This window comes from Jeotgalibacillus aurantiacus, assembly GCF_020595125.1.
GTDB classification, from domain to species: Bacteria; Bacillota; Bacilli; order Bacillales; family Jeotgalibacillaceae; genus Jeotgalibacillus; species Jeotgalibacillus aurantiacus.
Window position 1 is genome coordinate 1 of the sequence record NZ_JACNMS010000008.1, and the last position, 55,849, is coordinate 55,849.

The window sequence follows — 55,849 nt, forward strand, 5'->3', positions numbered from 1 at the left end:
ACATCCGAGAAGCAAGCTTCTCTTCCGTTCGCTCGACTTGCATGTATTAGGCACGCCGCCAGCGTTCGTCCTGAGCCAGGATCAAACTCTCCGTAAAGTGTTTGAAAAGCTCATTGTCTTTTTTATTCGAAAAAGACTTAAAATCTTAAACGTTGACGTTTGGTTGTTTAGTTTTCAAGGTTCAATTGTTACGTTTCTTCTATTTAAAGAAGTTGTTGCTCTCTCAAGCGACCTACACATCATAACATCTTTTAAAAAGTAATGTCAATCACTTTTTTAAAAGTTATTTTGTTGTGTTTTGTCGGCTGCTTCAAAAGCGACGCTTATTAATTTATCACCGATTTGAGGAACGGTCAATAGCTTTTCTGAAAAAACTTTTACCTTTTCAAAATGCTTGATAAAAACATAGGGCCCGTACTACTTTTCCTCACCTTTGCTGCATAGATTGTTTAAAGCAGTTTGTGCGGAGGTGATGCGTGTTGAGAAAGAAATGGGAGACGGCGGGTCTGGTCCTGCTGGCTGTATTGATTCTGGCGCTTCTTCCTTCTTCCCCGCGGGTGATGGAGGTGACTGGGGTGTGGCCTTCACTGGGAATCATTTACAAGGGGGATGAGGGTGTGGTGCTGACTTTTAACGTGACGATTGGGGATGATTCTGTGCTGTGGCTGGCTGAGGAGCTGCGGCGGACGGGCATTGAGAAGGCGACTTTTTTTCTGGATCCGTCCTGGGTGGACCGGAAGAAAAAGATTGCGGATCAGTTAAAGGCGTATGGATATGATATTGGGATTTATGATTTACATCCGGCCCGGTATGAGGGATTGAGTGAAAAAGAGATGGATGAGCATATTGCGGAGCTTGTGGCGTTTTTTCATGAGCATGAACTTTCGCCTGATTATTATAGAACGGCTGATGGGTTGCTTAATGAAGAGGTTGTCAGGCGTTTGCGGGAGCAGGATTTGCTGGTGGTGAGTCATGAAGTGACGGGTGAGGCGTTACTCGAGGAGGAGGATCAGAGCTATAACGGGGCTGTTGTGTCGCTTGATGTGGTGAATGATGAAAAAGAGCTCAAGCAGCGATGGACTGAGTGGAGATCTGCCCTGGAGCGGACGGATGATCTTCGCTACGTATCGGTGCTTGAGCTGCTGGCTTCTTCTGATAGTAAGATTAAGCTGTTGGAATAGGCTGCGGCCATCTGAGCGCGAGACTGTCTGTGGCTTCACCGCTGTATTTCTGACGCAGAAATCGGATCCGGTCTGACACCTGCTTTTCATAATGGTCCTCAGCATTCAGGTGATGATCTGTGTTCATGCTGGTTGCCTGGTCTTTGATCAGCTGCTGATAAAAGGTTTTTACTTCATGCGGAAGCCGGTTCCAGAGACCGGCTTTTTTCATGTGGCGAATCCAGTCTTCGAGTACATTTATTTGCCCAGCGAGCTCTTTACCTGTCCTGAGGTGGATGACGGACAGGTGCGCTGCTTTTTCATACAGCAGGTTGAGCTCTTCTTCTGTGACTTTTCTCGGGTTATTGGCGAAGATGATAAAGCCCTGGAAATGCTGAACGAATTGCTTTTGCCAGTCATAGAGACTTGCAATCAGCTGTCTGCCTGCTTCAAGACCCGGGTACTGCGCTTTATCCATAAGCTGAATCGGCAGTGTAAACATTTCAGGTGACTGCTCATACCTCGCGTTGCCTGATTTATGCGTATCTCTCAGCAACAGATGGTATTCCGCAAGCATTTCATGTGCTTTTTGCGCTTCTGCCGGCTGTTCCTGATCGGGTGAAAAGACGGCTGCAGCTTTCGTTTCTTCTTTTCGATTGAGATAGACAGCCTGGTAATACTTCCGGCCGTTAATCAATGTCCAATTCGGATATACCGTGACTTTCTCGAGCACTTTTTTGTATGATTTCGCTTTGTCTTCAATGATTTGAACGTCTGTCATCGTGATCACCTCATTTAAAAGCTTATTCTCCATCAGGACGGGCATCTTCAATCATCTGATCCATTCCTTCAATTCCTTCTTCCTTGATGCGTCTGAGTTCATCAAGGAAATCACTTCTTACCTGACGGGATAATTCATAGTTGGCCGTTGCATAATCCTTCAGTGGCTGCAGCTGTTCACTCGTGATTTTCCCTTCGTCTACAAGCGTGTCCATCACACGGTATTCTGTGTTGACCTGGTCAAGACTTCTGCGTGTCCATGAGTTGGAGAAGTGATTAATATCAATTGTCGCGTTGGCACTCGTCCAGTTACGGTCAGTCCGTGCGCCGACACTCCATTGCTTCCATTCAGCAAGAATGTCTTCTGTGCGCTCGAATTCCTCGCGCAGTCCTTCTGCATTATTGACGTTGGCGTAAGCACCACCAGCCTGCTTCGCTACTTCCTTCAGCTGCTGCTGAGCTTCTGAGTCGGCGTTGAAGCCGATGACGTTGATGATTGGTGAAATATTGCTTCCGGCAAAGCTTTTCGCGGCTGCAACCGGATCTCCGTCACACGTCTCGATTCCGTCACTGACGAGGTAAATCAGGTTCGTATTTTGCTCGCCGTCCAATCCTTCAAAGCTTTGGGCAGCTGATTCGAGGGCACCAGCAACCGGGGTCCAGCCAGCCGGTTCAAACTGATCGAGTGCGGCTTGGAATGCGGCTTCATCATAAGGTCCCCGCTCATACACTTCTTCAATGGCAGCGCAGGACATTTCTTTGTCAGCGTCATCGCCTGTTCCTTCATGTCCATACACGCGCAGGGATACGTTTGCTTCCTCTGGTGCGGAAGAAAGGAACGTCTGGATTTCGCGTTTTGCCTGCTCCATACGGGTTTCGCCACCTGCATCGGCAGCCATGGACCCGCTCGCATCTAAAATGATTTCAATATTGTAGTTTTCTTTAAACTCATAGCGCCGGTCGGCTTCAGGCATTCCTTCCATATCAAACCGGGCAGCATCCAATACGCCCGATGGATCCGGCAGATCTCTTTTCGTAATGGAGTGGATGTACTGGTAGTAAAGCTCGATCTCTTCTTCAGAGGCATCCTCCGGTAAGGCAGGCGCATCGCCGAACACATCCATAAAGGACACGTCCTCCTGCTTCTCCTGTTCAATCGCTAATAATCCATCGCCCTGCTGGACAAAGTCCTGAGGCTCCTTCGGAATCGGGGCCAGATTCAATTCCTCAAGCGCTGCTAACGGACCTGCTGCCTCCTCCGTCTCCTCCGCCTGTACTTCATCCGTTGAAGCCTGCTCCGCTTCGTTCTCCGGGACATCCTGTGCTTCTTCACTCTGGCAGGCTGCAAGCGCCAGACTCAACGTTAATGCTGAAAGCCACATCTTCTTCATGCTGACTGCTCCTTTCATCGCTAAACGTGGATTCGTTATATAACTAATGAATAATACGTCCATCCTCACCATAAGTTTCACTTCTCTTGGTAAACTACCCCTTTTTTAATGGAAAATTTGAACACTGTCAAATGATGGATGACTTATATGTTTCAAGACCGGGCGTAACGTCATGATGGTCAGACAACTGCAGGGTCATAAGGAGGGTGGCGTTTGTGTTTATAAGTAGTAGGATGGTCTTGATTCGATGTATTTTCGTAAAGGAATGGATGTCGAAGGTTACAATTTTTACAGTTTGTGGGTCGTTGGGACCTTTTTGGGGATTGGTGGAGAAATTGAGAAAAGGTCGTGGCTAATCTTTGTTAAAGGACGTGTATAAAGGATTTGGAGTGCTTTTGATAGAAGATGAAAGCTGATATTTTTAACCGAATGTGGATTTTTAAATAAACTGAAAACCGGAAGAATCATCTCCCGGTTTTGCTTACATCTTTGGCCAACGTAGTGTTTTGATATGACTGTCTAATATTTTTCTTTCTTCCCTGTTCAGCCGCTCTATAGTAAAAGCAACACGTTCTTCATACGTATCTCCTTCAACAGCCGGAAGCTCTGCTCTTTTTGCTTTAGACTTGTGATGACTGCTGATCATTTGTTCAATGAATCCTTTAGAGTGTAAAGGAACACTCCCCCAAATTCCTTTCTCCTTTAACCTTTTTCTCCATTCAATGAAAAACGGGACATCATCTGTCATAATCTTTGTTAATTGATCATGAAGGACGCTCAATTGTGCTGACTTTTCTGTGATATAGGCCAGGTCCTCTTCTGTGACGACTGTAACGGCGTCGAAGTTCGTTTGGGCTTCCTGGAATCTGTCGTTGAACTGTTGATGTAAATTTCTCAACTCGGCAAATTTTTCGACTCCTTTTTGAATTTCGGGATCCTCGACATTGCTTAGGGCAATCAATAATGGATTAAGAATATTCGGTGACATGGCAGCACGGCCTTTTCCACCTAAGTAAATGCCAGATGCTGTCGCTCCATATAAAGTTAAAGGGTCATGCGCTTTTCTTGCTTCATCCTCGTTATTGTTTGAAGGTGCGATAATAGCCGTTGCCGTAGTCTTGCCATTTCTATTTTTAAAAATAACCTGACGATAACGATTACCATTCACTTCATAGATATATGGATTGACCGCAATTTTTTCAAACAACTTTTTGTATTTCTTTGCATGTTGATAGATTAACTCTTTTTCTTTTTCCATATAGATCACCGCCTCAAAAGGTGCTTAGCAAAGTACCATTTCAAATGTTTATTTAACTTTAGGCCATCGTAGCTGTTCTCTATACACAAGTTCCATTTTTTTATTGTGTGCTAGCGTATCCTGCAGTCTGTTTTTAAATTGTTCTTCTACAGTTTCACCAGCTATTAGAGTATGTGATTTCAGTGTTTGTTTCACTCTAAATGTCTCATCTATTAATCCATTGTAATAAAGGTGCTGATCCTTCGATAGCTTTTCCCACAAGCCTTCTTCCTTCATCGCTGTTCTCCAGTTAGCGAAAATTTTCTGTTCGTCTAATAATATTTTCAATATATTAAAAGAATAGACATCCATCCGGCTTGCTTTTTCACAAAGATAGTGAAAATCATCTAGTTTTATTATTTTCGGATCCTTATAAAACGTTGAAGCCTCCTGAAACTCTCTTACAAAAAGACGTTCAAATTCATAGAACTTCTCAATTTCTTCTCTTCCCTTAACAATGTCAGGATGTGTTTCTTTCTTTAATAATGATATTGGTTCAGTTTTCAGAGAATCATCTACCAGATACGTTCCACCAATACCATAAATTGTTGCAATTTCTGCATTATAAACTGATAAATGCTTATGTGCTTCGAAAGCATCCTCTTCATTAGCTGAACCATTAACCGGTATGATGGCACTTCCTGTTTTTTTGCCCTTTTTATTTGTATAAATCGCTTCGAAATATAAAACGCCATTCTTTTCGTATGCATTTGGAGAAACTTCAATTAATTCAAATAGTTTTTTATATTTTGGTGCTTTTTTTACTGCTTGCTGATGTTCTTGAATCATATACGTCACCTTCACTTTCTGCTTGAATAGAAGAAAAGATACAATCTAAATAAATTCAGATTGTACCTCCTATTTTATCATTAGTTTCCGAACAAGCCTTTAACTGAGTTCCATCCGCTCGAAAGCTTATCTTTTGCACCTTCGTAAGTATTTTTTGCAAGGTCACCTGTTGCTTTAAGTGGGTCGCTCTTAAAATCACTTCCGAATTTCTTAATACTACCCCAATTATCTGCAGCAAGCTTAACGAGTCTCGAGCCACCCCATAAGATAGCACCTCCAGCTATAAGAAATGGAGCTGCAGCCTGGCCACCGGGGAAAAATCCTGCTGTTACACCTGCGCTCATAATGGTTTGTCCCAATGAAGCAGTTGCATCTGCTGTTGCAGACACTTTCTCAGTCGTTGCTGCATCTGAATTGAACACTTCAACCGCATTCGCTGTTTTAAAGCCGGTATCAACAGCACCAAAGAATGTTCCTACCGAAGCAGTAGCAATGTTAAATTTCGTTAAAACACCCATGCCCGCTGAAGCAGTCGCTGCATTGGCACCTGTTGAAACAGCACCTCCTGCTGCTTGCATCGCTTGTGTTACACCCGCACCTGCTTGAGCCGTTTGATTCGCTTGATTAATAGTTTGTATTTTTTGTATTGCTTGGTAACCATCTTTTATGATCGTACCTGAAGTAATTGTATCATCAACAAATTTAAACGTTTCGTTTTCTCCAAGGCCTAACTTTAAGCCACCCCAAATAACAGCACTATGAAAACTTCTTACATCGTTAAATCCAAAATTTTCGCCTTTCTGGAGAGCTGATGTAGCAAGTCCTACCTGTCCAAAAACAACATCTTTGGTCAGGTATTCTGTTACTTCAACCCATTTTGGTTTTTTTATTTCGGCTGGATCTGAGCTTCCTGCTGTTACTGAATTACCATTGAGATCATATCCACCAGGCTGCAATAGATTGATCATTCCGGGATACAAAGATGTTCCAGGTGCGTAAGGGTTCGGCATGACCACATTTCCAGGGGCAACAACTGTACCGTTGGGCAATGTCCCCCCAACATTGACTCCCCCGGCTCCCGGGTTCATCGGACTAAGGTATGGAGGAACAGGAACTGTACCCGCTCCTCCTTCAAAACCTGGAGCTACCGGACCTGCGTTTGGTCCCCATGGAGCATATGACCAAGGTACACCTTGCCATTCGGTTCCATTAAATCCGCTCCCCTGACCACCCATTTCACCATTCCAGTCTGTTCCTTGCCATTCCTGACCATTCCATGTGTTACCTTGCCACTCCTGACCACTCCAGGAGTTTCCTTCCCATGAGTTCCCTTCCCACGGGCTGCCAGACCAGTCATTTCCCGTCCAAGAATTTCCTGACCATGGACTCACTCCGTAGGCAGAGGAATATAGAAAGGACTGAGAAACAATAAATAATATGACAATAATAGCTGGTAGTTTTTTTAGCAGCTTATTCATAGCCTATCTCCCCTTTGTTTAAATCGTTACTGAGCTTTCTTCAATTGCATAAAGTCCAAGATCTTTTCTCCATTTCGCAACTAGAAAAGCCAGTGTTAAATAAAACAGAGGAAAGAAGATCGTATTAATAAACAAATGACTCAACACTACCGCCAAATAAGAGGTTGTAATATTTAAAATGAACACCTGAACCATAAATGACAAAACAAACTCTATTAAGCTGAATGCGATAATAAGTAATAGCAATTTCCAATGATGCCTTTTAAAAAGCTGAATGCTTTCTCTAACTGACTTCCATACGGATTTGTTTTCGGTAATCGCGATTAATGGTGCGCTGATAAACATTGCCATAATGATCAGACCCGGGAGTACAAATACTGCTAGACCCAGCGTAATTAAAGCACCTATTGATACAGCAAAAACAAAAAAGTGAAACACTCTAATTACGGACTGTAAGATGGCCAGTCGAAAGGGCTTTTCTTCTCCCGATTCCTCATAATGCCAATAGTAGATAAATGGGATTTGAGCAACAAAGAATAGGATGATCATAAAATAGGCATTATAAATATCTGCAGCGCTAAAGGCTGTTCCAAAGTTCGGTACAACCGCATACATGTAATTAGCGAAGAAAAAATAGAGTGTCAGCAAAGGAATTTGGACAAGTAGAATAATCAGCAAGATCCGTTCATACTTCTTACTGAAAAAAGAAAATGCTGAACGTATTGGATGATCCATTTAGATCGTCTCCTTTCAGGATGCCTGTTCCTTGAGCTGGTTAAGGTGATGGGAACGATATCCGAATATAAGAGCTGTAATACCAAGCGTTGCAAATGGGAATTCTCCGTCAGAAACCAACCACGCTAATAATTCTGCAGTCATTAAAACGGTGAACAAAATGATTAATAGAGTATATACACGTTTCCATCGTTTATATTTCTTCATGTCTGATCTCTCCTTATTGAAGATTAAAGTTACGGCTGTCCCAACCCTCAAGTTCTTTAACAAACTCAAGCTCGGGTCCGGCCGAGGTTCGTCCAATTTGTTCACTAATTCCAGCGAACCAGTTTTGATATTGTGTAGTTTCAATATCATGAGAAGCACGGACAACAATCTGTCCATCATCAAAGAAAATGACTTCTGCCTCTTCAAGAGTCCCGCCATTTGCTAAAATCGCACTCCTGGCAGCTTCTCTCATCTCCAGAGACCAGTCAAACTCGAGCTCTTCTTCAATTTTTTCGCGTAAAAGATCATCACCAAGTCCTTTAGAAATCTCTTCTGTCACAACCCGGTCCATTGCTTTATTACGAATTTCATTTAGCGAGTAGCCACTCATTTCACCACCGGAAAGCCGATCTATTTCTTTTTCGATTTTCTCGTCAATGCTCTCTGGATAAGAGTCTACAAGGCCGATGATCTCTGATTCATACTCATCAATTGCTTCTGCAAGCTGTTCATAGAGTTCTGCCGTAGCTGCTAAACTCGCCTGTTGTGCAGCCGTATTTGCCTGCTCTTTTGCAACAAGGGCACCTGAGAAGTTAAGCACAAGAATAAATAATGCCATTAAAATGATCAGCAGACCTAGTACAAAAATCGTGATGTTTCCACGTTCTTCCTTTAACCAATTCATTACTTTATCACCTTCCCTGAGGTGTCAGCCGTGTAGGTAAAGGTTGGCTTCCCGTTCGGAAAGAGCTTAGCCGGAAGAAAGACAAGTGCGATATCGACTGAAACAGCAGCAGAAAACTGGTCCGTTCCTGAAATCGGTGCCCCTGCAAATCCAACGTGCTGACCTCCTGCACTGACAATCTGTTCAGCGGCGGCTGACGCTTCTGATGCTTCTGCAGTAACGGAATATACCTTCGCCGCTTCATTGGCCGCCGATTCTGCCAAAATGACAGCATGAGCACCCGCAATAAACTGCCACGCGATCATAATGACTATAAAGACAAGCGGGATCATCCCTAAAAATTCAATCGTCATAGATCCCCGCTCATCCAGCCGCTCCTTGATCCAATTCTTCATTCGCTTTCCTCCCTTCTTTCCAGCCGCTTTCCCACTTGCTCCTGTTAAAACCAAGTGGGAAAACGGGGGCTGCCCGTTTTACTCTGCCTCATCCGGGTAGAGCTCTTCAATTCTTTGTTCAAGTTCTTCGATGCCCTGTTCTCTCAAGTCTTCGAGTTCAGTCTTAAGCGTTTCCTGACCTTGTTCTGCTAACGCTTTTACCTCATCTGCTCTTTGCTCCAGCTCTTTTTGTTGCTCAAGTGTCATCTTTCCTTCCTCACGAAGAATTCGATTTGCGTCATAGAGGGAAAGCCACTGTTCACGAGCTGATGATCCCCAAGTATTTGAGAAACGAGTAATCGCAAACGAAGCGTCGTTGGACTGATTCCTCACGTCAGTACTTGCATCAAGCTTCCACCTTTGCCAATTTTGAAGAATCTTTTCCGTCTGACTGAACTCTTCTCTCAATTGATCCGCATTATTGACGTTTGTGAACAAACCTCCTGCAGAATCAGCGACCTGACGAAGTTGCTCCTGCGTTTCAGAATCTGCGTTAAAACCAATCACGTTGATGATCGGGGACACATTACTATCAGCAAATGCCTCGGCAGCTGCTACCGGATCTCCGTCACACGTTTCAATTCCATCACTGACAAGATAGACGAGATTTGTATTTTCCTCACCGCTCAAATCTGAAAAGCTTTCAGCAGATGACTCCAGAGCACCAGCCACTGGTGTCCAGCCTGCAGGCTCAAACTGATTTAAAGCATCCTGAAAAGCTCCTTCGTCATACGTGCCTCGCTCATACACTTCCTCTACTGCAGCACATGACATGGCTTTATCTGCCTCGTCACCTGTTCCTTTATGTCCATAAACACGAAGTGAAACATTCGCTTCTTCAGGAACGGAAGCTAAGAATCGGTTGATTTCTTCTTTTGCCTGTTCCATCCTTGTCTGGTCTCCAACATAAGCACCCATGGAGCCACTGGCATCCAGAATAATCTCAACATTGTAGTTTTCTTTAAACTGGAATTTAGGGTCTGCCTCAGGAGTTCCTGAAAGTGCGAATCTCATTTGGTCACTGATATCCTTTGGATCCGGAAACTCATAGGCTGTCAGTTGATAGATAAGCGAAAAATACGCATCCAGTTCCTCTTCTGATGCGTCTTCAGGCAAGGCAGGAATATCTCCAAACGCTTCTAGAAATTGATTCTTCAGGTCCTCATCAGATGTATTTAGCGTGACATTGCCCAAAGGCCCGGATTGTTGATTAATTAACTCTTCTAATGACTGAGGTGGCTCGGATAAGTTTAAAGACTTGATACTTCCAATAACATCCTGCTCCACTGATTCCTCATTCTCAGCCACTTCTTGCTCAGGATCATTTTCTGATACCTGTTGCTCTTGCTCGCTATTTTGAGCGCTTTCTAAAGGCTCTTCCTGATCCTGACAGGCTGCAAGCACTAAACACAATGCAGCCGCAGGAATCCAATAATGCTTTTTCATAGAAGCCCTCCCAAAAAGAAATCTGCTTTATCCGATTGAATCAATGAACTCTTCGAACTTAGATTTGATCGCATCCCCAATTCCCGAGTCTCCTGCAAATGCCTGAGAAATAACACCAACAACAATTACGACAACTGCCGCAATCCCCAACCACTCAAGTGTTTGAGAACCTCTTTCGTTATTTACCTTTGACGCTGCAGCATTCATTGCTTTAAAATACCATTCATTTAGTTTTTTCATTTTCATTTCCTCCTGTTAGTTAAAATAGATTCATAATGCTGTTATCACCATAGATCATGTTCAATATCATCAGACCGGCAACCATTAGAATTGATACTGGTGCGACGATAAAGGTCGTGACGAGTGTTACTTTAGGGGAAGCCTTGGCAGCAAGCTCTTTTACTTGCTCCTGTCTGAGCTCACGCATATCCTCTGCCTGAACTTTAAAGGTTTGTGCTACTGGGACACCCAGCTTCATTCCCTGGAGAAGTGATTTAATTAATTGCTGAAACTGCTGGTTATTATTTCTCTCCAATAAATTACGATAGGCTTGTTCCCTTTGAACTCCCAAGTCGATTTCCTGTATAAATCTGGTGAATTCTTCTCTGAGCGGACCATCAAAAAAGCGAATCACCTCCCTCAAAGCCTGGTCCAAGCTAACTCCCGCCTGCAAACTTGTACTGATGGTATCCAGAAAATCCGGTAGATCCTGTCTTAGCGCTTCCTGCCTTTGCTTAACCTGTTGTTTAATCAGAATAATCGGTAAAAAGTATCCAAGGAGTGGAATCAGTACAATGCCGAATTCTGAAAAAGGAAACCCTAATATAAAGAGAAGCATCCCAAGGAAAAATCCTGCTGTCAGAAACATCATTTTAATCCCCTGGAAACGGGCAACCGTCAATTCATATCGATTACCTGACTTTTTCAACCAATCCGCAACATCTAAATTCTCACTAAAGAAGTTTATCCTCTGTCCCAAATCAGCAAATTCGTCTGCGAACTTAGTAACTTTGTCAATCAAGCCTGCCTGCTGTTTTCTCTTTTTTTCCTTTTTTTCAAAAGCATCGACCAGTGTCACATCAGAAACGTGCACAAGTAGCTCACGCTTTTCCTTAATGTAAGCTGACCAATTTCGCAGCCCCAAAACGACTAAAAACCAAAATAAAATGACGCATAATATAATCAGTGCATCCATATTAATCACCTACACTTTTATATTCGTAATCTTCCGGATCAGGAAGAACGATAAAATGATACCCAGAACGAAAAGAATCATAATGACGATTCCAGGTGTTGTTGTCAGAGGATCCGTGAAACCATCCATGATATTATTCATCATCAGTAAGATAAACACTGGCATCGCAGGAACAATAATTGAAATGTACCTTTGTTCGGATGTCATGGTGCGAATGGTTTGATGTAACACCTTGCGATCCTCAAGTGTATGGGCCATCGTTTCAAGTGTAGAGGCTAAATTACCACCCGTTTTCTTTTGGATGAGTAGAGTAGCCGCAAACAGTTGAAAGTCACGGGAAGCATTTCGCTCCTGAACTTTTCTTAATACCTGTTCAAGTGGAACACCGAGCTTCAACTCGTAAGACATTCTCTTAAACTCTTCTCTTGCTGGACTATTTATTTCGTGAGCCACCAGATCAATTCCCTGCGTCACTGTCATTCCACTTTTTGATGCATTGGAAAGCAGCCTGCAAATTTCACTAAGCTGTTCATTGAAACGTTCCTCGTAACGATTCTTTCTCATATAGAACAAGAGGAAATGTCCCGCACCAAGAATACCTGCTGTGATGAGTAAACTGACAAGTGCACTCATACTGAAAATCATATTAAAAACCACAAACAACAATAGAAAACCAAGTACATGAATTCCAATATATTCAGAAGGCAGCAGCGTTACATTCGCCATCTGCAGCTTACGATGAAGCTTCTCAGATGATGGTGACTGGTCATATCTGTCACCGAGGACGCTGATGGCGCTTTTGCGTTTTTCTTCCGGGTACCATGTCCGCATTTTCTTTTTCCAGTCCTGCTTGTGTCTTCTGTAATCAAGGAAGAAGTACACCATCAGGATGAGTGACAGGGCGGCTGAGGCGAACAGGACGGCAATGATTATGTCCATACCGGCTCGCCTCCTTTTTGAAAGAGACGCTGATCGAATTCGATGCCAAACAGCTTCAGTCGCTCCACGCATTTCGGAACGATGCCGGTCGGCTCAAAGTGACCGAGCACTTCTCCGTCTTTTCCGGTGCCTGTCCGTTTGAACACGAAAATGTCCTGCAGCTTCACCTGATTGTGTTCATCTACATACACTTCAGAAATATTGACGATCTTACGTTTACCGTCACCAAGCCGCTCTGCCTGCACGATCATGTCGAGTGCGCCGACGATGTATTCGCGAATGATGTGAGTAGGCAGGTCCATACCGGCCATGACAACCATCCCTTCAACACGGTTAATCGCATCTGACGGTGAGTTGGCGTGAACGGTGGTGAGTGAGCCTTCGTGACCTGTATTCATCGCCTGAAGCATATCGAAGGCCTCAGGACCACGAACCTCTCCGACAATGATCCGGTCCGGTCTCATCCGCAAGGCGTTTTTCACAAGCTGGCGGATCGAGACTTCCCCGGTTCCTTCCACGTTCGGCGGACGGGCTTCAAGTCCGACCACGCTTGACCGGTTCAGCCTTAATTCTGCGGAATCCTCAATCGTGATAACCCGCTCTTTTGGCGGAACGGCTTTTGCTGCTGCGTTTAAGAGAGTCGTTTTCCCGCTCCCTGTTCCTCCTGAGATGAGCACGTTCATCTTTGCTTCGACAATGGCCTGGATAAATTCAGCCATCGGTTCACTGAGCGAGCCAAATCCGAGCAGGTCCTCCATTTCGATCGGGTCCTGTCTGAACTTACGGATGGAAATGAGTGTCCCATTCAGACTGACCGGCGGGATGACCGCATTCACACGGCTTCCGTCCGGCAGGCGTGCATCGACCATCGGCGAGCTTTCATCAATTCTTCTGCCGAGCGGGGCAATGACGCGGTCGACGATGTGACGCACGTGCGCATCATCCTTAAAAGTGATTGTGGACTCCTGAAGCTGTCCATTGCGCTCAATGAATACTTCCTTTGGTCCGTTTACGAGAATCTCCGTGATTGACGGGTCCTTCAGCAGCTGCTCAAGCGGTCCGAAGCCGACACTTTCATCGATCAGACGGGACATGAGCACTTCACGGTCCCCTCTTGGAATGACGACCTTTTCTTCCAGCATGAATTGATTGACGAGCCGCTCAATGGACAGGCGTCGTTCATGCTCATCCGCTGCGGTTAACTGCTCGAGGTTCGTCTCTGCAAGTAGCCTCGTTTTATAATGCTCAAGTAATTCCTCAAGATAAGGCGTCATGACGGCCTGCGCGGCTTCCTTGCGCGGCTGTTCTGCCTGTTCACGTTTGCTCCGTTGGAATAGTGACATCGTGTTTCCCTCCTTACTTCAGCATCGATCTCACCCATTTGCGCAGATCCTTCGCTGCCGGGATCATTTTCTTCTCCTTCGGCTCTTTCCGGATCGGCTGTCCTTTATTAATCGCAGCCTGCACCCCTTTAATATCGCGTCTGATTTCTGCAGCGTGCGGGTACGTGACAAAGCGTTCCAAATCTTTTTTCGACAGCTCATTTTCTTTGCCGATTTCATTTAACACGAGCTCTAAGCGGTCCTCTGTTGGAATCCCGAGCTTCTGAAACAGGTTTTCCACGTGCTTCAGTACCCGGATCGACGGGGTATCAAGGGCGATCGTGTAAAACACTTTATCCGCCTCTACCAGTGCCCCGTAGGTCCGCTCGTCAATATTGGACGGCAGATCAATGATGATAAAATCGTAGCTGCGTCTGCATGCCCGCAACACTTTCGTGACAAAATCCTCTGTCAGCCGCTCGGCCATTTCAGCGTCACGCGGACTGATCAGCAGGTCGAGCTTTGAAAACGGCTCTTTTTCCGATACGTTTTTCAAATGATGCTCACTGACTTCATCAATAACCGGCTCAAGATCCATGATCGTGCGGTTCGCTTCAATCCCGAGAAACGTCTCTCCGCCTCCGTACTGGAGGTTCAGGTCGATATAGATGACCTGGGCCGTTGACTCAAGCTTCAACGTCTGGGCGAAGGCTGTGCTCAAGAACGTTTTCCCGCTGCCGCCTTTCCCGCTGTAGAAAGCAAATACCTTACCGTTACCGCGTTTGAACAGCTGCTCTTTCGGCTGTTCCGCTGAAGCGCGGGATACAATCGTCTCCACGCGGTCACCGAGTCCACCAAGATCCTCCGGTAATACGAGATAATCCGTAACGCCTCTTCTCACCAGATCACGGAACAGCTGGAAATCATGCGTCTCGTGAATGAAGATAATCGGTGCGTGGAGCTGTTCAGACTGAAGCAGTGCAACCCGCTCAATATCGGCATCCCCATGTAACAGCAGGACGGCCTTTGGCTGTTTATTTTTCAGCTCTGATCGTAAATGTGACGGGTCAAGCACTTCGGTTTTTAAATGTTCCGGTAAACGTGTCCGGATGGTCGACACGAGTGTGCCTTCTGTTCCTATTATGAGTACATCCAATTCTTCCATGGCTTTTCCTCCTCACCCGCGACTTATTCTCCGGAATCCTGCTTTTGCTCTTCTTTCTTTTCTTCAGCAGGCGGTTTTTCTTCCGCTTTCTCCTCTGCCGGCTGTTCTGCTTCTGCCGGCTCCTCTTCAGGCGGTGCTTCCTCAGCTTCCTGCGATGTACCTGCAACCTCCTGATTAGCGAGTCCTACGTTGGCTTTAATGATGCGGACACTGTCTGCGTAGTTTTGCATATGGATGAGTTCAGGTGTCTGATCGAGTGAGATTTCTACCTGTACCCCTGAAAAATTTCCTTCCTCGCTGGCTACACGTGCGACTTTGACATCCTTCATAAAGATCTCTGTCTGATTTCCTTCATCTGTCCGATTCGACACGATTATGTCGACACGGTCGAGCGGCTCAAGCGGTTCATCAAAAAATACGCGCTCTGATGACATTAACGTCACAAGCCGGTTATTTTCTTCTGTAACAGCTGACGCTTCCTTCAGCATGTTTTTAGAAATCACATCTCCTTCTGATAAAGGAACAACCGATACCTTATTCATGAGCTCATCAGGATTTTGAATGTGCTCTGATGTGACAAACTTCTGCGGAATGCTTTCCGCTGCCACGCTATCCGGTGTAATGACGTCCCGTGCCGCAATATCTGCACCCGCCACATAAACGGTGACCATCGTGCCGAGATCCGAGTTCAGCTCTCTCACCTTCTGTAAGGTAAAATAGCCGGCAGCTGCAGCGAATAGTGCTGCGATAATAAAGAAGATTAAGGCCCTTCTTTTTGACTCAATCATCGCTATCTTCCTCACTTTCCCAAATAAGTGAAATTTAGTACAATGTATTCACATTAGCGCCAACTAATATGACATTAGTGTCGGAAATTCATTTTTCCCGAAATGCGCTGAATTAGCTATCACTGTTTTTAATGGAAATTTTGAACACTGTCAAATCGTGGTGAAATTTGGGCGTTTTGAGGAAAGAAGATAGTCCAGGTGGTCTGAAAGATGTAAGGGACATAAGTTTCATGAATTTTTTTTGGATCATAGGAGGTTCGTTGGAATTTACTTCGATTTCCGTTAAATTAATTCGAATTTTGTAACAAACATTACAAATTACCGGACCTTAGAACGATTTTTGTTTGGAAGAGCGTGGAAAAAATCTTGATTTCGAGAGGTTTGAAGGTGAAATTTGGCGTTACATAAGTAGTTATTAATATGATGGTGGCTATATTTAACAAATTTTCATTGTGAAGAGGATTCATGTATGTGATCATAAGACCTTTTTGACAGGACGAAAGAAAGGAAAACACGAAAAAAAGCACACCATGTTGGCATGCTTTACTTTGCTGTTGCTTCTTTTTCGCGGGCTGCTTTTCGTGCGAGCCGCTCTTCACGATCCTTTTGTGACCGCTTATTATATTTTGGCAGTGCGAGCATCTGATAGGCATTCGTCGCAATCAGCGTGAACATAATTGTAATCAGCCAGTAGTTTTCATTACTTCTCAGCACCGGCAGCCATTCAAGCGTCGTCACCACGACCATGAAAAAGAGCGTGGATGGAAACAGCGCTTTATTCCCGGCCTGCTTTGATTTCAACAGCGCTACGATGATCCCCACAACCAGCAGGAATACCGCTAAACTGAAGTATGGCAGTAATGAATCCCCTTCATCAGCAAACGCATCAAAACGGAAATACACAAGATCAAATAAAACAAATGCTGTAATCACTAACTGCACCCGATTCCATAGCTTCAGTGAACGGAAAATCCCGAGTCCGAACTGATGAATCGTTAAGTATGCAAAATACCCCATCTGGCTTAATACGCTAAACGTCATCCCGACACCGATCATCCAGACGACAACTGAAATTAATTCAACCGTATCTTCACCCGCAAGCTGAGTAGTGAGCTCATCCCAGCGGACAGTAATCCCAACAACACCGGTTGTGACACCGCCTACAAGCAATGTCATCACAAAAAAACGGATCCAATTTCGTATGGTCACGTCTCTATCCTCCAAATCTGAAAATACACATTCTCATTCGATTGTACCAGTCGATCCCTTAAAAATCCATGACCGTCGTGTGAACGTGCATAAAATCAGGATTTCAGGTCACGATAAGAAAACAAATGACCGTGAGAATGGAGGTGAATTCATGCGTAAACAATTAGGTGCTGTAGCCTTAGCTGCCCTGCTCCTATCAGGCTGCTCCGGCAACGAAAAAACAAGCTATGAAGAAACAAAGCAAATGGTCACTGACCTGTTAAAAACGAGTGAAGGCAAGAAAGCCGTTCAGGAGCTTTTAGCAGACGAAGAGCTGAAAAAAGAGCTCGTCCTCGACCAGGATGTTGTCAAACAGTCCATCGAAACGACTTTATTGTCCAAGGAAGGTCAGGACTTCTGGAAGAACACCTTCAACGACCCCCAGTTTGCCGAGACCCTTGCCAAAAGCATGCAGACAGAGCAGAAAGATCTGCTGAAGGGACTCATGAAGGATCCCGAATATCAGAAGATGATGCTCGAGCTCATGAAAGATCCCGCTATGCACGAACAAACGATGTCCGTGCTGACGAGCCAGCAATATAAAGAAGAAACCAAAAAAATCATGATGGAAATGATGGAAAGCCCACTCGTTAAAAAGGAAATGCAGGATCTGTTGATGAATGCCGCAAAAGAGATGGGCGGTGAAGAACAGGCCAGTGGGACACAGGAAGGTCCACAAGCATCGCAGGGTGAAGGTGGCGGTGGTGGCAGTCAGGGTGGCGGAACAGACGGAGATGGCGGGACAGACAGTGGGAATGGCGGCGGAAGTCCGTGATGGAGATGGGTTTGATGTGGGGAATGTGAGGTTGGGGGTGGAGTTTGTGAGGTTACGACCGGAGTTCGTGAGGTTAGACGCGGAGTTCGTGAGGTTAGGCGGCGGGTTCGTGAGCTTAGCTTAGAATTCGTGAGTTTAATGTCATTTGGCCTATAGATGATCAGCTATTTTCGAGCCGCCTGATTCACCCGGGGCCGCGGCAAAACCAGGATCTCCATCCTAAAATGCCACTTCCCACATAAAGCCCACAAAAAAAGAAGAGCCTCAGCTCTCCTTTTTTTATGTGGTGCGGTCGATGACTTGTTGTGCAATATCGGCGTAGATGTTGCCGAGACGGTGATCGGCTCCATAAACGGATGGGGCGAAGTCGTTTTCATCCCAGTCAGGCTGCTGGAGCGGAAGTTTTCCTAAGAGATCTGTGCGAAGCTCTTCGGCAAGCTTTTCGCCGCCGCCCTGACCGAATACGAATTCGCGCTCGCCGGTTTTTTTGCTTTCATAGAAGGACATGTTTTCGACAACGCCCAGGATCGAGTGCTCTGTCTGCAGGGCCATTGCACCGGCACGGGCTGCGACGAAGGCTGCTGTCGGGTGCGGTGTTGTCACGATGATTTCCTTGCTTGATGGAAGCATTGCGTGTACATCGAGTGCGACGTCGCCCGTTCCCGGTGGCAGGTCAAGCAGCAGGTAGTCAAGCTCTCCCCACTCTACCTCTGTGAAGAAGCTGTTCAGCATTTTGCCGAGCATCGGGCCTCTCCAGATGACAGGTGCGTTGTCTTCTACGAAGAAGGCCATAGAGATGACCTTTACGCCAAAGCGGTCAACTGGAATAATGCGCTCGCCGCGGACGACTGGGCGCTTGTTGATACCCATCATATCCGGCACGCTGAAACCGTAGATATCTGCATCGATCAGGCCGACTTTTTTACCGGCGCGGGCCAGTGCGACTGCGAGGTTGACGGATACGGTGGATTTACCGACGCCACCCTTTCCGCTTGCGATGGCGATGAATTGAACCTTATTTCCTGGTGAGAGCAAATTATCTTCGACTGCATCTCCCTGTTTACCACGGAACTTCTCGAGTTTTTCAGGCTCAAGCTCTGTGAAGCGGATGCCGACTGTTTCTGCACCGGCTTTTTTCAGCGCATCTACAACGGCCATTTGCAGCTGCATTTGTTCCGCTGTGCCTGTTTTTGCGAGTGCGATTTTGACGCTGACGTGATTTTTCTCTTCCTTGATGCTTACTTCCACGATTCCTTCCGTTTCTGCAAGCGTCGTATGTAAAATCGGATCATTCATTGAACCGAGCAATTCGCGTACCTGTTGTTCTGTTACCAAGACGTGACACCCCTTCTGTGAATTCGTTTTCATCTATGTCAGTATAACATAGGTGAAGGGTGACGTCTTACTCAGGCGGCTCTTCTTCCTTCGAAAAGTGTCTTAAAATCCCAATGTACACAGCAGCAGCTACACGTTGCTGATAGTCATCCTTTAACAGCCAGTAGCGTTCCTCCGGATTGGAGAGAAACCCTGCCTCGACGAGTACACCCGGTGTTTCTGCATGACTCAGCACGTAAATGCCGTCTATCGATTTGGCTTTACGAGTATTATTCGGCAGGTGGCGTTTTAATTCATGCTGGATAAACAGCGCCAGCCGTTTATTATCATCATTGAATTCCGTGTAAAAGGTTTGCGCGCCTTTCCACTGTGTTTCGGGGATGGCGTTGAGATGAATGCTGATAAAGAGGTCGTTATCACGGTCGTTGATCAGTTCAAGCCGCTTTTTTAGATCCTCACGTTTGCGGTCTCTGAAGCCTTTTGTTGCGGCATCTGCCAAATCCTCATCCTTCTCCCGCGACAGGCGTACAATTGCCCCCTGCTCCTCTAAATAAGCCTGAAGCTGTCGTGCAATGGAGAGCGTTAAATTTTTCTCAAGGATGGTTTCATAGGTCGCTCCGCCATCCGGTCCGCCATGTCCGGGATCAAGCACGATCACTTTTCCCGACAGCGGAAGCCTCCATTCCTCTATTGCATACAAGCCCGCTCCAAGGCCTGTCCCTAATACAACGGTAAGCAGCATCACCATAATAATCTTTTTGCGCATGACAGTCCCCCTTATTATGAGGAGAGTATATGCGCTCCCGCAGACATTCAGGACTTAATTAGCTACGATGATTAAAATGATTCACTGTATAGTGATCTCGAATAGGCCTAATTCATTCTCTTGAAATATCTCATTCACTATTTTATGTATCTCTATTTCAGCAGCTGTTTTCTCTTTTGGTATTTCTAATAAATCTATTGTTATTGATTTTTTCTCAAAGCTTGAGATCGAAAAACCAAATGTGCCGGTAGGAGTATAGCCTTCTTGTTTTAGTTTTTTTACTATCTGTTCCTGAAGTTTAATCATTTTTATATCGCTCATTATTTTATCGCTTTTTTCTATTTGTGAACTAACAGCTTTTTGCTCACCAACCATATGATCAAAATAATTAACAATATTGATCATACCGATTAATAAGATCAAAATGATTAAACCAATTAAAACGGCACCCTTTTTCAGATCATTTCCTCCTCACGTTATGTGTAAGAGAATATGAAAATACAAAAGATATATACCTGAACAACGATCGCTAACCTTTACAATGAAATTCGACAGCATTTAGTATATTAAAAAACCCCCAGCATAAGCTGAGGGTTTTTGTGTGCGGTAATAAAAATTAACGCTTTGAGAACTGAGGCGCACGACGGGCACCTTTAAGACCTGGCTTCTTACGCTCTTTCATACGAGCATCACGAGTCAGAAGACCTGCGCGCTTAAGTGAGCCGCGGAATTCTGGATCTACTGTAAGAAGTGCGCGGGAGATTCCGTGACGGATTGCTCCAGCTTGTCCAGTGTATCCACCACCATTAACGTTTACGTGAACATCGTAGTTGCCTAGAGTTTCAGTAATGTTAAGTGGTTGCTTGATTACTTCGCGTAGTGTAGCGAATGGAATGTAGTTTTCAACGTCGCGACCGTTAACAACGATCTGTCCGTTACCTGGTACTAGACGTACACGTGCAACAGAGCTCTTACGACGGCCTGTTCCGATATATTGAACTTGTGCCAAGATAATTCCCTCCTCTTAAAATGAATTAACCGCGTAGTTCATACGCTTCTGGTTTTTGTGCCTGATGTGGATGCTCAGTGCCGGCATATACGTGAAGCTTCTTGATCATTTGACGTCCAAGAGAATTCTTTGGAAGCATACCTTTGATCGCAAGCTCCAGCATTTGACGTGGGTACTTCGTACGCATTTCTAATGCAGTACGCTGTTTAAGACCACCTGGGTGCATGCTGTGACGGTAGTAGATCTTGTCAGAAAGCTTCTTACCAGTAAGGTGGATTTTGTCAGCGTTGATGATGATCACATAGTCACCAGTATCAACGTTAGGTGTGAATGTTGGTTTGTTTTTACCGCGTAGAATTGCAGCAACTTCACTTGCAAGACGTCCAAGAGTCTGACCCTCAGCGTCTACAACGAGCCACTTGCGTTCTACTTCGTGGCCTTTAGCCATAAATGTTGTACGCATGAGTTTACCTCCTAAAAAAGATTATATCGTTATGAATCGCTTCATTATTTAGACGTATTTATAACACTTCACTCATCACAAGGTCCGGGTTCTTGCTTGAGGGTGAAATACATACCATAGGCTATCTTATAATGTTTGACTGGCAATGTCAAGGGGATGTTACACCAGGTTCAGTTGTTTTAGTAACTTTTTTTAAAATAAGTCGTTTTTCACACTTGCGACTTACTTTTTGTACTCGACTTCCCATAGATAAAGACCGTGTGCAGGAGCGGTTTTGCCGGCTACTGAGCGGTCTTTTGCTTCAAGCATCCGCTTCACATCAGACGGCTCGTATTTCCCCGATCCGACCTCTAACAGCGTGCCGACGATAATTCTCACCATGTTATAGAGAAAGCCGTTCCCTTTTACACGGAAGATGAGCTCTGCATCGTGTTCTGTCATCTCGATCAGGTGAATCGTTCTGACTTTATCAACGACTTCTGTTTTGGCTGAAGAGAAGCTTGTGAAGTCGTGCTCTCCAAGGAGGCAGGCTGCCGCCTCACGCATGCTCGTGACATCGAGTGGAAACGGATAATGAACGGCATGATGACGCCTGAATGGCATCGCTACAGACCCTCTGTCGATGATAAACCGGTATTCCTTGGCTTCCACACTAAAACGCGCGTGAAAGTCCTCTGACACCGCCTCAGCACTTAAGACGGCGATGTCATTTTGCAGCTTCTGATTTAAAATGATGGGCCATTTTTCAGGCGGAATGGACGTGTCAGTATCAAAATGAAACACCTGCCCCATCGCATGGACACCGGCATCGGTCCGGCCGCTTGCTGAGATACGGAGAAAACGGCCTTTATGCACTTCCTGCAGGGCCGCTTCGATATCCCCCTGGACCGTGCGCTGGCCCGGCTGGACCTGATAACCGAAAAAGGCCGCTCCGTCATAGGCCACTGTACATTTAATTCTTGTCACCTTCATCACTCCTTACACCATAAAGCGCAGAGCAATGAGAGCAGCTGCAAGCAGGATGAGTGAAGCGAGTGCGATCGTGTCACGGCTGTGCCAGAACAGCAAACGATATTTTGTCCGCCCTTTACCGCCACGGTAGCCGCGTACCTCCATCGCCGTTGCGAGGTCCTCAGCCCGTTTAAAGGCATTGACAAACAGCGGGATCATCAGTGGCACAATGGCTTTCAGACGGTCTTTCAACGGTCCGCTCGACATATCCGAGCCTCTGGCCATCTGCGCCTTCATGATTTTGTCCGTCTCATCCATCAGCGTTGGAATAAAACGCAGGGCAATCGACATCATCAGTGCGAGCTCATGGGCCGGGAACTTAATTTTTTTCAATGGATTTAACAGCCGCTCCATCCCGTCTGTAATCGAAATCGGCGTTGTCGTCAGCGTCAGCAATGACGTCATAAAGACAAGCAGTGTAAACCGGATTGAGATAAAGAACGCCTGACGGATGCCCTCTTCATAAATCCGGATAAAGCCAAGCTCAAAAACAAGATTTCCTTCCCTTGCGAAAAACAGCTGCAGCAGGAACGTAAATCCGATCAGGATCATCACAGGTTTCAGCCCGCTGATTAAAAAGCGCAGCGTCAGTCCTGACAGACGGATACTTGCATACGTAAAGACCGCTGCAACGAGGTAGCCCCACGTGTTATCCGCAATGAAGATAATCGCGATAAAAGCAAAAATAAAGATCAACTTGGCACGCGGGTCCATTTTATGAGCGAATGAGTCTGCGGGAATGTAGCGTCCAAAAATCATTTTCTCCATCATGAGCGGTCACCTCCCTGCTTAAGCAGATCAGCCAGCTCATCCATCGTCAGGCACAGCTTCGGAAATGTCCGGCCGCTTTTCTCTTCCAGTTTGCGCTGGAATTTCACGACTTCCGGTACACCGAGTCCCCACGCTGACAGCTTTTCCTGATCAGCAAACAGCTCTCGTGGCGGCGCTTCATGCACTTTTTTCCCTCTATGCATGACAACGACTTTATCTGCGTAATGGGCAGCGTCCTCCATGCTGTGTGTGACAAGAATCAACGTCAGTCCCCGCTCTTTATGAAGACGGTAGAACATCTCCATCATTTCCTTCCGGCCGCGCGGATCCAGTCCCGCTGTCGGCTCATCCAGAACCAGCACCTCAGGCTCCATGGCCAGTACGCCAGCGATCGCAACACGGCGCATTTGTCCACCTGACAGGTCAAACGGTGACTTGGACAGGATTTCTTCAGATAGACCGACTTCTTTAATCCAGTAGCGCGCACGCTTTTGTGCTTCTTCTTCTGACACGCCAAAGTTCATTGGACCGTAGCAAATATCCTTCATCACAGTCTCTTCAAACAGCTGCTGCTCAGGAAACTGAAAGACGATCCCGACCTTTTGACGGATCGGCTTCAATTCCTTTTCCTTACGCCCAGCCTTTACAGTTCGGTCTCCAATCTGAACAGAGCCGCCTGTAGGCTTTAATAAAGCGTTCAGGTGCAACAGCAGCGTGGACTTCCCTGACCCTGTATGGCCAATAATCGCAACACAGCTGCCAGAGGGAATATCAAAACTCACTTCCTCCAGCGCTCTTTTCTCAAATGGGGTATTGGCCGCATAGCGGTATTCTACTTGTTCAAGACGGATTTCCATAGTTCATTCACCAACTCTTCTTCAGTCAGGGTTAATCCGCCAACAGGCAGCCCCTTTTCCTTTAGTACGTGCTGCATTTTCAGCGGAAATGGCAGATCCAGTCCGAGGTCCACCAGCTCCTGACCCATCGCAAAAATCTCTTCAGGCGTCCCTTCGCGGTAGACCTGACCTTTGTTCATGACTATGATCCGGTCAGCTTTTGCTGCTTCTTCTAAGTCATGTGTGATGGATAGTACGGTCATTTCCTGCTCTTTTTTCAGTTCGCGCACAAGCTCAATAACCTCCTGCCGTCCTGCGGGATCCAACATAGAGGTCGCTTCATCTAAAATAATGATATCCGGGCGGAGCGCCAGCACGCTTGCCATAGCAACACGCTGCTTCTGACCGCCTGACAGGTGATGCGGCTCCTGATCCAGAAATTCATCCATGCGGACCTGCTTTAATGCTCTCTGCACGCGCTTGACCATTTCCTCCTGCGGAATCCCGTGATTTTCAAGGCCAAACGCGACATCATCCTGCACGGTTGTCCCGACAAACTGATTGTCAGGATTCTGAAACACCATGCCAATATGCTTGCGCGTGTCCCAGACGGTCTCTTTTTCTAATACAATATCTGAAATGCGGATTGTTCCCTCATCCGGGAAATAAAGGCCGTTCATCAATTTGGCCATCGTTGATTTTCCGGATCCGTTGTGACCGACAATCGCGGTCCAATCCCCTGTTTTAATCGAGATGGATACATCCTTTAATACATCTGTCTCTGTTCCGGGATATTTGAAGGTTACATGCTCAAGCTTAATCATTTCACTCATCCTGTCGGAACTCCTTTCTGTCTGGCTCTGCTCGACCGGCTCAGGACAATTCCTTAAAGCCTGCTCGTCTGATTTATATTAAATAGGTTTTTGTATAAAACTTTATGAAGCTATCTGAACACGAGAGCTTCATACAGCTATATACAAAAAAAGCGCGCACCTCATTCAAGGAAATGCGCTCGCTTATACTCGCTTGTATGGTTTTCCGGGCTCCATTGTGACGATGGAGGAATGAGGTGCGTAGAGCTAGACGGGACAGGCGGACCTGCCCATCGTAGCGCTCTGCTTTTGTCGTGTCGTATGAATCGTGATTTAAAGAAAGAGGGCGAGAGCAGTTAGGCTCTAACTGTTCCGCCCTCCGTGTGTTCATCGAATTATACTAATTCGATGATTACCATTGGTGCGCCGTCTCCGCGACGTGGACCAACTTTCATGATACGAGTGTATCCGCCTTGACGCTCAGCGTAACGTGGCGCTACATCGTTGAATAGTTTTTGAAGAGCATATACAGTTGACTCTTCGCCTTCTTCGTTTGTAACAGTAGCCATGTCACGACGGATGTAAGCAGCTGCCTGACGACGTGCGTGCAGGTCACCACGTTTTCCAAGAGTGATCATTTTTTCTACTGTTGAGCGAAGTTCTTTCGCGCGAGTTTCTGTTGTTTCAATGCGCTCATTAACGATAAGGTCAGTCGTAAGGTCACGAAGAAGTGCTTTACGCTGAGAGCTTGTACGTCCTAACTTTCTGTAAGCCATGAAGGGTTCCCTCCTTTTTAAAATTCTTTCTATCGGTCAATCAGTCTTCTCTGCGAAGACCTAATCCAAGTTCATCTAATTTCGCCTTAACTTCTTCAAGTGATTTACGTCCGAGGTTACGCACTTTCATCATGTCCTCTTCTGACTTGTTAGCCAGCTCCTGAACAGTGTTGATTCCTGCACGCTTCAGGCAGTTGTAAGAACGAACAGACAGGTCAAGCTCTTCGATGGTCATCTCCAAAACTTTCTCTTTCTGATCTTCTTCTTTTTCTACCATGATTTCGGCATTCTGTGCTTCGTTCGTTAATCCTACGAAGATATTAAGGTGTTCAGTCAGAATCTTAGCACCTAGAGCAACAGCTTCTTTCGGGCCAATGCTTCCGTCTGTCCAGACATCAAGTGAAAGCTTATCGAAGTTCGTCATTTGACCAACACGAGTGTTTTCAACCTGATAGTTTACACGAGAAACAGGTGTGTAGATTGAGTCAATTGGAATCACACCAATTGGCAGATCTTCACGTTTGTTCTGATCGGCTGGTGTATAACCGCGTCCGCGTGATGCTGTTAAACGCACACGAAGATGGCCGTTCTTCCCAATCGTTGCGATATAAAGATCAGGGTTAAGGATCTCTACGTCACTGTCATGAGTGATATCGGCAGCAGTTACCTGTCCATCACCTTGAACATCGATTTCAAGTGTTTTTTCTTCATCTGAATAGATCTTCAATGCCAGCTTCTTGATATTCATTATAACTGTTGTAACATCTTCCACGACGCCTTCGATCGTTGAAAACTCGTGCAGTACGCTATCAATCTGGATTGACGTTACTGCTGCACCAGGAAGTGAGGATAATAGGATACGACGCAAGGAGTTACCCAATGTTGTACCATACCCACGCTCAAGTGGCTCTACAACGAATTTTCCGTACTTGGCATCATCGCTGATCTCAACCGTTTCAATTTTTGGCTTTTCAATTTCGATCATTCAAATTTACCCTCCTTCAAAACGTCGAAATCCCGGATGTATTGATGAGTTCATCAATCCGAAATTCCCCATGTTTACGGTTCCCATTGTGCTTTACAACTGGATCTTTCTTTTCTGTAAGAAGGAATTGCCTCTTCCAGTATAGACCAGAATCAGCGGATCTTATACAGAAAAATTAAACACGACGACGTTTTGGCGGGCGGCAGCCATTGTGAGGAACTGGCGTTACGTCTTTGATTGCCGTTACGTCAAGACCTGCAGCCTGAAGTGCACGGATAGCCGCTTCACGACCTGCACCAGGACCTTTTACTGTTACTTCCAAAGTTCTCATTCCGTGTTCCATTGAAGCTTTAGCTGCTGTTTCAGCTGCCATTTGTGCTGCGAATGGAGTTGACTTACGAGATCCTCTGAAACCTAGTGAACCAGCGCTTGACCAAGCCACTGCGTTTCCTTGAGTATCTGTAATCATCACGATTGTATTGTTAAAAGTTGAGCGGATGTGAGCAATACCTGCTTCGATATTCTTTTTCACACGACGCTTACGAGTTTGTTGTTTACGTGCCATTGTAGGAAGAAACCTCCTTTACCTATTATTTTTTCTTGTTCGCTACAGTCTTACGAGGACCTTTACGAGTACGTGCATTGTTCTTCGTGTGCTGTCCGCGAACTGGTAGTCCACGACGGTGACGAAGACCGCGGTATGCTCCGATTTCCATTAGACGCTTAATGTTTAGTGACGTTTCACGACGAAGGTCACCTTCTACTTTAAGACCGTCAACGATTTCACGGATTTTGTTAAGCTCATCTTCAGTCAGATCACGAACGCGAGTGTCTTCAGAAACACCTGCTTCTTTAAGGATTTGAGTTGAAGTTGATTTACCGATACCAAAGATATAAGTTAAAGAAATCACAACGCGCTTATCACGAGGGATATCTACTCCAGCAATACGTGCCATTTACATGAGCACCTCCTTCTTTATTAGCCTTGTTTTTGTTTGTGCTTAGGATTTTCGCAAATCACCATTACTTTGCCTTTTCTGCGGATGACTTTACACTTTTCGCAGATCGGCTTAACAGATGGTCTCACTTTCATCTTATCTAAACCTCCTTAGTGGTTCGGAGTGCAAAAGATTATTTGTAACGGTAAGTGATACGGCCGCGAGTCAGGTCATATGGAGATAACTCCACTGTTACCCGGTCGCCAGGAAGGATCCGGATAAAGTGCATACGGATTTTACCTGAAACGTGCGCAAGCACATTATGACCATTTTCTAATTCTACCTTAAACATTGCGTTAGGCAAAGTCTCAACTACGGTACCTTCAATTTCGATAACATCGTCTTTCGCCATCGAACAAATCTCCCTTCTTTATCAATCTTTCAGGATGCTGTTAACAAATGTCTGGACTGCGAATCGCAGCTTTCCGTTTGTCACACGTCCTGTCTCAGAAATACTATTTAGAACTTCAGGGGATACATAGTCGCATGAAGTCAAATGATGAATGTTTTTCTTTTTCGGCCGGTCAAACTTCCGGTGTTCACCGTCCGCAATTAAAACAAACTTCTCATCTAACCGATGAATGACAACCGCGTATACACCTGTATCACGGCCCTTGTTCACCTGCACAATTTGCCCTATCCCGGGGGGCGAATCGGATTCAAACATTAGGATCACCTACAACTAGGCTTTTGTCAGGACTTCGTAACCCTCTTCAGTGATCGCAATCGTGTGTTCAAAGTGCGCACACATCTTACCATCGGTGGTTACGACTGTCCAGTTATCAGCAAGTGTCTTGACGTAGCGACTTCCTGCATTCACCATCGGTTCAATCGCTAGTACCATGCCGGGTTTCAGTCGGGGCCCTTTGTTCGGCGGACCATAATGAGGAATTTGCGGTGCCTCATGCAAGTCTTGCCCAACGCCATGCCCTACATACTCCCGTACGATTGAAAAACCGTTTTCTTCAACATACGTTTGAACAGCATGAGAGATGTTCGACAGGCGAACACCCGGTTTCGCTTCCTTCAAGCCCCGAAAGAGTGATTCCTCCGTTACTTCAAGCAGCTTCTGTGTCTCCGCTGGAATCGATCCAACCGGATAGGTCCAGGCGGAGTCGCCGTGATATCCCTTATACTTTGCGCCGATATCAATGCTGATGATGTCACCATCTTTCAGCTTGCGGCTTCCAGGGATGCCATGAACGAGTTCTTCATTAACTGAAGCACAGATACTTCCGCTGAAACCGTTGTACCCTTTAAAGGATGGAACTGCGTCATGCTGACGGATAAACCGGTCAGCAATCTCATCAAGTTCCTTCGTTGTGATTCCAGGCGCAATATACTTTTGCAGCTCCTGATGGGTTAACGCAACGATCTTGCCTGCTTCGCGCATGATCTCAATCTCGCGAGGAGTCTTGCAAACGATCATTAGCGAAGGCCCCCGAGCAATTCATCCACGTCGCTGAATACCTTATCGATATTCTGCTGGCCGTCGATGTCTTTCAGCACGCCTTTTGAACCGTAAAAGTCCAGAAGAGGCTGGGTTTGCTTCATATTAACATCTAAACGATTCTTAACAGTTTCCGGCTTGTCATCTTCACGCTGGTACAGTTCCCCACCGTCTTTATCACATTTACCTTCCACTGCAGGAGGGTTGAAGACTGTATGATACGTTGCCCCGCAGGTCTTACAGATCCAACGGCCGGTTAGACGCTTCATCAGCTCTTCTTTTTCCACCTTGATGTTTAGAACATAGTCGAGTTCCTTGCCAAGGTCTTTAAGTAATGCATCAAGCGCATCGGCTTGTGCCACTGTTCTCGGGAATCCATCTAACAGAAACCCTTCTTGGCAATCATCATTGCTTAATCGTTCACGAACAATTCCGATGGTTACTTCATCAGGAACCAGGTCACCCTGATCCATAAACGATTTCGCCTTCAATCCAAGCTCCGTACCGTTTTTAATTGCTGCACGGAACATATCCCCAGTCGAAATATGAGGGATGTTATATTTTTCAATAATACGTTCAGCCTGAGTCCCTTTACCGGCACCAGGTAAACCCATTAAAACAATATTCACAAGTAAGCCCCCTCATTTAAGATGGGCTTCAGGGTGTAGCACCCCAAAACCATGTGATTATCTCATGAATCCTTTATAGTTCCGCTTCACCAGCTGTGCTTCCAGCTGCTTCATTGTCTCAAGTGCTACCCCAACGATGATCAACAGGCTTGTTCCGCCAATTTGCACCGACTGTGGAAGACCAGCAAGATTAATGAAGAAAATCGGCAGGATCGAAATTACAGAAAGGAAAATCGCTCCTACGAAAGTCAAACGGTAAAGAACGCTCGTCAGGTAATCCTGAGTTGCACGTCCAGGACGGATACCTGGGATATAACCACCTTGTTTTTTAAGGTTTTCAGCCATATTCTCCGGATTCACCTGAATGAATGCGTAGAAATACGTGAAAGCAACGATCAGCGCAACGTAAATCGTCATACCGATTGGCTGCGTGTAATCAAATACATCCTGAATCGTTGTTGTAATGTTGTTTTGTCCAAAGAAAGTGACTAGCGTCTGTGGTGTAATAATGAAGGAAATCGCAAAGATTACCGGAATTACACCTGCTGCGTTTACTTTCAATGGAATGTGTGACGACTGTCCGCCAGTTGCCTGAGCGTTGTTGCCACCAACACGTTTTGCATATTGTACCGGAATTTTACGCAGTGCCTGCTGTACGAAGATTACTCCGACCGTAATCGCAATAACCGCAAGTAGTAGCAGTGCCAGAATGACGATGTTCAGGAACAATTGCTCCCCCGCACCTTCAATCTGCTGTGCGTAAAGCTGGTTAACGCCATTAGGAATAGCGGCCACGATACCTGCAAAGATGATAATGGAAATACCATTTCCAACACCTTTAGCTGTGATCTGCTCTCCTAACCACATTAAAAAAGCTGTCCCGGCTGTAAGTACGACTGCAATCAGCATGTACGTTGTCACCGATGTATCCGGAATCAATGTTCCACCATACATACGGTTAAAGCCGTAAGACATTCCGATTGCCTGGATGAATGCCAGTACAATCGTGAAGTAACGTGTAAACTGAGCCAGCTTACGACGTCCAACATCTCCCTGTTTAGACCACTCAGCAAACTTCGGAACAACGTCCATTTGCAAAAGCTGTACAATGATGGAGGCCGTGATATACGGCATGATTCCCATTGCCAGGATCGAGAAGTTGATTAAAGCTCCGCCCCCGAACGTATTCATAAATCCGATCAGGCCGGACATCTGGTCCTGTGCCTGAAGAACTTGTGCATCTACGCCAGGAACCGGAATGAATGTTCCGATCCGAAAGACCACCAACATTAAAAGAGTGAAGATAATTTTGTTTCTTATTTCACCCACGCGCATAAAATTGGAGATTGTCCGAAACATTAAACCACCTCAGTTGTTCCGCCGGCAGCTTCGATTGCTTCTTTAGCAGCAGAAGAGAATTTGTGAGCTTTAACAGTCAGTTTCTTCTCTACAGTACCTTTTGCAAGAACCTTGATTCCTGCACGCTCTTTGCTTACTACACCAGTTTCGATTAGAAGCTCAGGTGTTACTTCTGTTCCTTCGTCGAAACGGTTTAGTGCATCAAGATTAATAACCGCATATTCTTTACGGTGGATGTTTGTGAATCCACGCTTAGGAAGACGGCGTGCTAATGGGTTCTGACCACCCTCAAAGCCTGGGCGTACTCCGCCGCCTGAACGGGCGTTTTGACCTTTATGACCTTTACCAGCAGTCTTACCATTACCAGAACCGATACCGCGACCAACGCGATTGCGCTCTCTGCGGGATCCTTCTGCAGGTTTTAACTCATGAAGTTTCATAGTGGCACCTCCTTGTTGTAAACGTTGAATTAGATTTCTTTAACTGATACCAGGTGAGACACTTTATTGATCATTCCGCGGATTGCAGGGTTATCCTGCTGTTCAACAGTCTGGTTAGTCTTACGAAGACCAAGAGCCTGTACTGTTGCACGCTGATCTTTATTGCGTCCGATCACGCTGCGAGTGAGGGTAATTGCTAGTTTGTTTGCCATCACTTATCCCTCCTTATCCTAACAGTTCTTCCACTGACTTACCGCGAAGCTTAGCTACATCTTCTGCACGCTTAAGCTGGTTAAGGCCGTCAATTGTGGCACGAACCATATTGATTGGTGTGTTAGATCCCAGTGATTTAGAAAGAATGTCGTGGACACCTGCAAGCTCAAGTACCGCACGAACCGGTCCACCGGCGATGATTCCTGTACCAGGAGATGCTGGTTTAATCAGGATTGAGCCAGCTCCGAAACGACCTGTAACAAGGTGAGGAGTTGTTCCTTCTACCATTGGTACTTCAATCAGATTTTTCTTCGCGTCTTCGATTGCTTTACGGATCGCATCAGGTACCTCTTGGGCTTTACCTGTACCGAAACCGACATGGCCATTCTTGTCTCCTACTACTACAAGAGCAGAGAAACGGAAGCGGCGGCCACCTTTAACAACCTTAGCGACACGGTTAATCGTAACTACGCGTTCTTCAAGTTCAAGTTTGTTTGGATCAATGCGACGCATCTGGATTGTCCCTCCTTTTTCTATTAAAATTCAAGTCCGTTTTCACGTGCAGCATCAGCAAGAGCTTTCACGCGGCCGTGGTAAAGATATCCTCCACGATCAAATACGACTGATTTCATTCCTTTTTCAGCTGCGCGTTTTGCGATTGCTTCGCCAACTTTTGTTGCAGCCTCGACGTTTCCGCCGCTTTCAAGACCAAGCTCTTTATCTTTTGTAGATGCGCTGGCAAGTGTTACGCCGTTTACATCATCGATAAGTTGAGCGTAGATATGCTTGTTAGAACGGTATACGTTTAGACGTGGACGCTGTTCAGTACCAGTGATTGTCGTACGAACACGTGCATGACGCTTCTTACGTACCGCATTCTTGTCAACTTTAGTAATCAATCAAGGTCACTCCTTTCATGCGCCTAAGCGGCATTATTTACCTGTTTTACCTTCTTTACGGCGAACACGTTCACCTTCATAACGGATTCCTTTACCTTTGTAAGGCTCTGGAGGACGTACGTCGCGGATGTTAGCAGCTAGTGCACCTACGCGCTCTTTGCTAGCACCTTTAACGATCACTTTTGTGTTTGAAGGAACTTCGATTTCGATTCCTTCTTCCGGTGTAATCTCAACTGGGTGAGAGTATCCTACGTTAAGAACAAGCTTGTTACCTTGTTTCTGTGCACGATATCCAACCCCGATAAGCTCAAGACCACGTTCGAAGCCTTTAGATACACCTTCGATCATGTTGTTAAGGATTGCACGAGTTGTACCGTGAATAGTACGGTGCTCTTTAGAGTCAGAAGGACGGACAACTGTTAATGTGCTGCCTTCCTGCTCGAATTTCATTTCTGAGTTGAAAGTGAATGTAAGTTCACCTTTAGGACCTTTTGCAGTAACTGTTGAACCGTCAAAAGTTAACGTTACGTCTGAAGGTACCTCGATTGGTTTTTTTCCTACGCGAGACATTTTGTTGCACCTCTCTTTCGATTAAAAAGTATTACCAAACGTATGCTAGAACTTCTCCGCCCACTTGCTTAGCACGAGCTTCTTTGTCCGTTACAACGCCAGTTGAAGTTGATACGATTGCGATTCCAAGACCGTTCAGTACGCGTGGAAGCTCATCAGCTTTCGCGTAAACACGTAGACCTGGCTTAGAGATACGCTTAAGGCCAGTGATAACACGCTCGTTATTCGCACCGTACTTAAGGAAGATGCGGATAATGCCCTGTTGGCTGTCCTCGATATATTCAACGTCACGGATGAAACCTTCACGCTTAAGGATTTCTGCGATTTCTTTCTTAATGTTAGAAGCAGGTACCTCTAGCTTCTCGTGACGCACTTGATTCGCATTACGGATGCGAGTCAAAAGATCTGCGATTGGATCTGTCATTGTCATATTAATTTACCTCCTTCCCAAAATCGGGTATTACCAGCTGGCTTTCTTAACGCCAGGAATTTGACCCTTGTATGCTAGTTCACGGAAACAAATACGGCAAAGCTTGAATTTACGCAGTACTGAGTGTGGACGTCCGCAACGTTCGCAACGTGTATACTCTTGTACTTTAAATTTTTGTTTGCGCTGTTGTTTCACAATCATTGATTTTTTAGCCACGTTTACGCCTCCCTTTTGTAGAGATTACTTTTGGAATGGCATACCGAATTGAGTTAGAAGCTCACGAGACTCTTCGTCTGTTTTAGCTGTCGTTACAATTACGATGTCCATACCACGAACTTTATTTACCTTGTCATAATCGATCTCTGGGAAGATAAGCTGCTCTTTAACACCAAGAGTGTAGTTTCCGCGTCCGTCGAAAGACTTTTTAGATACTCCGCGGAAGTCACGTACACGTGGAAGAGATACAGAGACTAGCTTGTCTAAGAATTCATACATACGCTCGCCGCGAAGTGTTACTTTCGCTCCGATTGGCATACCTTCACGAAGACGGAAACCTGCGATTGATTTCTTAGCTTTTGTTACTAGAGGCTTTTGACCAGTGATAGTCGCAAGCTCTTCAACTGCTGTATCTAATGATTTAGTGTTTTGAACTGCGTCACCAACACCCATGTTGATTACGATTTTGTCGATTTTCGGTACCTGCATAACAGAAGTGTAGTTGAACTTCTTCACTAGAGCAGGTGTGATTTCACTGTTGAACTTTTCTTTTAGGCGGTTCATTCTTGAGTACCTCCCCTCTTAACTATTTATCTAAAGATTCACCTGATTTTTTAGCAATACGAACTTTCTTGCCGTCCTCAACTTTGTAACCAACACGAGTTGGTTCGTTTGTTTTCGGATCGATCAGCATCACGTTTGATACGTGAATCGCTGCCTCCATGTTGGAGATTCCACCTTGTGGATTCAATTGTGATGGCTTTGAGTGCTTTTTAACGATGTTCACACCTTCAACCACAACACGGTCTTTTTTCGGAAGAGCTGCAAGTACAGTACCTGTCTTGCCTTTGTCTTTACCTGAAATGACCATTACTTTGTCGCCTTTTTTAACGTGCATCCTGTCGCACCTCCTTGATACGGTGGTTATTGATCAATTAAAGAACTTCTGGTGCTAGAGAAACGATCTTCATGAAGTTGTTGTCACGAAGCTCACGAGCAACCGGTCCAAAGATACGAGTTCCGCGTGGACCTTTGTCGTCACGGATGATGACACATGCGTTTTCGTCGAACTTGATGTACGTTCCATCGTTACGACGAACTCCGCTCTTTGTACGAACAATTACTGCTCTTACAACGTCACCTTTTTTAACAACGCCTCCTGGTGTTGCCTGTTTCACTGTGCAGACGATCACATCACCAATGTTTGCAGTCTTGCGGCCTGAACCACCAAGAACTTTAATGGTTAATACTTCACGTGCGCCAGAGTTGTCAGCTACTTTTAAACGGGATTCTTGTTGAATCATGTAGGTTACCTCCCTTCGGAATTAACATTTCCGAACAATGTATTAGATAATAACCGCTTCTTCTACGACTTCCACTAGACGGAAACGTTTTGTTGCTGAAAGCGGACGAGTTTCCATGATACGAACAATATCGCCAACCTTGGCTTGATTTTGTTCATCGTGAGCTTTGTACTTCTTAGAGTACTTTACTCGTTTGCCATAAAGTGAATGTTTCTTATACGTTTCTACCATTACAGTGACTGTTTTGTCCATTTTGTCAGAAACAACACGGCCGGTATAAACTTTACGCTGGTTGCGTTCACTCATGCTGCAAACCTCCTCTCAGTTATCAGTTGTTAGCGCCAATTTCTCTTTCACGAATCACGGTTTTCATGCGAGCAATGGCTTTTCGTACTTCACGGATACGAGCTGTGTTTTCAAGCTGGCCAGTAGCTAGCTGAAAACGAAGGTTAAATAGCTCTTCCTTAAGTGATTTTACTTTTTGTTCAATTTCGGCAGTGGTTAGGTCACGAATTTCATTAGCTTTCATTTGATTCACCACCAATTTCTTCTCGTTTTACAAACTTACACTTAACCGGAAGTTTGTGTGATGCAAGACGAAGAGCTTCACGAGCAACCTCTTCAGATACTCCAGCGATTTCAAACATAATCTTACCCGGCTTTACAACTGCAACCCATCCTTCAGGTGCCCCTTTACCAGAACCCATTCGGACTTCAAGAGGTTTCTTCGTGTAAGGCTTGTGTGGGAAGATTTTAATCCATACTTTACCGCCACGTTTCATGTAACGTGTCATCGCGATACGTGCAGATTCGATCTGGCGGTTTGTGATCCAGCTCGCTTCTAAAGCTTGAAGGCCGTATTCACCGAAGTTTACTTCAGTACCGCCTTTCGCTTGTCCGCGCATTTTTCCGCGGTGTACACGACGATATTTAACGCGTTTAGGTAATAACATGATTAGTTTCCTCCTTCCTCGGATTTCTTCTTGTTTCTGGTAGGAAGAACTTCTCCACGGTAGATCCATACTTTAACTCCGAGCTTACCATACGTAGTATCCGCTTCAACGTGAGCGTAGTCGATGTCAGCACGAAGAGTATGAAGTGGAACAGTACCTTCACTGTAATGTTCAGCACGTGCGATGTCTGCTCCGCCAAGACGACCAGAAACCTGAGTTTTGATCCCTTTAGCGCCAGCACGCATTGTGCGTTGGATCGCTTGCTTTTGTGCACGACGGAAAGATACACGGTTTTCCAGTTGACGTGCAATGTTTTCACCTACAAGTTTAGCATCAAGGTCTGCGCGCTTGATTTCAACGATGTTGATGTGAACACGCTTGTTAGTGATTTTGTTAAGGTCTTTACGAAGTGCTTCGACTTCCGTTCCACCTTTACCAATAACCATACCTGGCTTTGCAGTGTGAATTGTAATGTTAATGCGGTTAGCCGCACGCTCGATTTCTACTTTAGAAACAGATGCTTCTTTCAAACGACCTTCGATGTAGTCACGTACTTTCAGGTCTTCATGAAGTAAGTCTGCATAGTCTTTGCCTGCGAACCATTTTGATTCCCAGTCACGAATGACTCCGATACGTAGTCCAATTGGATGTACTTTTTGACCCACGCATTATCCCTCCTTTTTTTCAGATACCACGATTGTAATGTGGCTAGTACGTTTGTTAATGGCACTTGCACGACCTTGTGCACGAGGACGGAAACGTTTAAGTGTTGGTCCCTCATTCACGTATGCTTCAGAAATCACAAGGTTGTTGATGTCCATGTCGTAATTATGCTCAGCGTTCGCTACAGCAGATTTTAATACTTTCTCGATTACTGGTGATGCAGAGCGTGGTGTGTGGTTTAAGATAGCCACCGCTTCGCCAACCTGCTTACCGCGGATTAAATCTGCTACTAGGCGTACTTTACGAGGAGCAATACGAACTGTTCTCGCAACAGCTTTAGCTTGCATTAGGATAGCCTCCTCTCAATTAGCGTCTTGTTTTCTTATCATCACTTGCGTGACCTTTGTACGTACGGCTTGGTGCGAATTCACCAAGTTTGTGACCAACCATATCTTCAGTCACGTAAACCGGTACGTGCTTACGTCCATCGTATACAGCGATTGTATGACCGATGAAGTTAGGGAAGATTGTAGAACGGCGAGACCAAGTTTTGATAACCTGCTTCTTGTCCGCTTCATTAAGCTTCTCAACCTTTGACATTAAGTGATCGTCCACGAAAGGTCCTTTTTTCAAGCTGCGACCCATACTGGAACCTCCTTTCGTGATTGCCCTACGGTTCGTATGTTGAACCGTAGCTCAATCCCGTTATTTTTTACGACGGCGTACGATAAATTTATCGGATTTGTTTTTCTTCTTACGAGTCTTAGCACCAAGTGTTGGTTTACCCCATGGTGACATTGGAGACTTACGTCCGATCGGTGCTTTACCTTCACCACCACCGTGTGGGTGATCGTTCGGGTTCATTACAGATCCACGTACTGTTGGGCGCTTGCCTAACCAGCGTGAACGTCCTGCTTTACCGATGTTGATAAGTTCGTGCTGCTCGTTTCCTACCTGACCAACTGTAGCGCGGCAAGTAGCAAGGATCATACGAGTTTCGCCTGAGTTAAGACGAACAAGAACGTATTTACCTTCTTTACCAAGTACCTGTGCTGATGTACCAGCTGAACGTACTAGCTGACCACCTTTACCAGGCTTAAGCTCGATATTGTGGATAACTGTACCCACTGGAATGTTTGTTAGTGGAAGTGCGTTACCAGTTTTGATGTCCGCTTCTGGACCTGACATAACTTCCATTCCAACTACTAATCCTTTAGGAGCTAGGATGTAACGTTTTTCACCATCAACATAGTTGATAAGTGCAATGTTTGCTGAACGGTTTGGATCGTATTCGATCGTAGCAACGCGTCCTGGAATGCCATCTTTCGTACGAGCGAAGTCGATGACACGGTATTGGCGTTTGTGGCCTCCACCTTGATGACGAACGGTTAACTTACCTTGGTTGTTACGGCCACCCTTGCGCTTAATAGGTGCAAGAAGTGATTTTTCCGGCTTGCTAGTTGTAATCTCAGCAAAATCAGAAGTAGTCATGCCGCGACGACCATTAGAGGTAGGTTTGTACTTTTTAATCGCCATTTGTTTTCCCTCCTCTTCTAGTTATCGGGTTTTATTAAACCTCGAAAAATTCGATTTCTTTGCTATCTTCAGTAAGAGTTACGATTGCTTTGCGACGCTTGTTAGTAAAACCTGCATAACGTCCAACGCGCTTGTATTTACCTTTGTAGTTCATGATGTTTACTTTCTCAACATCTACTCCAAAGATCTCCTGGATTGCGTCTTTCACTTGTGTTTTGTTCGCACGAGTGTCGACTTCGAACGTGTACTTCTTCTCACCCATAAGGTCTGAAGAACGCTCAGTGATTACGGGGCGCTTAATGATTTCGCGAGCATCCATTATGCAAGCACCTCCTCTACTTTTTGAACTGCACCTTTAGTCAGGATCAGTTTGTCGTGACCAAGTACATCTAGTACGTTGACACCAGTAGCAGATACAACTGTTACACCAGGAATATTACGTCCAGATAGAGCAACGTTTTCGTCAAGACCTTCAGTCACTACTAGGACCTTCTTGTCTACTGAAAGGCTGCTTAATACTGAAGCAAATTCCTTTGTCTTTGGCGTTTCGAATGAAAGCGCCTCTAGTACTAGGATGTTTTCTTCAGCAGCTTTCGTTGAAAGAGCTGATTTGATTGCCAGACGGCGAACTTTCTTAGGTAGCTTATAAGCATAGCTGCGTGGTGTTGGACCGAATACAGTACCACCGCCGCGCCATTGTGGTGAACGGATCGAACCCTGACGAGCACGTCCAGTTCCTTTTTGGCGCCATGGCTTACGACCGCCGCCAGCTACTTCAGAACGATTTTTTACTTTGTGAGTTCCTTGACGTAATGCTGCACGCTGCATCAATACTGTCTCGAACATCACTGCGTTGTTTGGCTCAATGCCGAAGATGGACTCGTTAAGCTCGATATCGCCAGCTTGTGAACCATCTTGTTTAAATACGGATACTTTAGGCATTCCTGTTTCCTCCTTTCCTATAACGTTTATTATTTCGCTTTAATTGCGCTTTTTACTGTGATTAGGCTCTTGTTAGGGCCAGGAACGTTCCCTTTAACAAGTAGCAGGTTACGCTCAGTATCTACCTTTACGATTGAAAGGTTCTGAACTGTAATTCTTTCTCCGCCCATGCGTCCAGGTAATAGCTTACCTTTGAATACGCGGTTTGGATCAACAGGACCCATTGAACCAGGACGACGGTGGTAACGAGAACCGTGAGACATTGGTCCGCGGGATTGGTTGTGACGCTTGATTGCACCCTGAAAACCTTTACCCTTGGAAATTCCAGTAACGTCTACTGTGTCGCCTTCTGCAAAAATATCAACCTTGACTTCTTGACCAACCTCATACTCGCCAAGCTCAACACCGCGGATTTCACGGACGAAGCGCTTAGGAGCGGTTTCAGCTTTAGCAGCATGTCCTTTAGATGGCTTGTTAGCAAGCTTTTCGCGCTTGTCTTCGAAACCGATCTGGATCGCCTCATATCCGTCAGTATCAACAGCTTTCTTTTGAAGGACTACGTTTGGAGTCGCTTCGATTACTGTAACTGGGATAAGGTCGCCGTTTTCAGCAAAAACCTGAGTCATACCAATCTTTCTTCCTAAGATTCCTTTGGTCATTAGTCACACCTCCTAAAATTTTAATTAATGTATTTTTGTGTTGATTAAAGTTTGATTTCGATGTCAACGCCAGACGGTAAATCAAGACGCATTAGCGCATCTACCGTTTGTGGTGTTGGGTTCACAATGTCTACCAGGCGCTTGTGTGTGCGCATTTCAAACTGCTCACGAGCATCCTTGTATTTGTGGACCGCACGAAGAATTGTGTAAACTGACTTTTCAGTTGGAAGCGGGATTGGACCCGAAACACTTGCACCTGAACGCTTTGCAGTTTCAACAATCTTTTCAGCAGACTGATCAAGAATTCTGTGATCGTATGCCTTCAAACGGATACGGATTTTTTGTTTTGCCATTATTTTCCCTCCTTTTTCGCCTATTTAGGAATAGACATTCTCCGCAGAAATTTCCCACACACGAGCCATGGCAAAGCGGCCGGGTGTGTCGGCAACCTCCTGCATCATCGCAAGTCAAAGACCAACATTAAATAGTATACAGAAAAAAATCGGATTGCGCAACCCCTGTTACGAAAATCCTTTCCAAGTACACTTTGTTTATTATACGGGGGATGCTGACGTGTTTCAAGGGGTGAGGAAATAGGCAGAAAATTCTCAGGTTTTTCTGCCTTGAATGATTGAGGAGGCTGCGATCCAGTATGGTGTTTGCTCCTCCTTGGATGGCTTGTACATGCTGTGTCTGGCATTGAGAAGTGAGCTGAAAGCGAGGTAATGAAAATCGTCATTTGTAAGTGTGAGCAGCTCCTGGCGCTCTCTCAGTTTCTTTCGGTCGCGGTCTTCTTTAGCTGCTTTAGGCGCAAGGTGAAATAAGCGTGACGTCATGGAGCCGAAATGTCTCTCTTCTATTCTGAAGTAGCCCTGGTTCTCCCAGACTTTTAAGAGAGGAACGTATGCCCCTTCTTGCAGAAGGTGCTTGAGATCATCCAGCGCTTCCTGCTGCGTCACGTCTTGGTTTGATCGTGATTGCTGGTAAGCGAGCGTGACTGCGGGAAGGATCGGCTGTATCGACTGTTTCGGTTTTTTCGTGTGTTTATCAAAAACGGAAAGCCAGAGATGGATTGGTTCCAATGGGTGGTGCCCCTTTCTGCGTGACGGGTTTCTTCTATAAGAGTAGTGTAGCTGTTTTTGTGTTGGATGGATAGAGGGTTGGCAGTTGGGGGTTGTGCGGAGGTGAGCGATTATTTTGCGGGGTTCGGTGTTTATTATGCGTTACTTTCTCTTTATTGTCCTCTCTCACTAAATGATTTGATCCTGACATCCCTGTTTTCTTAAACCTCCCTTTCCACACATCTCCATTTAAACAGAAAAAATCCTGCACCCAAAAGGATGCAGGATTGTGTATTCGTCAGCAGAAATTACTTCTGGATAGAAGCAACAACGCCAGCGCCTACTGTACGTCCACCTTCACGAATAGAGAACTTAGTTCCTTCTTCGATTGCGATAGGAGAGATTAGCTCAACAGTCATTTCGATGTTGTCGCCAGGCATAACCATTTCTACTCCTTCAGGAAGGTTACATACGCCAGTTACGTCCGTAGTACGGAAGTAGAACTGTGGGCGGTAGTTAGTGAAGAATGGAGTGTGACGTCCACCTTCTTCTTTTGATAGAACGTAAACTTCAGCTTTGAAGTTTGTGTGTGGAGTGATTGTTCCTGGCTTAGCAAGAACCTGTCCACGGTTGATGTCGTCACGTGATACACCACGAAGAAGTGCACCGATGTTGTCTCCAGCTTCTGCATAGTCAAGAAGCTTACGGAACATTTCAACACCTGTTACAGTTGTCTTCTTAGGCTCTTCAGAAAGACCGATGATTTCTACTTCGTCACCGACTTTAACTTGTCCACGCTCAACACGTCCAGTAGCAACTGTACCACGACCAGTGATTGAGAATACATCCTCAACTGGCATCATGAATGGCTTTTCAGTGTCACGCTCTGGAGTTGGGATGTAGCTATCTACAGCTTCCATAAGCTCATAGATTTTTTCTTCCCACTCAGCATCTCCTTCAAGAGCTTTAAGAGCAGAACCTTTGATTACTGGAATGTCGTCGCCTGGGAAGTCGTACTCAGAAAGAAGGTCACGAATTTCCATTTCAACTAGTTCAAGTAGCTCTTCGTCGTCTACCATGTCACACTTGTTCATGAATACAACAAGGTAAGGTACACCTACCTGACGAGAAAGAAGGATGTGCTCACGAGTTTGTGGCATTGGGCCGTCAGCAGCAGATACTACAAGAATACCGCCGTCCATCTGAGCAGCACCAGTGATCATGTTCTTAACATAGTCAGCGTGTCCTGGGCAGTCAACGTGTGCATAGTGACGAGAATCAGTTTCGTACTCAACGTGTGCAGTTGAGATTGTGATTCCACGCTCGCGCTCTTCTGGAGCACCATCGATTTGGTCATATGCCATAGCTGTTCCACGACCATATTTCTTGTGAAGTACAGTTGTGATTGCAGCAGTTAGAGTTGTTTTACCATGGTCAACGTGTCCGATTGTACCAATGTTAGCATGGGTTTTCGAACGGTCGAATTTTTCCTTAGCCATTTTGGAAATCCTCCTTTAGATAATGAAAAAGTTAATTTAAATTTATTTTTAATATGGATCCGGAAAGAAAGCCTTTCCGGGGTCCATAGCTTACATAAGTAGTTATACTTTATTGTAAGGGTGAAATCAATTATTCACCTTTATTTTTCTTGATGATTTCTTCACCAACAGACTTCGGTACTTCCTCATAGTGATCGAAGAACATTGAGAATGTTCCACGTCCCTGCGTGTTAGAACGAAGTGAAGTTGCGTATCCGAACATTTCAGCAAGTGGCACAAACGCTTTAACGATTTGTGTATTTCCACGAGATGCCATACCTTCTACGCGTCCACGGCGAGATGTGATGTCTCCCATGATGTCTCCCATGTATTCTTCTGGGATCATAACTTCTACGCGCATTAGCGGCTCAAGAAGAACCGGGTTACACTTAGAAACTGCATTTTTCAATGCCATAGAAGCAGCAATCTTAAACGCCATCTCAGAGGAGTCAACATCGTGGTATGAACCATCGAATAACTTCGCTTTGATGTCGATTAGAGGGTAACCAGCAAGTACACCGTTGTCAAGTGAGTCTTCAAGACCTGCTTGTACAGCCGGGATGTATTCACGTGGAACAGCTCCCCCTACGATTGCATTTTCAAATTCAAAGCCTGCTCCCTCTTCGTTTGGAGAGAATTCAATCTTAACGTGACCGAACTGACCACGACCACCAGACTGGCGGACGAATTTCCCTTCAACTTGAGCTGAGCCGCGGAATGTTTCACGGTAAGATACCTGTGGAGCACCCACGTTAGCTTCTACTTTGAATTCACGCTTCATACGGTCAACGAGGATATCAAGGTGAAGCTCACCCATACCTGCGATGATCGTCTGTCCAGTTTCCTGGTCAGTGTGCGCATGGAATGTTGGATCTTCTTCCTGAAGTTTCTGCAGCGCCTGGCTCATCTTGTCCTGGTCAGCTTTAGACTTAGGTTCGATCGCAACAGAGATAACTGGCTCAGGGAATTCCATAGACTCAAGAATAACAAGATTCTTTTCATCACATAGAGTGTCCCCTGTAGTAGTGTCTTTAAGACCTACTGCAGCAGCGATATCTCCAGCATATACTTCTCCGATTTCTTCACGAGAGTTTGCGTGCATCTGCAGGATACGTCCTACACGCTCACGCTTCCCTTTCGTTGCGTTCTGTACGTACGATCCAGAAGAAAGTACACCAGAATAAACACGGAAGAATGTAAGCTTACCTACATAAGGGTCTGTCATAACTTTGAATGCAAGCGCTGAGAATGGCTCTTCGTCGCTAGCAGGACGAACAACTTCTTCTTCAGAATCAGGAATAATTCCTGTGATCGGCTTAACATCAAGTGGTGACGGAAGGTAGTCAAGAACTGCATCAAGCAGTAGCTGAACTCCTTTGTTTTTGAAAGCAGATCCACAGATTACTGGATAGAACTCAACGTTTACAGTTCCTTTACGGATTGCAGCTTTAAGCTCTTCCTCTGTGATTTCTTCACCTTCAAGGTACTTCATCATCAGATCTTCATCAAGATCTGCTACCGCTTCAATTAGCTTTCCACGGTATTCTTCAGCCTGTTCCTTGTACTCATCTGGAATTTCGCGCTCTTCAGTACGAGTTCCAAGATCGTCTTCATAGAAGTAAGCAACGTTCTTAACAAGATCGATGATTCCTTCAAACTCATCCTCAGCTCCGATTGGAAGCTGGATTGGGTGAGCGTTAGCCTGAAGACGGTCATGTAGTGTTCCTACAGAGTATAGGAAGTCAGCCCCGATCTTATCCATTTTGTTAACGAATACGATACGAGGTACACCGTATGTTGTCGCTTGACGCCATACAGTTTCTGTTTGCGGCTCAACACCCGACTGGGCATCAAGTACACCAACAGCACCATCAAGTACGCGCAATGAACGCTCAACTTCAACAGTGAAGTCTACGTGTCCAGGAGTATCGATGATGTTTACACGGTGGCCTTTCCATTGAGCAGTTGTTGCAGCAGACGTGATAGTGATACCACGCTCCTGCTCCTGCTCCATCCAGTCCATTTGTGATGCACCTTCGTGCGTTTCACCAATTTTGTGGATACGGCCAGTGTAGTAAAGGATACGCTCCGTAGCAGTCGTTTTACCGGCATCGATGTGAGCCATGATACCGATATTACGAGTGTCTTTTAAGGAGAACTCTCTAGGCATGGGTCTTTCTCCTTCCTACTAAATGTGATTTGGTAGATAAAAGATTGGATCTTACCAGCGGTAGTGAGCAAACGCTTTGTTTGCTTCTGCCATTTTATGCATATCTTCGCGCTTCTTAACTGAAGCACCAGTGTTGTTAGCTGCATCAAGAATTTCGTTAGCAAGACGTTCTTCCATTGTCTTTTCTCCACGAAGACGTGAATAGTTTACTAACCAGCGAAGACCTAGTGTAGTACGACGTTCCGGACGAACCTCAACCGGTACCTGATAGTTTGCTCCACCAACACGGCGTGCACGTACTTCAAGAACTGGCATGATGTTTTTAAGCGCCTGGTCGAATACTTCAAGAGCATCCTTTCCAGAGCGTTCCTGCACGATTTCGAATGCGGAATAAAGGATCTTTTGAGCTGTACCCTTTTTACCGTCAATCATGATTTTGTTAACTAGACGAGTTACCAGCTTCGAGTTATGAATCGGATCCGGTAATACGTCGCGTTTTGCTACTGCACCTTTACGAGGCATGTGATTTCCTCCTTTCACAGGAAAATTACTTTCATTTATTTAAAACGTTATTACTTTTTCTCTTTTGGTCTCTTCGTACCGTATAGAGAACGACCTTGACGACGTCCGTCTACACCAGCAGTATCAAGAGCACCACGAACGATGTGGTAACGTACCCCTGGTAAATCCTTTACACGTCCTCCACGGATAAGAACAACACTGTGCTCTTGAAGGTTGTGCCCGATTCCAGGAATGTATGCAGTTACCTCAATCTGGTTTGTAAGACGCACACGAGCATATTTACGAAGAGCCGAGTTTGGCTTCTTCGGAGTCATCGTACCAACACGAGTACAAACACCGCGTTTTTGTGGAGATGAAAGGTCAGTCGCTTTCTTCTTGAAGCTGTTGTAACCTTTGTTCAATGCTGGTGAGTCAGACTTAACAACTTTAGACTGACGTGGCTTACGCACTAATTGGTTAATAGTAGGCATGAGTTTTTTCCTCCCTTCGATCTTTATTTTAAGCCCACACATCCAGGTGGTTCATTTAAGGGTAAAAACAAAGTTCTTGCAGATTCATCTACAAAAACATGTTCACTTCGTAATGGCTACCGCAGCAGCACCAACCTCGATCCCGCACGCTTTCCCCAGCTTCTTCATTGAATCCACATGGGTGATCGTTACGTTCATCTCTTCAGCGGTGAGCAAAACCTTGTCGATCACGTGCCGGTCAACGTCATCAGCGACAACGATTTCCTTCACGGACCCTGCTTTGAGCGCCTTTACAACTTGCTTGGATCCTACAATGATGTGTTTAGCCTGCGATACTTTTTCATAAGACATGATGATATCCTCCAAAGTAACAGGTTGTTGAGTAGTAGCAACCTTGAATATATTATCATCTCAAGATATGGATGTCAACAAGGTTTGCGAATTATTCTTTTTGGGAGTTCGTTTGTTTTGTAAATGCGTCTGACGTGCGTGTCTTTCCTCCTGATTCTTTGAAAGATGGACGTCATTCTATGAAGCTGCCTGCGAATCTTGCGAACGATGGCTATCATTCTGCGAACCCGTGTCGAAATCTTGCGAACATCCACTTACATTCTGTGAACCTGCAGCAGTATCTTGCGAACATCCACTTACATTCTGCGAACCTAAGCCCACGTTTTGCGAAGCGGTTCCACCATTTCCTGAACCACCGCGAACATCCCCTCACCCATAAAAAAGGTGACGCCAGCAGGCGCCACCTTTTTTGATTCAATCGGATGCTGAATTACTCAACGGAAACTGCTTCTTCTTCCGGAAGTTCTTCAGATTCGATCTCAGCCTGACGGTAACGTTGCATACCTGTTCCGGCTGGAACGAGCTTACCGATGATAACATTTTCTTTCAGTCCAAGCAGTTCATCACGCTTTCCTTTGATCGCTGCATCTGTCAGGACACGCGTTGTCTCCTGGAAGGATGCTGCAGATAGGAAGGACTCTGTTTCAAGAGACGCTTTTGTGATACCAAGAATCAGCGGGCGGCCTGTTGCCGGCTGTTTGCCGTCAAGCAGTACCTGCTGGTTTGCTTCCATGAACTGGTGTACATCAAGCAGTGAACCTGGCAGCAGGTCTGTCTCACCGGCTTCAATGACACGTACTTTACGAAGCATCTGGCGAACCATGACTTCAACGTGCTTGTCTCCGATTTCTACACCCTGCATACGGTATACTTTTTGTACTTCACGAAGCAGATATTCCTGTACCGCAGCTACGTCACGTACTTTAATCAGCTCTTTCGGATCAATTGAACCTTCAGTCAGTTCCTGACCACGGGCAATTGTATCGTCAACAGACACTTTCAGACGTGCTGTGTAAGGAGCATTGTACGTTCTTGTTTCTACTTCGCCACGAACAGTGATTTCCTGCTGGCGGTCTTTGCCTTCTGTAATGTCGGTTACGACACCGTCAATTTCAGATATGACAGCTTGACCTTTCGGGTTACGCGCTTCGAAGATTTCCTGGATACGCGGAAGACCCTGTGTGATATCGTCTCCGGCTACCCCACCTGTGTGGAACGTACGCATTGTAAGCTGTGTTCCCGGCTCCCCGATTGACTGGGCTGCGATAATGCCGACTGCTTCGCCGACTTCCACTTTTTCACCAGTCGCAAGGTTTTTACCGTAACACTTTTCACATACGCCGTGACGCGTGTTACAAGTGAAGGCTGAACGGATCGATACTTCTTCAATACCAGCGTCAACAATCTGACGGGCGATGTCTTCTGTAATCAGCTCATTGCGTCTTACAAAGACTTCTCCTGTTTCAGGATGCTTGACTGTCTGGTTTGAGTAACGACCTTCAAGACGCTCTTCCAACGCTTCGATCGTTTCTGTGCCATCTTTTAGTGACTTGACGCGCAGACCGCGGTCAGTTCCACAGTCTTCTTCACGTACGATGACATCCTGTGCCACGTCAACAAGACGGCGTGTAAGGTAACCTGAGTCAGCTGTTTTAAGGGCTGTATCGGCAAGACCTTTACGGGCACCGTGTGTCGAGATGAAGTACTCAAGTACTGTCAGACCTTCACGGAAACTTGATTTGATTGGAAGTTCGATGATACGACCAGCCGGGTTGGCCATTAGACCACGCATACCGGCAAGCTGCGTAAAGTTAGATGCGTTACCACGCGCTCCTGAATCACTCATCATATAGATTGGGTTCAGGCTGTCGAGTGTCAGCATCAGCTTATCCTGAATGACATCCTTCGCGGATGACCAGATAGAAATAACGCGATCATAACGCTCTTCCTCTGTGATCAGACCACGACGGAACTGTTTTAGTACTTTATCTACTTTACCTTGTGCATCGTCGAGGATTCCCTGCTTCTCAGGAAGTACCACGATATCGGCAATACCAATGGTGATACCAGCACGTGTAGAGTGCTTAAATCCAAGATTCTTCATGCTGTCAAGCATCTTAGACGTGTCTGTGAGATGGAATCTCTTGAACACTTCCGCGATGATGCTTCCGAGGAAGCCTTTCTTGAACGGCGTGACAAGGTCAGCAGCTGCAATGTGTTCTTTTACGTTAACAGTCGGATCAACGAAATACTTTTCAGGTGTATTCACCTCAAGGTTTTCCATTGTCGGCTCGTTAATGTAGTGGAACTCTTTCGGAAGAATTTCATTAAAGACGACTTTTCCGACAGTTGTCAGAAGAAGTTTCTTGTTCTGCTCTTCCGTGAATGTTTCTTTATTTAGAGAACCTGCATGGATCGCAATACGTGTGTGCAGGTGTACATAACCATTCTGGTATGCAAGAAGAGCTTCATCCGCATCACGGAATACAGAGCCTTCTCCTACAGCACCTTTTCGCTCTAATGTCAGGTAGTAGTTACCAAGTACCATATCCTGAGACGGCGTAACAACCGGTTTTCCGTCCTTCGGATTCAGGATGTTCTGTGCCGCAAGCATTAGAAGACGGGCTTCAGCCTGTGCTTCTGATGAAAGTGGTACGTGAACAGCCATCTGGTCACCATCGAAGTCAGCATTGTAGGCTGTACATACGAGCGGGTGAAGACGGATCGCACGACCTTCAACCAATGTTGGTTCAAACGCCTGGATACCAAGACGGTGAAGCGTCGGTGCACGGTTTAGAAGAACCGGATGCTCCTTAATGACGTCTTCAAGTACGTCCCATACTTCATCGTGAACGCGTTCGATCTTACGCTTCGCACTCTTAATGTTGTGCGCAAGTCCACGTTCAACAAGCTCCTTCATAACAAACGGCTTGAACAGCTCAAGTGCCATTTCCTTCGGCAGACCACACTGATACATTTTCAGACTTGGTCCAACAACGATAACGGAACGGCCAGAGTAGTCAACACGCTTACCAAGAAGGTTTTGACGGAAACGTCCCTGCTTCCCTTTCAGCATATGAGAAAGAGATTTAAGCGGACGGTTACCAGGACCTGTTACCGGACGGCCGCGACGGCCATTATCGATCAACGCATCAACTGCTTCCTGAAGCATACGCTTCTCATTTTGAACGATGATGCTTGGCGCACCAAGGTCAAGAAGACGCTTCAGACGGTTGTTACGGTTGATTACTCGACGGTAAAGATCGTTTAAGTCAGATGTTGCGAAACGCCCACCATCCAGCTGAACCATCGGACGAAGTTCAGGCGGGATAACAGGAAGAACATCAAGAACCATCCAGTCAGGAAGGTTTCCTGAATTACGGAATGACTCTACTACTTCAAGGCGCTTGATCGCACGTGTACGACGCTGACCCTGAGCAGATTTCAGTTCTTCTTTCAGCATTTCTGCTTCTTTATCAAGATCGATATCCTGAAGCAGCTTGCGGATAGCTTCTGCTCCCATCGCTGCCTGGAATTTCGTGCCGTACTTTTCACGGTATGCACGATATTCTTTTTCAGAAAGAAGCTGTTTTTTCTCAAGCGCTGTTTCACCAGCTTCTGTTACAACATAGGACGCGAAGTAAATGACTTCTTCAAGCGCACGTGGGGACATGTCAAGAACAAGACCCATACGGCTTGGAATTCCTTTGAAGTACCAGATATGAGAGACAGGTGCTGCAAGCTCGATGTGACCCATACGCTCACGACGAACTTTTGCACGTGTTACTTCAACACCACAGCGGTCACAAACGACGCCCTTATAACGGACGCGCTTGTATTTACCGCAGTGACATTCCCAGTCTTTCTGCGGGCCGAAGATTCGCTCGCAGAAAAGACCGTCTTTTTCAGGTTTAAGAGTACGATAGTTGATCGTCTCCGGCTTTTTCACTTCACCAAATGACCAAGAACGGATCTTGTCAGGTGAGGCTAAACCAATTTTCATATATTCAAAGTTATTAACATCTATCAAGGAGCCTACCTCCCTTTTCGTTTACAGGTTTTGCCCTATTGTCGGTTAGCTGCACAGTCAGGTTCACTCTTTTGATGCCACTGTTTCAGAAGAGAGTGCTTCTGTCTCAGGTGCGATATTTAAGGCATCTGCCTGGTGGATCTCATCTTCATCGTCAAGGTCGCGCATTTCGATTTCTTCGTCGTTGCTTGAAAGCATCTTTACGTCCATACCCAAACTCTGAAGTTCCTTGATTAATACTTTAAATGATTCAGGTACGCCCGGTTCCGGAACGCTGTCCCCTTTTACAATTGCTTCGTACGTTTTTACACGTCCGACTACGTCATCTGATTTCACTGTCAGGATTTCCTGAAGTGTGTATGCAGCACCGTATGCTTCAAGTGCCCATACCTCCATCTCACCGAAACGCTGTCCGCCGAACTGTGCTTTACCGCCCAGTGGCTGCTGTGTAACAAGTGAGTATGGTCCAGTTGAACGTGCGTGCAGTTTGTCATCAACCATGTGAGCCAGCTTGATCATGTACATGACGCCGACTGATACACGGTTATCGAATGGGTCGCCTGTTCTTCCATCGTAAAGAACGGTCTTACCATCACGTGACATGCCTGCTTCTTCAATCGTTGCCCAAACATCTTCCTCGTTTGCGCCGTCAAATACAGGCGTTGCAATGTGGATACCCATTGCGCGGGCAGCCATTCCCATGTGCATCTCAAGTACCTGACCGATATTCATACGTGATGGTACCCCAAGTGGGTTAAGCATGATATCGATTGGCGTGCCGTCTGGAAGATACGGCATATCTTCTTCCGGAAGAATACGTGAGATAACCCCTTTGTTACCGTGACGTCCGGCCATCTTATCCCCTACAGAGATCTTTCTCTTCTGTACGATATAAGCGCGGACAAGCTGGTTAACACCTGGAGGAAGCTCATCTCCGTCTTCGCGGTTAAAGATTTTTACATCAAGGATAATTCCGCCGGCACCGTGTGGAACACGCAGTGACGTATCGCGGACTTCACGTGCTTTTTCACCAAAGATGGCGTGTAGAAGACGCTCTTCTGCTGTCAGTTCTGTTACACCTTTAGGCGTTACCTTACCAACAAGAATGTCGCCGTCTTTTACTTCAGCACCTACACGGATGATTCCGCGGTCGTCAAGGTTGCGCAGTGCATCTTCACCGACGTTTGGAATGTCACGTGTAATCTCTTCCGGACCAAGCTTTGTATCACGGGACTCTGACTCATATTCTTCAATATGAATAGACGTGTATACATCATCTTTTACAAGGCGCTCACTCATGATGACCGCATCCTCGTAGTTAAATCCGTCCCATGTCATGAAGCCGACAAGAACGTTACGGCCAAGCGCAAGCTCTCCTGCTTCCATGGAAGGACCGTCAGCCAGAATTTCGCCTTTCTCTACACGGTCGCCTACAGCCACGATTGGACGCTGGTTGTAGCACGTTCCCTGGTTAGAACGGACGAATTTCTGAAGCTTGTATTTGTCAACATCCCCTTGTGTTTCGTTGCCATCAACGTCAACAAGACGGCGAACCCAGATCTGGTCAGCCTGGACGCGTTCAACAATACCTTCGTGCTTATTAATAACAGCTGCACCTGAATCCTTCGCAGAAACGTGTTCCATTCCTGTTCCGACAAACGGAGCTTCCGGATTCATCAATGGTACAGCCTGACGCTGCATGTTCGCTCCCATGAGGGCACGGTTGGAGTCATCGTTCTCAAGGAACGGGATACATGCTGTCGCAGCAGATACTACCTGCTTTGGCGAAACGTCCATGTAGTCAATACGGTCGCGCTTGAATACCGTGTTCTCACCGCGGAAACGGGAAACCACTTCTTCATCAAGGAACGAGCCGTCTTCACCAAGACGTGCATTCGCCTGTGCCACAACATAGTTATCCTCTTCATCCGCCGTCAGGTAATCGATACGCTCTGTTACGCGTCCTGTGTCAGGATCAACACGACGGTATGGCGTTTCGATGAAGCCAAAACGGTTTACTTTTGCAAAGCTGGATAATGAGTTGATCAACCCGATGTTCGGTCCTTCAGGTGTTTCGATCGGACACATACGGCCATAGTGAGAGTAGTGAACGTCACGTACTTCAAAGCCTGCGCGCTCACGCGTTAAACCACCAGGTCCAAGTGCAGACAGACGACGCTTGTGCGTTAATTCAGCAAGCGGGTTTGTCTGGTCCATGAACTGGGAAAGCTGTGAGCTTCCGAAGAACTCTTTAATCGATGCGATAACAGGACGGATGTTGATCAGCTGCTGAGGCGTGATCGTATTCGTATCCTGGATCGACATTCTTTCACGAACCACACGCTCCATACGGGAAAGACCGATACGGAACTGGTTCTGAAGAAGTTCACCTACAGAACGCAGACGACGGTTTCCAAGATGGTCAATATCATCTGTCAGGCCGACTCCGTGCAGCAGGTTAAAGAAATAAGAGATGGAAGAAACAATATCTGCAATGGTGATGTTTTTGACACTGTCATCTACATACGCATTGCTGATTACGTTAATTTCCTGACCACTGTCTGAGTTTGGCACCTGGATTTTGATCGTTTGAAGCGTCAATTCCTCTTCAACCACTCCACCTACCTGGTTGTAAGTAACGAATCCAACACCGTTTTCCAGGTATGGGATCAACTTGTCCAGTGTACGGCGGTCCAGTGTTGTTCCTTTTTCAGCCAGAATTTCACCTGTTTCCGGGTCTGCCAGCGTTTCAGCTAGCACCTGTCCGAAAAGGCGATTCTTAATATGAAGCTTTTTATTCATTTTATAACGTCCGACATTTGCCAGATCGTAACGCTTAGGGTCAAAGAAACGTGATTCAAGAAGGCTTTTTGCGTTTTCTACAGTCGGCGGTTCACCCGGACGAAGACGCTCATAGATTTCAAGAAGCGCTTTTTCAACATTTTCTGTATTATCTTTCTCAAGCGTATTGCGGATATATTCGTTGTCACCGACAAGATCAATGATCTCCTGATCTGATCCGAAGCCGAGCGCACGAAGCAATACAGTCACAGGAAGCTTACGCGTACGGTCGATACGAACGTGAACTACGTCCTTCGCATCCGTTTCATACTCAAGCCACGCACCACGGTTTGGAATAACCGTTGCACCGAAGCCGCGCTTCCCGTTTTTGTCCATTTTATCGTGGAAATAAACACTTGGTGATCTTACAAGCTGAGAAACGATTACACGTTCAGCACCATTAATGATAAACGTTCCTGTTTCTGTCATCAGCGGGAAGTCACCCATAAATACATCCTGGTCTTTTACTTCGCCGGTTTCTTTATTTAATAGACGAACCTTCACACGAAGTGGAGCGGAATACGTTACGTCACGCTCTTTCGACTCATCTACCGAATATTTCGGCTCACCAAGGCTGTAGTCAATAAACTCAAGTGACAAGTTTCCTGTGAAATCTTCGATTGGCGAAATATCGCGGAACATTTCACGAAGACCTTCTTCTAAAAACCAGTCGTAAGAAGCTGTCTGAATTTCAATCAGGTTCGGTAACTCAAGTACCTCACTGATTCGCGCAAAACTTCTGCGCTGGCGGTGTCGTCCATACTGAACTAGTTGACCTGTCAACTGATTCACCCCTCAAATCAAGCGTTTTAGTGTGCGTTTCCTTTATTTAAAAAGAAACGGACAAAGACAAATAGAAAACGGGAAAGGTCCACATTTTCTATTCTATAAATCTTTATTCAAACCATTTTTGCCAAAAAACAATCCATTTATACAAATGGACATACTTACTGATGATAATATTTGTACATCATATAATACTATCACAAGCCCAAAACCGGGTCAATGCTTTTTCGCACAGAAGATGAAATAACCTTTTTGCTTATCAACCGTCTCCACTTCATCAAAAAGAGACTCAAGTTTCTGTAAGGCGGATGGTGCCCCTTGCTTCTTCTGGATGACAACCCAGAGTTCTCCTCCGGCCGCCAGCTTTTCTGCACTCTGCTCAAAGATTTTATGAACAGTCTGCTTTCCGGCACGGATTGGCGGATTGGTCAGGATTGCCGCAAAACCGGTGTCATCAACCTGATCCAGACAGTCACTCTCGTACACTTTTACAGAATGGACGCCGTTGTGCCGAGCATTCTCACGGGCAAGCTGCATTGCACGGTCATTGACATCGACCATTTGAACGCTTCTTTCCGGAAAACTTTTGGCGATTGATAATCCGATTGGACCGTACCCGCAGCCGACGTCGAGAATATCTCCTGCAATCTCCGGCTCACGGAACGCTTCAATCAGGACACGCGATCCAAAGTCTACTTCACTCTTCGAAAAAACACCCTGATCTGTTTTAAACTTCAGCTTATGACCTCTTAGGGTGAAATCCCACCACTGCGGCTTGCTTTCCACCCCGGGTTTTTTGGAATAATAATGATCCGCCATTCTGAATCACCTCAACCCATTTTCTTCTGACACAAACACCGGAGATAAAAAAAGGGCTTTATCTGCCCGGGTGTTGTCGTTCTTTTCTATAAAAAAAGCCCGCTAATTCAAGCGAGCTTTTTCGACAAAAAACTATTACTTAACTTCTACGCCAGCTCCAACTTCTTCAAGCTTAGCTTTGATTTCTTCAGCCTCTTCTTTAGAAGCGCCTTCTTTAACAGCTTTAGGCGTGTTGTCTACCATTTCCTTCGCTTCTTTCAGGCCAAGACCAGTGATTTCACGAACCACTTTGATAACCTTGATCTTCTGAGCACCAGCTTCAGTAAGAACAACGTCAAATTCAGTTTGCTCAGCAGCAGCTTCGCCACCAGCAGCACCAGCTACAGCTACAGGAGCAGCAGCAGATACACCGAATTCTTCTTCGATTGCTTTTACAAGGTCGTTAAGTTCAAGAACTGTCATTTCTTTGATTGCTTCGATCATTTGTTCTTTAGTCATGATATAGTTCCTCCTTATGGAATGTTTTGGTTTAGTTTGGTTGGATAAAAGTTATCCAGCTAGCAGGCTGCTATTAAGCGCCCTGCTCTTCTTTTTGGTCTGCAACAGCTTTTGTTGCAACTGCGAATCCGCGCATTGGCGCCTGAAGTACGCTGAGTAGCATAGAAAGTAGGCCTTCGCGTGACGGAAGGTCCGCAAGAGCTTTCACTTGTTCAAGTGACGCTACGTTTCCTTCGATCACACCCGCTTTTAACTCAAGTGCTTCGTGGTCTTTCGCAAAGTTGTTAAGAATCTTCGCTGGCGCAACAACATCTTCAGCAGAAAATGCGATTGCGTTAGGACCTGTAAGGCTTTCAGAAAGACCTTCAAGGCCAGCAGCTTCAGCCGCACGGCGAGTCATAGAGTTTTTGTAAACCTTGAACTCAACGCCTGCTTCACGAAGTTGCTTACGAAGCTCAGTTACTTCAGCAACTGAAAGACCGCGATAGTCTACGATTACTGATGATGCGCTTGTTTGGAATTTCTCTTGAATTTCTGTCACAAGCTGTTTCTTTTGCTCGATCACACTGCTCATCCTAACACCTCCTGTAGTATTTGCTGGAGCGTCATTCATACCGTCCGATCATAATAAAAAGCCTCTATGCCGGAAAGTAGACATAGAGGCGTATCATTTCAAAGTAAAAGAAAAATCTTTTATTCGTCATGACCTCGGCAGGAAATTAAGTCTGAGACACCTGCTGTCTACGGTACAAATGGTTATATAATTTCACAACAGACAACATCATAACAGATGGTGAAATGCTGTGTCAATATCTATTGTTAATTATTTTACTGTTACAGAAGATGGATCAACTTTGATTCCAGGACCCATAGTTGTTGTTACAGCAACAGACTTCATGTAAGT

General features: G+C 45.7%; 71 protein-coding genes, 1 rRNA gene and 1 other annotated feature (1 of these 73 cut by a window edge). Of the genes, 2 read left to right on the forward strand and 70 right to left on the reverse strand.

Features of this window, described 5'->3' with window-relative positions:
* Window positions 1-97, reverse strand: a 16S ribosomal RNA gene (locus H7968_RS16740); the annotation flags it as partial.
* A 382-nt stretch (window positions 98-479) separates the two neighbouring features.
* Here H7968_RS16740 and H7968_RS16745 point away from each other — a divergent pair.
* Window positions 480-1,181: a polysaccharide deacetylase family protein gene (locus H7968_RS16745; RefSeq protein WP_227397216.1), complete on the forward strand. Its 702-nt coding sequence runs from the start codon at window positions 480-482 to the stop codon at window positions 1,179-1,181.
* Here the strand turns inward: H7968_RS16745 and H7968_RS16750 are convergent.
* From H7968_RS16750 to H7968_RS16830, 17 genes are all read right to left on the reverse strand, one after another.
* Window positions 1,165-1,974, reverse strand: coding sequence for a hypothetical protein (locus tag H7968_RS16750; protein WP_227397217.1), 810 nt, complete (start codon window positions 1,972-1,974; stop codon window positions 1,165-1,167). The two genes, H7968_RS16745 and H7968_RS16750, sit on opposite strands and share 17 nt — an antisense overlap.
* Entirely contained in the window at window positions 1,964-3,331 is a 1,368-nt protein-coding gene (locus H7968_RS16755; RefSeq protein ID WP_227397218.1) for a VWA domain-containing protein, read from the reverse strand. The genes H7968_RS16750 and H7968_RS16755 overlap by 11 nt, the downstream gene beginning before the upstream one ends.
* Window positions 3,332-3,812: 481 nt before the next feature.
* Window positions 3,813-4,589 carry a hypothetical protein gene (locus H7968_RS16760; RefSeq protein ID WP_227397219.1) on the reverse strand — a complete coding sequence of 259 codons (777 nt, stop codon included), beginning with the start codon at window positions 4,587-4,589 and terminating at the stop codon, window positions 3,813-3,815.
* Window positions 4,590-4,637: 48 nt separating this feature from the next.
* Complete coding sequence (locus H7968_RS16765; protein WP_134374753.1) at window positions 4,638-5,417, reverse strand: hypothetical protein; 780 nt, start codon at window positions 5,415-5,417, stop codon at window positions 4,638-4,640.
* Between the two features lie 80 nt (window positions 5,418-5,497).
* Window positions 5,498-6,895, reverse strand: a complete 1,398-nt coding sequence (locus tag H7968_RS16770) for a hypothetical protein (protein WP_227397220.1) — start codon at window positions 6,893-6,895, stop codon at window positions 5,498-5,500.
* Window positions 6,896-6,913: 18 nt separating this feature from the next.
* The gene (locus H7968_RS16775; RefSeq protein ID WP_134374749.1) at window positions 6,914-7,630 is read right to left on the reverse strand and encodes a hypothetical protein; all 717 of its coding nucleotides are present in this window, start codon (window positions 7,628-7,630) and stop codon (window positions 6,914-6,916) included.
* 15 nt (window positions 7,631-7,645) lie between these two features.
* Window positions 7,646-7,837, reverse strand: coding sequence for a hypothetical protein (locus H7968_RS16780; RefSeq protein WP_134374747.1), 192 nt, complete (start codon window positions 7,835-7,837; stop codon window positions 7,646-7,648).
* A gap of 13 nt (window positions 7,838-7,850) precedes the next feature.
* Window positions 7,851-8,522, reverse strand: a complete 672-nt coding sequence (locus H7968_RS16785) for a Tad domain-containing protein (RefSeq protein WP_227397221.1) — start codon at window positions 8,520-8,522, stop codon at window positions 7,851-7,853.
* On the reverse strand, window positions 8,522-8,917 hold the full coding sequence (locus tag H7968_RS16790; RefSeq protein ID WP_134374743.1) for a TadE family protein: 396 nt from the start codon (window positions 8,915-8,917) through the stop codon (window positions 8,522-8,524). The genes H7968_RS16785 and H7968_RS16790 overlap by 1 nt, the downstream gene beginning before the upstream one ends.
* 78 nt (window positions 8,918-8,995) lie before the next feature.
* A complete protein-coding gene (locus H7968_RS16795; RefSeq protein ID WP_227397222.1) occupies window positions 8,996-10,402 on the reverse strand; it encodes a vWA domain-containing protein in 1,407 nt (468 codons plus the stop codon).
* Window positions 10,403-10,429: 27 nt separating this feature from the next.
* Complete coding sequence (locus tag H7968_RS16800) at window positions 10,430-10,642, reverse strand: hypothetical protein (protein ID WP_227397223.1); 213 nt, start codon at window positions 10,640-10,642, stop codon at window positions 10,430-10,432.
* Between the two features lie 19 nt (window positions 10,643-10,661).
* Window positions 10,662-11,597, reverse strand: a complete 936-nt coding sequence (locus tag H7968_RS16805; protein WP_227397224.1) for a type II secretion system F family protein — start codon at window positions 11,595-11,597, stop codon at window positions 10,662-10,664.
* A 9-nt stretch (window positions 11,598-11,606) separates the two neighbouring features.
* The gene (locus H7968_RS16810) at window positions 11,607-12,536 is read right to left on the reverse strand and encodes a type II secretion system F family protein (RefSeq protein ID WP_227397225.1); all 930 of its coding nucleotides are present in this window, start codon (window positions 12,534-12,536) and stop codon (window positions 11,607-11,609) included.
* Entirely contained in the window at window positions 12,527-13,879 is a 1,353-nt protein-coding gene (locus H7968_RS16815; protein ID WP_227397226.1) for a CpaF family protein, read from the reverse strand. Before H7968_RS16815 ends, H7968_RS16810 begins: the two co-directional genes overlap by 10 nt.
* 13 nt (window positions 13,880-13,892) lie before the next feature.
* Window positions 13,893-15,023 (reverse strand): AAA family ATPase, encoded by a 1,131-nt coding sequence (locus H7968_RS16820; protein ID WP_227397227.1) that lies wholly within the window; start codon window positions 15,021-15,023, stop codon window positions 13,893-13,895.
* Window positions 15,024-15,046: 23 nt separating this feature from the next.
* Entirely contained in the window at window positions 15,047-15,811 is a 765-nt protein-coding gene (locus tag H7968_RS16825; RefSeq protein ID WP_134374733.1) for an SAF domain-containing protein, read from the reverse strand.
* A 543-nt stretch (window positions 15,812-16,354) separates the two neighbouring features.
* Window positions 16,355-17,020 carry a KinB-signaling pathway activation protein gene (locus H7968_RS16830; protein ID WP_134374731.1) on the reverse strand — a complete coding sequence of 222 codons (666 nt, stop codon included), beginning with the start codon at window positions 17,018-17,020 and terminating at the stop codon, window positions 16,355-16,357.
* Between the two features lie 151 nt (window positions 17,021-17,171).
* Here H7968_RS16830 and gerD point away from each other — a divergent pair, with 151 nt between their 5' ends.
* Window positions 17,172-17,834, forward strand: coding sequence for a spore germination lipoprotein GerD (gerD, locus tag H7968_RS16835; protein WP_227397228.1), 663 nt, complete (start codon window positions 17,172-17,174; stop codon window positions 17,832-17,834).
* A 279-nt stretch (window positions 17,835-18,113) separates the two neighbouring features.
* Here the strand turns inward: gerD and H7968_RS16840 are convergent, their stop codons facing one another.
* From H7968_RS16840 to rplA, 52 genes are all read right to left on the reverse strand, one after another.
* Window positions 18,114-19,169 carry a P-loop NTPase gene (locus H7968_RS16840; RefSeq protein WP_134374727.1) on the reverse strand — a complete coding sequence of 352 codons (1,056 nt, stop codon included), beginning with the start codon at window positions 19,167-19,169 and terminating at the stop codon, window positions 18,114-18,116.
* A 67-nt stretch (window positions 19,170-19,236) separates the two neighbouring features.
* Entirely contained in the window at window positions 19,237-19,935 is a 699-nt protein-coding gene (gene cwlD / locus H7968_RS16845) for an N-acetylmuramoyl-L-alanine amidase CwlD (RefSeq protein ID WP_227397229.1), read from the reverse strand.
* A gap of 81 nt (window positions 19,936-20,016) precedes the next feature.
* Window positions 20,017-20,358 carry a hypothetical protein gene (locus H7968_RS16850; protein WP_227397230.1) on the reverse strand — a complete coding sequence of 114 codons (342 nt, stop codon included), beginning with the start codon at window positions 20,356-20,358 and terminating at the stop codon, window positions 20,017-20,019.
* 193 nt (window positions 20,359-20,551) lie between these two features.
* Window positions 20,552-20,944: a 30S ribosomal protein S9 gene (gene rpsI, locus H7968_RS16855; RefSeq protein WP_134374721.1), complete on the reverse strand. Its 393-nt coding sequence runs from the start codon at window positions 20,942-20,944 to the stop codon at window positions 20,552-20,554.
* Window positions 20,945-20,969: 25 nt separating this feature from the next.
* Entirely contained in the window at window positions 20,970-21,407 is a 438-nt protein-coding gene (gene rplM / locus H7968_RS16860) for a 50S ribosomal protein L13 (protein ID WP_134374719.1), read from the reverse strand.
* Between the two features lie 222 nt (window positions 21,408-21,629).
* Window positions 21,630-22,373, reverse strand: coding sequence for a tRNA pseudouridine(38-40) synthase TruA (gene truA / locus H7968_RS16865; RefSeq protein WP_227397231.1), 744 nt, complete (start codon window positions 22,371-22,373; stop codon window positions 21,630-21,632).
* A 12-nt stretch (window positions 22,374-22,385) separates the two neighbouring features.
* Window positions 22,386-23,189 carry an energy-coupling factor transporter transmembrane component T family protein gene (locus H7968_RS16870; protein WP_227397232.1) on the reverse strand — a complete coding sequence of 268 codons (804 nt, stop codon included), beginning with the start codon at window positions 23,187-23,189 and terminating at the stop codon, window positions 22,386-22,388.
* On the reverse strand, window positions 23,186-24,046 hold the full coding sequence (locus tag H7968_RS16875) for an energy-coupling factor ABC transporter ATP-binding protein (protein WP_134374713.1): 861 nt from the start codon (window positions 24,044-24,046) through the stop codon (window positions 23,186-23,188). Before H7968_RS16875 ends, H7968_RS16870 begins: the two co-directional genes overlap by 4 nt.
* Entirely contained in the window at window positions 24,022-24,858 is an 837-nt protein-coding gene (locus tag H7968_RS16880) for an energy-coupling factor ABC transporter ATP-binding protein (RefSeq protein ID WP_227397233.1), read from the reverse strand. Before H7968_RS16880 ends, H7968_RS16875 begins: the two co-directional genes overlap by 25 nt.
* Window positions 24,859-25,232: 374 nt before the next feature.
* Window positions 25,233-25,613 (reverse strand): 50S ribosomal protein L17, encoded by a 381-nt coding sequence (rplQ, locus tag H7968_RS16885; protein ID WP_134374709.1) that lies wholly within the window; start codon window positions 25,611-25,613, stop codon window positions 25,233-25,235.
* A 40-nt stretch (window positions 25,614-25,653) separates the two neighbouring features.
* Window positions 25,654-26,598 carry a DNA-directed RNA polymerase subunit alpha gene (locus H7968_RS16890; protein ID WP_134374707.1) on the reverse strand — a complete coding sequence of 315 codons (945 nt, stop codon included), beginning with the start codon at window positions 26,596-26,598 and terminating at the stop codon, window positions 25,654-25,656.
* Between the two features lie 175 nt (window positions 26,599-26,773).
* Window positions 26,774-27,163, reverse strand: a complete 390-nt coding sequence (gene rpsK / locus H7968_RS16895; protein ID WP_134374705.1) for a 30S ribosomal protein S11 — start codon at window positions 27,161-27,163, stop codon at window positions 26,774-26,776.
* Between the two features lie 25 nt (window positions 27,164-27,188).
* Entirely contained in the window at window positions 27,189-27,554 is a 366-nt protein-coding gene (gene rpsM, locus H7968_RS16900) for a 30S ribosomal protein S13 (protein WP_227397234.1), read from the reverse strand.
* Between the two features lie 23 nt (window positions 27,555-27,577).
* Window positions 27,578-27,691 (reverse strand): 50S ribosomal protein L36, encoded by a 114-nt coding sequence (rpmJ, locus tag H7968_RS16905; protein WP_003156543.1) that lies wholly within the window; start codon window positions 27,689-27,691, stop codon window positions 27,578-27,580.
* Window positions 27,692-27,729: 38 nt separating this feature from the next.
* Complete coding sequence (gene infA / locus H7968_RS16910; RefSeq protein ID WP_041054740.1) at window positions 27,730-27,948, reverse strand: translation initiation factor IF-1; 219 nt, start codon at window positions 27,946-27,948, stop codon at window positions 27,730-27,732.
* A 21-nt stretch (window positions 27,949-27,969) separates the two neighbouring features.
* Window positions 27,970-28,224, reverse strand: a complete 255-nt coding sequence (locus H7968_RS16915) for a KOW domain-containing RNA-binding protein (protein WP_319799517.1) — start codon at window positions 28,222-28,224, stop codon at window positions 27,970-27,972.
* A gap of 54 nt (window positions 28,225-28,278) precedes the next feature.
* Entirely contained in the window at window positions 28,279-29,025 is a 747-nt protein-coding gene (gene map, locus H7968_RS16920; RefSeq protein ID WP_227397235.1) for a type I methionyl aminopeptidase, read from the reverse strand.
* The gene (locus H7968_RS16925; RefSeq protein ID WP_134374699.1) at window positions 29,025-29,675 is read right to left on the reverse strand and encodes an adenylate kinase; all 651 of its coding nucleotides are present in this window, start codon (window positions 29,673-29,675) and stop codon (window positions 29,025-29,027) included. Before H7968_RS16925 ends, map begins: the two co-directional genes overlap by 1 nt.
* A 57-nt stretch (window positions 29,676-29,732) precedes the next feature.
* Window positions 29,733-31,034 (reverse strand): preprotein translocase subunit SecY, encoded by a 1,302-nt coding sequence (secY, locus tag H7968_RS16930; RefSeq protein ID WP_227397236.1) that lies wholly within the window; start codon window positions 31,032-31,034, stop codon window positions 29,733-29,735.
* The gene (rplO, locus tag H7968_RS16935; RefSeq protein ID WP_134374695.1) at window positions 31,034-31,474 is read right to left on the reverse strand and encodes a 50S ribosomal protein L15; all 441 of its coding nucleotides are present in this window, start codon (window positions 31,472-31,474) and stop codon (window positions 31,034-31,036) included. Before rplO ends, secY begins: the two co-directional genes overlap by 1 nt.
* A 29-nt stretch (window positions 31,475-31,503) precedes the next feature.
* Window positions 31,504-31,686, reverse strand: coding sequence for a 50S ribosomal protein L30 (gene rpmD, locus H7968_RS16940; RefSeq protein ID WP_134374693.1), 183 nt, complete (start codon window positions 31,684-31,686; stop codon window positions 31,504-31,506).
* Window positions 31,687-31,699: 13 nt separating this feature from the next.
* A complete protein-coding gene (gene rpsE, locus H7968_RS16945; RefSeq protein WP_134374691.1) occupies window positions 31,700-32,200 on the reverse strand; it encodes a 30S ribosomal protein S5 in 501 nt (166 codons plus the stop codon).
* A 23-nt stretch (window positions 32,201-32,223) separates the two neighbouring features.
* A complete protein-coding gene (gene rplR, locus H7968_RS16950; RefSeq protein ID WP_134374689.1) occupies window positions 32,224-32,586 on the reverse strand; it encodes a 50S ribosomal protein L18 in 363 nt (120 codons plus the stop codon).
* Between the two features lie 33 nt (window positions 32,587-32,619).
* Window positions 32,620-33,156, reverse strand: coding sequence for a 50S ribosomal protein L6 (gene rplF, locus H7968_RS16955; RefSeq protein WP_134374687.1), 537 nt, complete (start codon window positions 33,154-33,156; stop codon window positions 32,620-32,622).
* A 31-nt stretch (window positions 33,157-33,187) separates the two neighbouring features.
* On the reverse strand, window positions 33,188-33,586 hold the full coding sequence (rpsH, locus tag H7968_RS16960) for a 30S ribosomal protein S8 (RefSeq protein ID WP_134374685.1): 399 nt from the start codon (window positions 33,584-33,586) through the stop codon (window positions 33,188-33,190).
* Window positions 33,587-33,616: 30 nt separating this feature from the next.
* Window positions 33,617-33,802 (reverse strand): type Z 30S ribosomal protein S14, encoded by a 186-nt coding sequence (locus H7968_RS16965; RefSeq protein WP_134374683.1) that lies wholly within the window; start codon window positions 33,800-33,802, stop codon window positions 33,617-33,619.
* Between the two features lie 24 nt (window positions 33,803-33,826).
* Window positions 33,827-34,366 carry a 50S ribosomal protein L5 gene (gene rplE / locus H7968_RS16970; RefSeq protein ID WP_134374681.1) on the reverse strand — a complete coding sequence of 180 codons (540 nt, stop codon included), beginning with the start codon at window positions 34,364-34,366 and terminating at the stop codon, window positions 33,827-33,829.
* Between the two features lie 22 nt (window positions 34,367-34,388).
* On the reverse strand, window positions 34,389-34,700 hold the full coding sequence (gene rplX / locus H7968_RS16975) for a 50S ribosomal protein L24 (protein WP_134374679.1): 312 nt from the start codon (window positions 34,698-34,700) through the stop codon (window positions 34,389-34,391).
* A gap of 37 nt (window positions 34,701-34,737) precedes the next feature.
* A complete protein-coding gene (gene rplN / locus H7968_RS16980) occupies window positions 34,738-35,106 on the reverse strand; it encodes a 50S ribosomal protein L14 (RefSeq protein ID WP_134374677.1) in 369 nt (122 codons plus the stop codon).
* Between the two features lie 42 nt (window positions 35,107-35,148).
* Entirely contained in the window at window positions 35,149-35,412 is a 264-nt protein-coding gene (gene rpsQ / locus H7968_RS16985; RefSeq protein WP_134374675.1) for a 30S ribosomal protein S17, read from the reverse strand.
* Window positions 35,413-35,434: 22 nt separating this feature from the next.
* Window positions 35,435-35,635: a 50S ribosomal protein L29 gene (rpmC, locus tag H7968_RS16990; protein ID WP_104059745.1), complete on the reverse strand. Its 201-nt coding sequence runs from the start codon at window positions 35,633-35,635 to the stop codon at window positions 35,435-35,437.
* Complete coding sequence (gene rplP, locus H7968_RS16995; RefSeq protein ID WP_134374673.1) at window positions 35,625-36,059, reverse strand: 50S ribosomal protein L16; 435 nt, start codon at window positions 36,057-36,059, stop codon at window positions 35,625-35,627. The genes rpmC and rplP overlap by 11 nt, the downstream gene beginning before the upstream one ends.
* A gap of 2 nt (window positions 36,060-36,061) precedes the next feature.
* Window positions 36,062-36,724 (reverse strand): 30S ribosomal protein S3, encoded by a 663-nt coding sequence (gene rpsC, locus H7968_RS17000; RefSeq protein WP_134374671.1) that lies wholly within the window; start codon window positions 36,722-36,724, stop codon window positions 36,062-36,064.
* Between the two features lie 3 nt (window positions 36,725-36,727).
* Window positions 36,728-37,069, reverse strand: a complete 342-nt coding sequence (rplV, locus tag H7968_RS17005; protein WP_134374669.1) for a 50S ribosomal protein L22 — start codon at window positions 37,067-37,069, stop codon at window positions 36,728-36,730.
* Between the two features lie 19 nt (window positions 37,070-37,088).
* Entirely contained in the window at window positions 37,089-37,367 is a 279-nt protein-coding gene (gene rpsS / locus H7968_RS17010) for a 30S ribosomal protein S19 (protein WP_134374667.1), read from the reverse strand.
* Window positions 37,368-37,427: 60 nt separating this feature from the next.
* Window positions 37,428-38,258 carry a 50S ribosomal protein L2 gene (gene rplB, locus H7968_RS17015; protein WP_134374665.1) on the reverse strand — a complete coding sequence of 277 codons (831 nt, stop codon included), beginning with the start codon at window positions 38,256-38,258 and terminating at the stop codon, window positions 37,428-37,430.
* A 34-nt stretch (window positions 38,259-38,292) separates the two neighbouring features.
* The gene (rplW, locus tag H7968_RS17020; RefSeq protein ID WP_134374663.1) at window positions 38,293-38,577 is read right to left on the reverse strand and encodes a 50S ribosomal protein L23; all 285 of its coding nucleotides are present in this window, start codon (window positions 38,575-38,577) and stop codon (window positions 38,293-38,295) included.
* Window positions 38,577-39,200 (reverse strand): 50S ribosomal protein L4, encoded by a 624-nt coding sequence (gene rplD, locus H7968_RS17025; protein ID WP_134374661.1) that lies wholly within the window; start codon window positions 39,198-39,200, stop codon window positions 38,577-38,579. The genes rplW and rplD overlap by 1 nt, the downstream gene beginning before the upstream one ends.
* A gap of 29 nt (window positions 39,201-39,229) precedes the next feature.
* A complete protein-coding gene (rplC, locus tag H7968_RS17030; RefSeq protein WP_134374659.1) occupies window positions 39,230-39,859 on the reverse strand; it encodes a 50S ribosomal protein L3 in 630 nt (209 codons plus the stop codon).
* Between the two features lie 44 nt (window positions 39,860-39,903).
* Complete coding sequence (gene rpsJ / locus H7968_RS17035; protein ID WP_039806276.1) at window positions 39,904-40,212, reverse strand: 30S ribosomal protein S10; 309 nt, start codon at window positions 40,210-40,212, stop codon at window positions 39,904-39,906.
* Window positions 40,213-40,467: 255 nt separating this feature from the next.
* Window positions 40,468-40,941, reverse strand: a complete 474-nt coding sequence (locus tag H7968_RS17040) for a hypothetical protein (RefSeq protein WP_227397237.1) — start codon at window positions 40,939-40,941, stop codon at window positions 40,468-40,470.
* A gap of 287 nt (window positions 40,942-41,228) precedes the next feature.
* Complete coding sequence (gene tuf, locus H7968_RS17045) at window positions 41,229-42,419, reverse strand: elongation factor Tu (RefSeq protein ID WP_227397238.1); 1,191 nt, start codon at window positions 42,417-42,419, stop codon at window positions 41,229-41,231.
* Window positions 42,420-42,549: 130 nt separating this feature from the next.
* Window positions 42,550-44,628 (reverse strand): elongation factor G, encoded by a 2,079-nt coding sequence (gene fusA, locus H7968_RS17050; protein ID WP_227397239.1) that lies wholly within the window; start codon window positions 44,626-44,628, stop codon window positions 42,550-42,552.
* A gap of 51 nt (window positions 44,629-44,679) precedes the next feature.
* Window positions 44,680-45,150 carry a 30S ribosomal protein S7 gene (rpsG, locus tag H7968_RS17055; protein WP_227397240.1) on the reverse strand — a complete coding sequence of 157 codons (471 nt, stop codon included), beginning with the start codon at window positions 45,148-45,150 and terminating at the stop codon, window positions 44,680-44,682.
* Between the two features lie 50 nt (window positions 45,151-45,200).
* Window positions 45,201-45,620, reverse strand: a complete 420-nt coding sequence (rpsL, locus tag H7968_RS17060) for a 30S ribosomal protein S12 (RefSeq protein ID WP_134374649.1) — start codon at window positions 45,618-45,620, stop codon at window positions 45,201-45,203.
* A 102-nt stretch (window positions 45,621-45,722) separates the two neighbouring features.
* Window positions 45,723-45,971, reverse strand: a complete 249-nt coding sequence (locus tag H7968_RS17065; RefSeq protein ID WP_134374647.1) for a 50S ribosomal protein L7ae-like protein — start codon at window positions 45,969-45,971, stop codon at window positions 45,723-45,725.
* Between the two features lie 430 nt (window positions 45,972-46,401).
* Complete coding sequence (gene rpoC / locus H7968_RS17070) at window positions 46,402-50,001, reverse strand: DNA-directed RNA polymerase subunit beta' (RefSeq protein WP_227397241.1); 3,600 nt, start codon at window positions 49,999-50,001, stop codon at window positions 46,402-46,404.
* Between the two features lie 63 nt (window positions 50,002-50,064).
* Window positions 50,065-53,625, reverse strand: a complete 3,561-nt coding sequence (gene rpoB / locus H7968_RS17075) for a DNA-directed RNA polymerase subunit beta (RefSeq protein ID WP_134374643.1) — start codon at window positions 53,623-53,625, stop codon at window positions 50,065-50,067.
* 219 nt (window positions 53,626-53,844) lie between these two features.
* A complete protein-coding gene (locus tag H7968_RS17080; protein WP_227397242.1) occupies window positions 53,845-54,447 on the reverse strand; it encodes a class I SAM-dependent methyltransferase in 603 nt (200 codons plus the stop codon).
* Window positions 54,448-54,582: 135 nt separating this feature from the next.
* On the reverse strand, window positions 54,583-54,945 hold the full coding sequence (gene rplL / locus H7968_RS17085; RefSeq protein ID WP_227397243.1) for a 50S ribosomal protein L7/L12: 363 nt from the start codon (window positions 54,943-54,945) through the stop codon (window positions 54,583-54,585).
* A 73-nt stretch (window positions 54,946-55,018) separates the two neighbouring features.
* The gene (rplJ, locus tag H7968_RS17090) at window positions 55,019-55,519 is read right to left on the reverse strand and encodes a 50S ribosomal protein L10 (RefSeq protein WP_227397244.1); all 501 of its coding nucleotides are present in this window, start codon (window positions 55,517-55,519) and stop codon (window positions 55,019-55,021) included.
* A gap of 46 nt (window positions 55,520-55,565) precedes the next feature.
* Window positions 55,566-55,710: a sequence feature (ribosomal protein L10 leader region), on the reverse strand.
* A gap of 58 nt (window positions 55,711-55,768) precedes the next feature.
* Window positions 55,769-55,849 carry the 3' portion of a 50S ribosomal protein L1 gene (gene rplA, locus H7968_RS17095; protein WP_227397245.1) on the reverse strand. The gene runs 618 nt beyond the window's last position, so the window shows 81 of its 699 coding nt (coding positions 619-699); its start codon lies beyond the right edge, outside the window; its stop codon occupies window positions 55,769-55,771.

Coding starts and splice junctions, on each gene's coding strand:
- rplJ (WP_227397244.1), bottom strand. CDS start 55,519: ATGAGCAGTGTGATCGAGCAAAAGAAACAGCTTGTGACAGAAATTCAA.
- H7968_RS16810 (WP_227397225.1), bottom strand. CDS start 12,536: ATGGACATAATCATTGCCGTCCTGTTCGCCTCAGCCGCCCTGTCACTC.
- rplL (WP_227397243.1), bottom strand. CDS start 54,945: ATGACTAAAGAACAAATGATCGAAGCAATCAAAGAAATGACAGTTCTT.
- rplV (WP_134374669.1), bottom strand. CDS start 37,069: ATGCAAGCTAAAGCTGTTGCGAGAACAGTTCGTATTGCTCCTCGTAAA.
- cwlD (WP_227397229.1), bottom strand. CDS start 19,935: ATGCGCAAAAAGATTATTATGGTGATGCTGCTTACCGTTGTATTAGGG.
- infA (WP_041054740.1), bottom strand. CDS start 27,948: ATGGCGAAAGACGATGTTATCGAAATTGAAGGTACCGTAGTTGAGACT.
- secY (WP_227397236.1), bottom strand. CDS start 31,034: ATGTTTCGGACAATCTCCAATTTTATGCGCGTGGGTGAAATAAGAAAC.
- rplW (WP_134374663.1), bottom strand. CDS start 38,577: ATGGATGCTCGCGAAATCATTAAGCGCCCCGTAATCACTGAGCGTTCT.
- H7968_RS16825 (WP_134374733.1), bottom strand. CDS start 15,811: ATGATTGAGTCAAAAAGAAGGGCCTTAATCTTCTTTATTATCGCAGCA.
- rpmC (WP_104059745.1), bottom strand. CDS start 35,635: ATGAAAGCTAATGAAATTCGTGACCTAACCACTGCCGAAATTGAACAA.
- H7968_RS16750 (WP_227397217.1), bottom strand. CDS start 1,974: ATGGAGAATAAGCTTTTAAATGAGGTGATCACGATGACAGACGTTCAA.
- H7968_RS16875 (WP_134374713.1), bottom strand. CDS start 24,046: ATGGAAATCCGTCTTGAACAAGTAGAATACCGCTATGCGGCCAATACC.
- rplE (WP_134374681.1), bottom strand. CDS start 34,366: ATGAACCGCCTAAAAGAAAAGTTCAACAGTGAAATCACACCTGCTCTA.
- H7968_RS16870 (WP_227397232.1), bottom strand. CDS start 23,189: ATGATGGAGAAAATGATTTTTGGACGCTACATTCCCGCAGACTCATTC.
- H7968_RS16815 (WP_227397226.1), bottom strand. CDS start 13,879: ATGTCACTATTCCAACGGAGCAAACGTGAACAGGCAGAACAGCCGCGC.
- fusA (WP_227397239.1), bottom strand. CDS start 44,628: ATGCCTAGAGAGTTCTCCTTAAAAGACACTCGTAATATCGGTATCATG.
- H7968_RS17080 (WP_227397242.1), bottom strand. CDS start 54,447: ATGGCGGATCATTATTATTCCAAAAAACCCGGGGTGGAAAGCAAGCCG.
- rplM (WP_134374719.1), bottom strand. CDS start 21,407: ATGCGTACAACATTTATGGCTAAAGGCCACGAAGTAGAACGCAAGTGG.
- H7968_RS16805 (WP_227397224.1), bottom strand. CDS start 11,597: ATGGATGCACTGATTATATTATGCGTCATTTTATTTTGGTTTTTAGTC.
- rplF (WP_134374687.1), bottom strand. CDS start 33,156: ATGTCTCGCGTAGGAAAAAAACCAATCGAGGTACCTTCAGACGTAACG.
- rpsJ (WP_039806276.1), bottom strand. CDS start 40,212: ATGGCAAAACAAAAAATCCGTATCCGTTTGAAGGCATACGATCACAGA.
- gerD (WP_227397228.1), top strand. CDS start 17,172: ATGCGTAAACAATTAGGTGCTGTAGCCTTAGCTGCCCTGCTCCTATCA.
- rpmD (WP_134374693.1), bottom strand. CDS start 31,686: ATGGCAAACAAACTAGCAATTACCCTCACTCGCAGCGTGATCGGACGC.
- H7968_RS16775 (WP_134374749.1), bottom strand. CDS start 7,630: ATGGATCATCCAATACGTTCAGCATTTTCTTTTTTCAGTAAGAAGTAT.
- rpsS (WP_134374667.1), bottom strand. CDS start 37,367: ATGGGTCGCAGCTTGAAAAAAGGACCTTTCGTGGACGATCACTTAATG.
- H7968_RS16890 (WP_134374707.1), bottom strand. CDS start 26,598: ATGATCGAAATTGAAAAGCCAAAAATTGAAACGGTTGAGATCAGCGAT.
- H7968_RS16880 (WP_227397233.1), bottom strand. CDS start 24,858: ATGAGTGAAATGATTAAGCTTGAGCATGTAACCTTCAAATATCCCGGA.
- rpsG (WP_227397240.1), bottom strand. CDS start 45,150: ATGCCTCGTAAAGGTGCAGTAGCAAAACGCGACGTATTACCGGATCCG.
- H7968_RS16785 (WP_227397221.1), bottom strand. CDS start 8,522: ATGAATTGGTTAAAGGAAGAACGTGGAAACATCACGATTTTTGTACTA.
- rplQ (WP_134374709.1), bottom strand. CDS start 25,613: ATGGCTTACAGAAAGTTAGGACGTACAAGCTCTCAGCGTAAAGCACTT.
- rplD (WP_134374661.1), bottom strand. CDS start 39,200: ATGCCTAAAGTATCCGTATTTAAACAAGATGGTTCACAAGCTGGCGAT.
- rpsH (WP_134374685.1), bottom strand. CDS start 33,586: ATGACAATGACAGATCCAATCGCAGATCTTTTGACTCGCATCCGTAAT.
- H7968_RS16770 (WP_227397220.1), bottom strand. CDS start 6,895: ATGAATAAGCTGCTAAAAAAACTACCAGCTATTATTGTCATATTATTT.
- H7968_RS17065 (WP_134374647.1), bottom strand. CDS start 45,971: ATGTCTTATGAAAAAGTATCGCAGGCTAAACACATCATTGTAGGATCC.
- H7968_RS16755 (WP_227397218.1), bottom strand. CDS start 3,331: ATGAAGAAGATGTGGCTTTCAGCATTAACGTTGAGTCTGGCGCTTGCA.
- rpsM (WP_227397234.1), bottom strand. CDS start 27,554: ATGGCACGTATTGCTGGAGTAGATATCCCTCGTGATAAGCGCGTTGTG.
- rpsE (WP_134374691.1), bottom strand. CDS start 32,200: ATGCGTCGCATTGATCCAAACAAACTTGAACTTGAAGAACGCGTAGTT.
- H7968_RS16760 (WP_227397219.1), bottom strand. CDS start 4,589: ATGGAAAAAGAAAAAGAGTTAATCTATCAACATGCAAAGAAATACAAA.
- H7968_RS16800 (WP_227397223.1), bottom strand. CDS start 10,642: ATGAAAAAACTAAATGAATGGTATTTTAAAGCAATGAATGCTGCAGCG.
- rpmJ (WP_003156543.1), bottom strand. CDS start 27,691: ATGAAAGTGAGACCATCTGTTAAGCCGATCTGCGAAAAGTGTAAAGTC.
- H7968_RS16765 (WP_134374753.1), bottom strand. CDS start 5,417: ATGATTCAAGAACATCAGCAAGCAGTAAAAAAAGCACCAAAATATAAA.
- tuf (WP_227397238.1), bottom strand. CDS start 42,419: ATGGCTAAGGAAAAATTCGACCGTTCGAAAACCCATGCTAACATTGGT.
- H7968_RS16820 (WP_227397227.1), bottom strand. CDS start 15,023: ATGGAAGAATTGGATGTACTCATAATAGGAACAGAAGGCACACTCGTG.
- rplN (WP_134374677.1), bottom strand. CDS start 35,106: ATGATTCAACAAGAATCCCGTTTAAAAGTAGCTGACAACTCTGGCGCA.
- rpsK (WP_134374705.1), bottom strand. CDS start 27,163: ATGGCACGTAAACAACAAACTCGTAAGCGTCGTGTGAAAAAGAATATC.
- rplC (WP_134374659.1), bottom strand. CDS start 39,859: ATGACCAAAGGAATCTTAGGAAGAAAGATTGGTATGACTCAGGTTTTT.
- rplP (WP_134374673.1), bottom strand. CDS start 36,059: ATGTTATTACCTAAACGCGTTAAATATCGTCGTGTACACCGCGGAAAA.
- map (WP_227397235.1), bottom strand. CDS start 29,025: ATGATCGTTTGCAAGACTCCTCGCGAGATTGAGATCATGCGCGAAGCA.
- H7968_RS16780 (WP_134374747.1), bottom strand. CDS start 7,837: ATGAAGAAATATAAACGATGGAAACGTGTATATACTCTATTAATCATT.
- rplO (WP_134374695.1), bottom strand. CDS start 31,474: ATGAAACTTCATGAGTTAAAACCTGCAGAAGGATCCCGCAGAGAGCGC.
- rpsQ (WP_134374675.1), bottom strand. CDS start 35,412: ATGAGTGAACGCAACCAGCGTAAAGTTTATACCGGCCGTGTTGTTTCT.
- H7968_RS16790 (WP_134374743.1), bottom strand. CDS start 8,917: ATGAAGAATTGGATCAAGGAGCGGCTGGATGAGCGGGGATCTATGACG.
- rplB (WP_134374665.1), bottom strand. CDS start 38,258: ATGGCGATTAAAAAGTACAAACCTACCTCTAATGGTCGTCGCGGCATG.
- H7968_RS16795 (WP_227397222.1), bottom strand. CDS start 10,402: ATGAAAAAGCATTATTGGATTCCTGCGGCTGCATTGTGTTTAGTGCTT.
- rplX (WP_134374679.1), bottom strand. CDS start 34,700: ATGCACGTTAAAAAAGGCGACAAAGTAATGGTCATTTCAGGTAAAGAC.
- rpsL (WP_134374649.1), bottom strand. CDS start 45,620: ATGCCTACTATTAACCAATTAGTGCGTAAGCCACGTCAGTCTAAAGTT.